Below are 57,671 nucleotides of genomic sequence, written 5' to 3'. Positions count from 1 at the left end.
CGGATTCGGTGCCGTCGGCATTGCGCACAATTTTCAGCGCAATCTCCAGCCGCGCCGCCAGTGAGGCGCTGAACGTGGTGGTGCGTTTTTGCTGGGCATGTCGCGCAATTGAAGGCAGTGAATCAACAATCGCTGACCAGCTTTCTCCGTCAATGGCACGAGAAATCGCCCATGCGATGACTACCGCGCCTGCAACCGCCAGATCGGATTTATGGGTCGGGCTGGACGCCAGCGCTACATCATCAATAAAGGAATCAACATCACGCGCCGGAAGCAAACAACCTAATGGCGAGACGCGCATCGCTGCGCCGTTGGTCACGCCGTTGTTTTCCAGTTCAGCAACGGGTTTACCGTCGCGAATGGCGTTAAGCGCAATCTTTGAGGTCGGACCTAGTACGTTTTTGTTAAAGGCGTCGAAACGCAGCGCCCAGTCGAGAATATTACGCCCAATCAGATCCGGATCGATCTTGCCTTCACGTTCCAGTAACGCATCCGCCAGACACAGCGCCATCGAGGTATCGTCGGTGAATTCGGCGCGGTTAAAATAACAGGCCGCGTTATTCTCCTTTGGTCCAGGAAGAAAACGGTCAATCCAGCCAAAGTGTGCTTTAACGCGGCTGCGTGGCCAAAGCTCGGAGGGCATCCCCATCGCATCCCCTAACGCCTGCCCATAAAGAGCACCGAGAATACGTTCTGTTTTCATTTAACTTCCCCTTGTGTCAACGCAATATCGCGATCATCGACCTTGATAGCCGTAATTTCGTTGTCGGATTCGCGGAAAAAAATCATGAACAGCACGGCGATAATGGCAATCATCACCGCGCCAAAAGTCCACATCCCGGACCAGTTGAAAGTCAGTCCGTTTACCGGTTCCTGATAAGCGAACATCTTTTCCATCATCACACCGCCAAGACGATAGCCGAGCAAACTGCCGAAGCCCTGGCAGCAGAGCGTGATCAGCCCCTGCGCGGCGGTACGCATATGCACGGGGGCTTTTTTATCGACATAGATGTAAGCGGTAACGTAGTAAAAATCGTAACTTACGCCGTGAAGCAAAATACCGAGGAACAGTAACGCGTAGGTGAAATATTCATCCGCACTACCGTAAATAAAGAAGCCATAGCGGATCGCAGCGGTGACCAGACCAAGCAATAATACCTTTTTGATACCAAAGCGTTTAGTGAAAAACGGTAATGCCAGCATAAAGAATATTTCAGAGAACTGGCCGAGCGTCATCCAGCCGGTGGCATTTTTCATGCCGACTTCGGTCAGATAACCGTTGGCAAAGATGTAATAGAACGCCAGTGGCATCGCAAACAGGAATGAACAGAAGAAAAAGACGAGGAAGTTTTTATCGCGCAGCAGGATCAGCGCATCCAGGCCGAGCATGACTTTAATATCCATTTTGCCGGTGCTTTTTGGTGGCGTGTCGGGCAGGAAAAACGCAAACACACCGAGCAGAGCAGAACTTCCGGCGGTAATCAGCAGCGGGATGTTAGTCGGTGAGATATCGGCATACCCCAGTATTTGCGGCAAGAAACCACATGCCAGACCGGAGGCAATCCAGCCGATAGTGCCCATCACACGAATGCGCGGGAAATCACGCTCCACATCCGGCACGTTGGCAAAAGCGATGCTGTTAGTCAGCGCAATGGTCGGCATATAGGTTAGAGAGTAAGCCAGCAGTAACGGAAAGAACCCGGCAAAAGTGGTCTGTTGCGCAGCGAAATACATCAGCAGCGCGCCTGCGAACATCAATACCGCCAGCACTTTTTGCGCCGAGAAAAAGCGGTCAGTGATGGAGCCAACCAGAATTGGCGACAGGATCGCCGCAATGGCGGTACAGGCATACGACCAGCCAATTTCTCCGGCACTAAAACCGCTTTTACTTAACCACAACCACAATGGCACAAACCACGCGCCCCAGATAAACCATTCAACAAACATCATGAACGACAGCTTTGCTGTTGTTTTCATCTTTTAATTCCTTCATGACAGGTAATGTAAGGTACGCGATGACAATACCACTTAATAATACCTTTTAAATACCTTTGCGGTGAAAACTTGACCGCGCTAACATTTTTTCTGATGAATCGAGCCAACAGAAAACGCTGAAAAAACATCCAAAAGATGGAAAAACTCGCCCGTAACGACCAGGATTATGATTGCCCGCAAAAGGCGGGCCAGGACAATCCATAGCCGATATCCAATCGGAATTTACGGGAGCATAGTAATGACAGATATTGCGCAGTTGCTTGGCAAAGACGCCGACAACCTTTTACAGCACCGTTGTATGACAATTCCTTCTGACCAGCTTTATCTCCCCGGACATGACTACGTAGACCGCGTAATGATTGACAATAATCGCCCGCCAGCGGTGTTACGTAATATGCAGACGTTGTACAACACCGGGCGTCTGGCTGGCACAGGATATCTTTCTATTCTGCCGGTTGACCAGGGCGTTGAGCACTCTGCCGGAGCTTCATTTGCTGCTAACCCGCTCTACTTTGACCCGAAAAACATTGTTGAACTGGCGATCGAAGCGGGCTGTAACTGTGTGGCGTCAACTTACGGCGTGCTGGCGTCGGTATCGCGGCGTTATGCGCATCGCATTCCATTCCTCGTCAAACTTAATCACAACGAGACGCTAAGTTACCCGAATACCTACGATCAAACGCTGTATGCCAGCGTGGAGCAGGCGTTCAACATGGGCGCGGTTGCGGTTGGTGCGACTATCTATTTTGGCTCGGAAGAGTCACGTCGCCAGATTGAAGAAATTTCTGCGGCTTTTGAACGTGCGCACGAGCTGGGTATGGTGACAGTGCTGTGGGCCTATTTGCGTAACTCCGCCTTTAAGAAAGATGGCGTTGATTACCATGTTTCCGCCGACCTGACCGGTCAGGCAAACCATCTGGCGGCAACCATCGGTGCAGATATCGTCAAACAAAAAATGGCGGAAAATAACGGCGGCTATAAAGCAATTAATTACGGTTATACCGACGATCGCGTGTACAGCAAGTTAACCAGCGAAAACCCGATTGATCTGGTGCGTTATCAGTTAGCTAACTGCTATATGGGGCGCGCAGGGCTGATTAACTCCGGCGGTGCTGCAGGCGGTGAAACTGACCTCAGTGATGCAGTGCGTACTGCGGTTATCAACAAACGCGCTGGCGGAATGGGGCTGATTCTTGGACGTAAGGCGTTCAAGAAATCGATGGCTGACGGCGTGAAACTGATTAATGCCGTGCAGGACGTTTATCTCGATAGCAAAATTACTATTGCCTGATACGCCTCATACGAACAGCACCACCCCGTAGGACGGATAAGGCGTTTACACTGCATCCGGCAACCTATGCCTGATGCGACGCGGAAGCGTCTTATCATGCCTACATAGCACTGCCACGTATGTTTACACCGCATCCGGCATAAAAACACGCGCACTTTGCTACGGCTTCCCTATCGGGAGGCCGTTTTTTTTTGCCTTTTACTCCTCGAACAATTTTCACATTGTCGTTTTTGTGATCGTTATCTCGACATTTAAAAACAAATCATTTCATTATATTTTGAAATCGAAAACAAACGACAGGATATGAAAATGTACGTGGTATCGACAAAGCAGATGCTGAACAACGCACAGCGCGGCGGTTATGCGGTTCCGGCATTCAATATTCACAATCTCGAAACGATGCAAGTGGTGGTGGAAACCGCTGCCAACCTGCATGCGCCGGTCATCATCGCCGGAACGCCTGGCACATTTACTCATGCTGGTACAGAAAATCTGTTGGCGCTGGTCAGCGCGATGGCGAAGCAATATCACCATCCACTGGCAATTCATCTCGACCATCACACGAAATTTGACGATATCGCTCAGAAGGTTCGTTCTGGCGTGCGCTCAGTCATGATTGACGCCTCGCATTTGCCTTTTGCGCAAAATATTTCACGGGTCAAAGAGGTGGTGGATTTTTGCCATCGCTTTGATGTCAGCGTCGAAGCGGAGCTGGGGCAACTTGGCGGCCAGGAAGATGATGTGCAAGTCAATGAAGCCGATGCTTTTTATACCAACCCCGCTCAGGCGCGTGAATTTGCCGAGGCAACCGGAATTGATTCCCTGGCGGTCGCCATCGGCACGGCTCATGGGATGTATGCCAGCGCACCGGCGCTTGATTTTTCTCGACTGGAGAACATTCGCCAGTGGGTGAACTTACCGCTGGTGCTGCATGGCGCGTCAGGGTTATCGACTAAGGATATTCAGCAAACCATCAAACTGGGGATATGCAAAATCAACGTTGCAACGGAGCTGAAAAATGCCTTCTCGCAGGCGTTAAAAAATTACCTGACCGAGCACCCTGAAGCGACCGATCCCCGGGATTATTTGCAGTCGGCTAAATCCGCAATGCGCGATGTGGTGAGCAAAGTGATTGCCGATTGTGGCTGCGAGGGCAGGGCATAACGCACCTGCCATTTAATAAGGAAAAAACATGAAAACGTTAATTGCCCGGCATAAAGCTGGTGAACATATCGGCATATGTTCAGTCTGTTCTGCCCATCCGTTGGTTATCGAAGCGGCGCTGGCATTTGATCGCAACAGCACGCGCAAAGTGCTGATTGAAGCAACGTCAAACCAGGTCAATCAATTTGGCGGTTATACCGGAATGACACCGGCAGACTTTCGCGAATTTGTTTTTACGATTGCCGATAAAGTTGGGTTTGCACGCGAACGCATTATTCTCGGCGGCGATCATCTGGGGCCAAACTGCTGGCAGCAAGAAAATGCGGATGCGGCGATGGAAAAATCCGTCGAGCTGGTAAAGGAATATGTTCGTGCCGGCTTCAGTAAAATTCATCTTGATGCGTCAATGTCCTGCGCGGGGGATCCCATACCGTTAGCACCAGAAACGGTTGCGGAACGAGCTGCTGTGCTTTGCTTTGCTGCGGAAAGTGTGGCGACAGATTGCCAGCGTGAGCAACTGAGCTATGTCATTGGCACCGAAGTTCCGGTTCCGGGCGGTGAGGCCAGCGCCATTCAGTCAGTACACATCACCCATGTTGAAGATACCGCCAATACTTTACGTACGCATCAAAAGGCCTTTATTGCCCGTGGGCTGACAGAGGCGTTAACACGCGTGATTGCCATCGTGGTGCAGCCGGGCGTGGAATTTGATCACAGCAATATTATCCATTATCAGCCGCAGGAAGCGCAGCCGCTGGCGCAATGGATAGAAAACACCCGAATGGTTTATGAAGCACATTCTACCGATTACCAGACCCGGACGGCTTATTGGGAATTAGTCCGCGATCACTTTGCAATATTGAAAGTCGGTCCCGCATTAACCTTTGCTTTACGCGAGGCGATATTTGCACTGGCACAAATTGAGCAGGAACTTATCGCCCCTGAAAATCGCAGCGGTTGCCTGGCGGTAATTGAAGAAGTGATGCTCGACGAACCGCAATACTGGAAAAAATATTATCGTACGGGTTTTAACGATTCATTACTGGATATTCGTTACAGCCTGTCGGATCGTATTCGTTATTACTGGCCGCATAGTCGGATTAAAAATAGCGTCGAAACGATGATGGTGAATCTTGAAGGCGTGGACATCCCACTGGGCATGATTAGTCAGTATCTTCCCAAACAATTTGAACGCATTCAGTCCGGGGAATTATCAGCAATACCGCATCAGCTGATTATGGATAAAATTTATGATGTTTTGCGCGCCTATCGCTACGGCTGTGCGGAATAAGGACGGTATATGACTAACCTGTTTGTTCGTAGCGGAATTTCTTTTGTCGATCGTAGCGAAGTTTTAACCCATATCGGTAATGAGATGCTCGCCAAAGGTGTGGTTCATGATACCTGGCCACAGGCATTAATTGCCAGAGAAGCAGAATTCCCTACCGGGATAATGCTTGAGCAGCACGCCATTGCAATACCGCATTGTGAGGCGATTCATGCTAAGTCGTCAGCCATTTATCTGTTAAGGCCAACAAATAAAGTTCATTTTCAGCAAGCGGATGATGATAACGACGTGGCGGTATCGTTGGTTATTGCGTTGATTGTGGAAAATCCGCAGCAGCAATTGAAACTTTTACGCTGTTTATTTGGCAAGTTACAACAGCCCGATATCGTCGAGACACTAATCACTCTTCCTGAAACCCAGTTAAAGGAATACTTCACAAAGTATGTTTTAGATTCAGACGAATAAATCCCTCTGTAACAATAAAAAGGACTATTTATGAAACGCAAGATTATTGTCGCTTGCGGAGGCGCGGTTGCGACCTCTACGATGGCGGCGGAAGAAATTAAAGAGTTGTGTCAGAATCATAATATTCCTGTTGAATTAATCCAGTGTCGGGTTAATGAAATAGAAACCTATATGGATGGTGTGCATTTGATATGCACCACTGCCAAAGTGGATCGTAGTTTTGGCGATATTCCGTTAGTTCACGGCATGCCTTTTATTTCTGGTGTCGGTATCGAAGCATTACAAAATAAAATTCTGACTATCTTACAGGGGTGACCTATGTTTTCAGAAGTCATGCGTTATATTCTCGACCTCGGCCCTACAGTGATGCTGCCGGTTGTCATCATTATTTTTTCTAAAATATTAGGCATGAAGGCAGGCGATTGCTTTAAAGCGGGTCTGCATATCGGGATTGGCTTTGTTGGCATTGGCCTTGTGAATGGCTTAATGCTGGATTCCATTGGTCCGGCGGCGAAAGCGATGGCGGAAAATTTCGACCTGAATCTGCATGTGGTCGATGTCGGCTGGCCGGGCTCTTCACCAATGACCTGGGCGTCGCAAATTGCGCTGGTGGCGATTCCGATTGCGATATTGGTTAACGTGGCGATGTTACTGACCCGTATGACGCGGGTGGTAAATGTTGATATCTGGAATATCTGGCATATGACCTTCACCGGCGCGTTGCTGCACCTGGCAACCGGTTCATGGATGATAGGGATGGCAGGTGTGGTAATTCACGCGGCGTTTGTTTATAAGCTCGGCGACTGGTTTGCCCGCGATACCCGAAATTTCTTTGAGCTGGAAGGTATTGCTATTCCGCACGGTACGTCGGCGTATATGGGGCCGATTGCGGTGCTGGTCGATGCTATCATCGAGAAAATCCCAGGCGTTAACCGAATTAAATTTAGCGCCGACGATATTCAGCGCAAATTTGGTCCATTTGGCGAGCCTGTCACCGTGGGTTTTGTGATGGGGCTGATTATCGGCATCCTCGCGGGTTACGATGTCAAAGGTGTATTGCAGCTGGCGGTAAAAACGGCGGCAGTGATGCTGCTAATGCCACGGGTGATTAAACCCATCATGGATGGTTTAACGCCCATCGCTAAGCAGGCTCGTAGTCGTTTACAGGCGAAGTTCGGCGGTCAGGAGTTCCTGATTGGCCTTGATCCGGCGTTGCTGCTGGGACATACGGCGGTGGTATCGGCAAGCCTGATTTTTATCCCACTCACCATTTTAATTGCTGTTTGTGTGCCGGGTAATCAGGTGCTGCCGTTTGGCGATCTTGCCACCATCGGCTTCTTCGTGGCGATGGCGGTCGCCGTGCATCGTGGAAATCTGTTCCGCACCTTAATCTCGGGTGTCATCATTATGAGCATCACCCTGTGGATCGCGACGCAAACTATTGGTTTGCACACCCAACTGGCGGCTAATGCTGGGGCGTTAAAAGCCGGGGGTATGGTGGCTTCAATGGATCAGGGCGGTTCTCCCATTACCTGGTTACTGATTCAGGTTTTCTCCCCGCAAAATATTCCCGGTTTCATTATTATCGGTGCAATTTATCTGACCGGTATTTTCATGACCTGGCGTAGAGCGCGTGGCTTTATTAAACAAGAGAAAGTCGTTCTCGCAGAATAATTTTTACCTGAGGGGGAGTTTATCCCCCCTTAACAATCAGGAGTTTTTATGAAATCAGTGGTGAATGATACTGATGGTATCGTGCGCGTTGCAGAAAGCGTCATTCCTGAAATTAAACATCAGGATGAGGTACGGGTAAAAATTGCCAGCTCGGGCTTATGTGGTTCCGATTTACCCAGGATATTTAAAAATGGTGCACATTATTATCCAATAACGTTAGGCCATGAATTTAGCGGCTATATTGATGCGGTGGGATCCGGTGTTGATGATTTACACCCTGGCGATGCGGTTGCCTGTGTGCCGTTATTACCCTGTTTTACTTGTCCAGAGTGTTTGAAAGGGTTTTATTCCCAGTGCGCAAAATATGATTTTATTGGCTCGCGGCGTGATGGTGGATTTGCTGAATATATTGTCGTTAAGCGAAAAAATGTCTTTGCTCTACCCACGGATATGCCTATTGAGGATGGGGCTTTTATTGAGCCGATTACCGTTGGACTGCATGCTTTTCATTTAGCGCAAGGTTGTGAGAATAAAAACGTTATTATTATTGGTGCCGGAACCATTGGCCTGCTGGCTATTCAGTGCGCTGTCGCGCTGGGAGCAAAGAGTGTGACGGCTATCGACATTAGCTCAGAAAAACTGGCACTGGCAAAATCTTTCGGTGCGATGCAAACATTTAACAGTAGCGAAATGAGCGCGCCGCAAATGCAGAGCGTTTTACGCGAACTGCGCTTTAATCAGCTTATCCTCGAGACGGCTGGCGTACCGCAAACTGTCGAACTGGCGGTAGAGATTGCCGGTCCTCATGCCCAACTGGCGCTGGTGGGCACGTTGCATCAGGATCTGCATTTAACATCGGCAACGTTTGGCAAAATATTGCGTAAAGAGCTGACGGTTATCGGCAGTTGGATGAACTACTCCAGCCCTTGGCCGGGGCAGGAGTGGGAAACGGCGAGCCGGTTGCTGACAGAACGTAAGTTAAGCCTGGAGCCATTAATCGCTCACCGTGGAAGCTTTGAAAGCTTCGCCCAGGCGGTGCGTGACATCGCTCGTAATGCCATGTCGGGCAAAGTGTTGCTCATTCCCTGAAACCGCGGGCCAGCGTGATGCTGGCCCGGTATTGTGCAAAACAGATCATTCACCAATGGTCCCCCTTCGTTTACACTAGCTACAATTGAATATGGGTAAATGACGATGAATTCATTCGAGCGAAGGAATAAGATCATCCAATTAGTGAATGAACAGGGAACCGTGCTTGTTCAGGATCTGGCGGGAGTATTTGCTGCCTCGGAAGCGACAATCCGTGCCGATTTGCGCTTTCTCGAACAAAAAGGCGTGGTTACGCGCTTTCATGGCGGTGCGGCGAAAATAATGTCCGGTAATAGTGAAACCGAGACCCAGGAAGTCGGGTTTAAAGAGCGATTTCAGCTCGCCAGCGCGCCAAAAAACAGAATAGCGCAGGCGGCAGTCAAAATGATCCATGAAGGGATGACCGTTATTCTCGACAGCGGAAGTACCACAATGCTTATCGCCGAAGGATTAATGACCGCTAAAAATATCACGGTGATTACCAACAGTCTCCCGGCAGCGTTTGCCCTTTCCGAAAATAAAGACATTACTCTGGTCGTCTGTGGTGGCACGGTCCGCCATAAAACGCGCTCGATGCATGGTTCCATTGCCGAGCGTTCATTGCAGGATATTAATGCCGATTTAATGTTTGTCGGTGCTGATGGTATTGATGCGGTTAATGGTATTACGACCTTTAATGAGGGTTATTCCGTTAGCGGTGCGATGGTCACAGCCGCTAATAAAGTGATTGCCGTTCTCGATTCATCGAAATTTAACCGTCGCGGTTTTAATCAGGTACTGCCAATCGAAAAAATTGACATTATTATTACCGATGATGCTGTATCAGAGGTGGATAAACTGGCATTGCAGAAGACACGGGTGAAATTAATTACGGTGTAGTATTGTTCTGTATGCCGGATAAGGTATTTACACCGCATCCGGCATTACGGATTCTCCCTGGTTCAAGAGAGAATAGTTTGATTAACGCAATAATGGACAATCTGGTGGTAATCGACAACGCAACGCCGCCGGAAGTATTTCAATATGAAAGTTTTGTCCGCTCAACGGTTCGCCATCAAGATTAAAAGTGATTTCGTGTGGGGCTTGTATATCAAACCACGACGAAGCGCCTTCGATAATATTCGGGTTATCTTCGTCAGATTTTAAGGTTGATACGAGAGCCGGAAGAATTTCATCGCCGGTAAAAATGCGCAGTTGCAGCAAGCCATCGTTAATTAACGCGTTCGGACACAATTGCTGACCGCCACCGGCCTGACGCCCGTTACCAATACCAATGACCAGGGCGTCACCTTGCCAGTGAAAGTTTTCACCGCGGATTTCACAACGGTCCGGTTGCAGAGTATCCATGCGCATTAAGCCATGAATGATGTAAGAGACGCCACCCAGCGCGGCTTTTAATTTTTCCGGCGTTTCTGTGGTAATACGCGTCCCAAATCCGCCTGTCGCCATATTAATAAAACAGGTTTGTTTGTTGACCTGCGCCATATCTATCGCAATGGCGTTACCGGCAATTGCCAGTTTCAGCGCCTTATCCAGTGCCTCAGGAATCCCTACACTGGTGGCAAAATCATTGGCGGTTCCTAATGGCAAAATTCCCAGCGCGGGTATGTCATCCCCCTCACACTGAATCAACGCCGTAGAAACTTCATTAATGGTGCCATCGCCACCACCGGCAATCACCGTTGCGACGCCCAACTTCCGGGCCTCCTCTACATATCGTGCGGCATCGCCTTTCTCCCAGGTGACCCGCACATGGATCGTCATTCCTTCCTCACGCAACAGCATAATTGCTTCGCGCAAGGGTAGATTGTCAGTACTTTTGCCATTAAGAATCAGTAAGCTGGCGGGAAATTCTGCCATGATCGTATGTGCCTTTATGATTGGTCTGTAGATAGTGTAGAGCAGAAAACAAAAGGTGGAGTCAGAACAGGATGAAAGTCGGAGGATAAAAAGTCAGTTCAAGTATGGAGGATTCAGTGGTTACCACCAGGAGCTTGCAATGGGGACAGCGAATACTAACGGCTGCCACCGATAAATTTCAAAAAAGAGCATATGCCTAATATTCAACCAAACAGTGGCATCTTAAATATACTATTCCAAATATATTAAAGCCCCCATGGAGTTACCCTGAAGGGCCTCAATGTCCGTAATTCCTACTTATGTAGGAAATGTTGTACAGAACATTTATTATAATCCTATTCAATTATAATAATCATGCCATTATTATATTTAAACACTAGAGAGTGTCGTTGGTATTTAATGGGGGAAGGTGAGATGAAAAAGATAGCTGCTATATCATTAATTAGTATTTTTATTATGTCTGGTTGTGCTGTGCATAATGATGAGACAAGTATCGGTAAATTTGGTCTTGCATATAAAAGTAATATTCAGCGTAAACTCGATAACCAATACTACACCGAAGCCGAAGCTTCTTTAGCCAGGGGCAGAATATCTGGTGCAGAAAATATAGTAAAAAATGATGCAGCCCATTTCTGTGTTACTCAGGGCAAAAAAATGCAGATAGTTGACCTGAAGACAGAAGGTGCAGGATTACATGGCGTCGCTCGTCTGACATTCAAATGTGGAGAGTGAGAATATTTTTTGGTAAGCGTCAAACATGCGCGTTCTGGTTGTGCTTAGCCGGAACCTGTGCGAGCACGATGCCGTTACGTGAAAGGCATCGTGCTATGAAGGGAGATTCTATCGATGTGGTCAATGGAAGACGGTGACCAGGGATAGGGCTTATGCATAAAAAATAAGCCCGTGTAAGGGAGATTACACAGGCTAAGGAGGTGGTTCCTGGTACAGCTAGCATTTTATGGGTTATGTTTTTCAGCGAAACGGATGATAACCTTAATAAATGCAGCTGTATGTGATCGGTTTCTAAGAATTTTCCATCCGGGAAAAATAATCGAAATTAATCACTTACCGTGGGGATTACGCGTGGTTTCCCCGGAGAAATTACGCATCAGCAGCGCGTAATTGAGCTCAAGATCCTGCGGGACCGGGAGCCACACAGTATAACCATCGCCTGGTGCTATCGGCATAGCTTCGCCTTTGGCGTTTTCCATGTGCTCAAGGGTAAAATTAATGTTGCCTTGCGGCGTCATCAGCTCAAGGCTGTCGCCAACGGAGAATTTATTTTTCACCGCTACCGCCGCGAGGTCCCCCTTGCGCTCACCGGTAAACTCACCAACAAACTGCTGGCGGTCAGAAACTGAATAACCGTATTCGTAGTTCTGATAATCGTCGTGAGTATGACGACGCAGGAAACCTTCGGTATAGCCACGATGCGCCAGACCTTCCAGAGTTTCCAGCAGGCTGGTATCGAACGGTTTTCCCGCAGCGGCGTCATCGATAGCTTTGCGGTAAACCTGTGCGGTGCGTGCACAATAGTAGAAAGATTTGGTACGACCTTCGATTTTCAGCGAATGCACGCCCATTTTGGTCAGGCGTTCTACATGGGCGATGGCGCGCAGATCTTTCGAGTTCATGATGTAAGTGCCGTGCTCATCTTCAAACGCGGTCATATACTCGCCCGGACGCTGGGCCTCTTCGATCATAAACACTTTGTCGGTTGGTGCGCCGATACCCAGCGTCGGCTCAACATTTTGCACCGGAATCGGCTCGTACTTGTGTACGATGTTGCCAACATCATCTTCTTTCCCTTCCTGGACGTTGTACTCCCAGCGGCAGGCGTTGGTGCAGGTGCCCTGGTTCGGGTCGCGCTTGTTGATATAGCCAGAGAGCAGGCAGCGACCGGAGTAGGCCATGCACAGCGCGCCGTGAACGAAGATCTCGATCTCCATATCCGGCACCTGATTGCGGATCTCTTCAATCTCTTCCAGCGACAGCTCGCGAGAGAGGATCACGCGGGTCAGGCCCATTTGCTGCCAGAATTTCACCGTCGCCCAGTTCACGGCGTTAGCCTGCACCGAAAGGTGGATCGGCATTTCAGGGAAGTGCTCACGCACCAGCATAATCAGCCCTGGATCGGACATAATCAGCGCATCCGGCCCCATTTCCACCACCGGTTTCAGGTCACGGATAAAGGTTTTCAGCTTGGCGTTGTGCGGTGCAATGTTGACCACGACATAAAACTTTTTCCCCAGCGCGTGGGCTTCATTGATGCCGAGCTGAAGATTTTCGTGGTTGAATTCGTTGTTGCGCACACGCAGGGAATAACGCGGCTGGCCCGCATAAACAGCATCTGCGCCATAAGCGAAAGCGTAACGCATATTTTTCAGCGTTCCCGCCGGGGAAAGGAGTTCCGGTTTAAACATAATTCTCTCGTTCTGATGACAGGTCAGATCCGCTTCACCTGATGAAGCGGTTAGGGGAGTGCCCCCACTTTAAGGGCGGGCATTGTAGCGCAATCGGCGGGTTTAGCTCCAGTGTAAATGTCTGGTGGCGTCCTGGTTTTGGTTAAGGATACGAATGACGATAATTTCCCCTGGTGATTGCAGGAAATAAATGACGTGGCGTTCAAAAGGAAGAACAAAAATACCTTCGCCTAATTCAGGTCTGGGCGTACCTATATTATTGTTACTCAGAATCTGGAGAACGTCTGAAAGATGTTCCACATATCTGTCGGCTTGTGGTTCGCCGAAATGGTGATAGCTGTAATACCAGATGCCTTCTAAATCCTCATTGGCTTTTGGCATGAGTTTAATAATACGCACATTATTTCCTTATCCCTGCTTTCACCTTCCGTAAGAACGCGTCCTTTTCCCACGGCTGAGCTTCACCACTACTCAACCCTTCTGCGAGCATGTCACGTAACGCTTGCAGGCGAGACTCTGCTTGCTTTTCTCGAAGTAATCGCAGTGACTCACGGATCACTTCGCTTTGGGTGCGATAGTCGCCGGATTCAATTAAGGACTCGATAAATTCACGCAACTCATCGCCGAGATCAACCGTCATCGTTCTGGCCATTTTACGCCCGCCTGTAAGTAAAAATCTTACATCAGTGTATGTCATAAACCGGATAGCGTCACGAAAGTATTAGAAGATATTTTGGCACATGAACATGTTCAGGAGGATAAGTATGGGATGGTAAACAAAGAAAGCACAACGAGTGCTCGTCAGTGCCCACTATTTTAATGGCGGCGGTTACTCTTAATTATTAATAACTAAGCGTTATTTGGATATAAAGCCGGACGCCAACAACCCACGCCCGGCATCGTAATTACGTATTGTCTTTCACCGTCTGGCTTGTGCCATTGGCTTTAACGGAGGCAATTCCGGTTTCACGAGATTGCGCGGTGGCGTACATCTGGCTGGAGCCGATAATTTGATGATTAGCGGCTTTCAGATTGAAATAGAATTTGCCGTTACTTGCCGTTTTTTTCTCATAGCGTTCTTCTTGCGGGCTGTTGCTACGCACCGACGCGATGCCCTTTTCCGCAGAGGCTTTTGAGGTATACAGCTCGCTGGTGAGGATAGTCTCACCATTGCCCGCTTTTAGCACAAACCGGAACTGATTATCACTGCTCTTACTGAGTTCAAACCAACCAGCCATAATGACTCCTTGATTGAAATTGTGTATCGAAAACAGCATCTAAAGGTGCTGTTTACCGATTAAAGTATGAGCGATTTTCTGATGCCTGCCAGGGCGGAGAGATAATGTCAGTTTGCTGACCATGCGTGGGATAATGTTGCCGGATCTGGTCTGAACGCCATCTCCGGCTAACAAAGTCATGTCGCTAAAACTAAACGATGCGGCAGGCGTCGGCTTCCCAGCGGTAACCAACGCCGTAAACGGCGCGGATAAATGACTGTTCGGCGTCGAGAGATTCCAGCTTGCGGCGCAGGTTTTTAATGTGGCTGTCGATGGTGCGGTCGGTTACTACGCGGTAGTCGTCATAAAGATGATTGAGCAAATGCTCGCGGGAGAACACTTTTCCTGGTTCATGAGAGAGCGTTTTCAGCAGACGAAATTCCGCAGGCGTCAGGTCAAGCATTTTACCGCGCCATGAAGCCTGAAAACGACCTTCGTCGATAATCAACGGGCTTTCAGCATCCTGTTGCTGCAACTCGCGCTGCGGTTTGCAACGGCGCAAAATGGTTTTGACGCGCGCTACCACTTCCCGTGGGCTGTACGGCTTACAGATATAATCATCTGCGCCAATCTCCAGCCCCAGCAGGCGATCGATCTCTTCGATTTTTGCCGTCACCATCACGATCGGAATGTCAGAAAAACGACGAATTTCCCGGCACAGCGTCAGGCCATCGGTGCCAGGGAGCATCAGATCTAACAGGATCAGATCCGGTGGTGTCTGGCGTACATACGGCAGTACCTGATCGCCGTGGCTGATAAGCGTCGGCGCATAGCTCGCAGCACGCAGATAATCAATGAGCAACTGCCCCAGCTTCGGTTCATCTTCCACGATCAAAATACGCGGTGTGTTTTCGTCGATTGGTAACTCGGTCATACTTCTCTCTGTAAATCCCGTTCCAGCGGTAACTCTACTGTAATGCTTACCCCGCCAAAAGGCGAATGGGCAGCAATAATGCGACCATTATGTGCTTCAACAATGTTCAGGCAAATCGCCAGCCCCAGCCCGGAACCGCCGCTGGCACGGTTGCGGGAACCTTCGGTGCGATAAAAACGTTCAAACAATTTTTGTAGCTGATCGTCACTGACACCTGGCGCACTGTCGGCAAAGGTCAGGCGCACCGTTTTGTCGCGCTGACCGGCAGAGATTTGCAGGCTGCCGCCGCTGTCAGTGTAGCGCAGGCTGTTTTCCAGTAAGTTATTGAATAACTGCATTAAACGGTCGCGATCGCCAAATACGGTAATACTGTCTGGCAGGGAAAATTGCAGTTTCAGGCCACGACTGGCGAATCGTTCGCGAAATGCGCCGCCCGCCACTTCCAGCAGTGGGATCAAATCTACCGGTGCTTTTTGATAGGCGAGAGCGCCTTCATCAGACATCGACAACTGATGGAGATCGTCAACCAGTTTGGTCAGTGTACCGACCTCCGCCTGTAAAGACGCCACCGTCTCCGGCGTGAATTTACGCACGCCATCCTGAATGGCTTCCAGTTCACCGCGCAGCACCGCTAATGGCGTACGCAGTTCGTGAGAAATATCGGCCATAAAATCGCGCCGCATTTGCTGGTTTTTCTCCAGCGTGCTGGCAAGCTGGTTGAAGTCTTGCGCCAGCTTGCCCAGTTCATCTTCACTGGTGGGCGTTACGCGGGTAGTGAAATCGCCCGCCGCCAGTTTGTGCGTGCCATCGACAAGTCGTTTTACCGGTGCCAGCAAACCGCGCGCCAGCAGAAAAGTGGCGAGTGCCGCGAGTAACGTTGCCAGAGCGACAATCAACCAGCTGGTTTGCCGCTGTTGTTTATCGAAATTGATATCAGTATTGCGCGTTAACCGCTCAACGGGGGAGGCGATCACCGCGCCAACTTCCGCACCGTTGACCAGAATGGGTCGCCGTGTACCGTCAGGTGGAATCGGCGCTCGCGGACCAACCAGCACTTTGTTGTTTTGATCAACCACCCAGAACTGGGTACGCCAGCCGTGCGGTGGCATACCCGGGCCGGGTTTATCTTCCGAATTATCGTGTTCAAATGAACGCAGGATCTGAAAGACAAAGCGATCATTGTTGCGCAGGAAGCGCCAGTTGCCATGCTGCGCATACTGCTCGCCAAGCGCATCACTTAACAGTTGTAATCGCTGTTCATTACCATGCTTGATGTAATCAATAAAGCCACGCTCAAAACTGATACGCACCGCCCAGTGCATACTGATCAGCAAGACAATGCAGGTGGCGAAAATCGCCAGAAACAGTTTGCCGGTAATACCGGGTCGCCAGAACTTCATTGCGCGCTCCTTTTTCGCCGCGAAATAGCTACATTTTGATGCGTATCGTTCGGCACTCTGGCAAAGATGAACGCCGGAAGGGCGATGATCAACGCCATGCTAAGCCAGGTGTACATAAAGACGGTTTGTGTGGTGCCGCTGTCGACGCTGACATGCTGTGAACCAAAAAGTCCCAGCAACAGCCCGGCGATAGTGACGCCGATACTCATCGACAATTGCATAATCATCGACAGCAGGCTGTTGCCGCTGCTCGCCAGATTGTCCGGGAGATCTTTCAGCGTCAGGGTGTTCATGGAGGAGAAACGCGTCGAGTTGACCATCCCTTGTAAAAACAGGACGAACGGCAAAACGTAGTACCAGCCCAGCAGGGCGGTAGTCATAAACAACAGGGTGACCAGCGACAGACCCAGCGTGGTCGCTACCAGTACCCGACGATAACCAAAGCGATTCACCACATGTACCACAATTCGCTTCATTCCCATGCTGCCAAGCACCATGGGGATCATCATCAGTCCGGCATGAAACGGCGAGAAACCGAGGCCAATTTGCAGGAAAACCGGTGTCATAAAGGGCAACATGCCACTGCCAATACGTCCGGCAAAGCTCCCCGCCAGGCCCAGCGAAAAGGTACGAGTACGGAACAGTTTCAGACTGAACAGGGCACGGTTGTTATTTCTGGCGTGCAGCAGATAAAGCACCAGTGCCACCACGCCAACTGCGACCAGGCCTGCAATCGTCAGCGGCGATAAACCTGTACCTTTACTGCCGTCCAGCGCCAGGGTTAATACCGCCATGCCAACCGCCAGCAATAAAAATCCGGAGAGATCAAAGCGCCGCGTCTGCATGGTGTAGTTTGGCATTAACAGCAATGTGGCGATCGCACCGATAATCCCCACCGGAATGTTGATCAAAAAGATCCAGTGCCACGATGCGTACTCCACCAGCAGACCGCCGAGCGCCGGACCGAGCAGCGGACCGACCTGACCGGGTAACGTGACAAAGGTCATCGCCGCCATATATTGCTCGCGCGGTACGATTTTCATCACCGTCAATCTGCCGACCGGCACCATCATCGCGCCGCCAACGCCCTGTAACGCGCGTGCCAGCAACAGTTCGTTCAGCGTGCCGGAAAGCGCGCAAAACAGTGAACCGAGAGTAAACAGCACGATGGCGGTAAAGAAAATATTGCGCACGCCGACTTTGTCCGCCAGCCAGCCGCTGGCGGGCAGCATCACCGCCACGGTCAGCACATAAGAGACAATGACCATGTGCATATGCAACGGACTTTCCCCGAGGCTTTGCGCCATTGAGGGAAGGGCGGTGTTTACGATGGTGGTGTCCAGCGACTGCATAAAGAAGCCGAAAGCCACAATCCACAATTGCCAACGGGTGCTGTCGGGAAGATCTGTCATTTACTCGGTTACCGTTTGTTTAGGTTTACGCGAAAAACGCAGCCGCAGACGGTCGAAAAAGAGATACACCACCGGCGTGGTATACAGCGTAAGGAGCTGGCTCATTACCAGTCCGCCGACAATGGTGATCCCCAGGGGTTGCCGCAGCTCCGAGCCGTCGCCGCCCGACAATACCAGCGGCAGCGCACCAAACAGCGCCGCCAGGGTAGTCATCATAATCGGGCGAAAACGCAGCAGACAGGCCTGGAAAATAGCTTCCTGCGGCGTCAGGTTACCGTGCCGTTGGGCTTCAAGCGCAAAATCGACCATCATAATGGCGTTTTTCTTCACGATGCCGATTAATAGCATGATCCCTATCAGGGCGATTAGGCTGAACGGGGCATTGAACAGCTCCAGCGCCAGCAGCGCTCCAACGCCCGCCGAGGGCAGGGTGGAGAGGATCGTCAGCGGATGTACGTAACTCTCGTAAAGGATACCCAGCACGATATACACCGTGGCGATGGCGGCGATAATCAGGATCACCTGCGAGTTCATCGTCTCCTGGAACACCTGCGCCGTGCCGGCAAAACTGCCGCGCACCGTCGAAGGCACCCCAAGCTGGGTCATTGCGCGATCGATCGCCGCACTGGCGTCCGAGAGCGATTTTCCGGTCGGCAGGTTAAACGAAATGGTCGAGGCCGCCGATAATCCCTGATGATTCACCGATAGTGGGGCATTCGCCGGTTGCCATTTAGCGAAATACGACAGCGGGATCGCTTTGCCTTCGTTATTGATAACGAACATTTTTTCCAGCGCACTGATGTCCTGGGTATAGCGCGGATCCACTTCCATCACCACTTTATACTGGTTCATCGGCTGGTAAATGGTCGAGATTTGCCGCTGACCGAAGGCGTTATTTAACAGACTGTTGGCGGCTTGTACGTCGATTCCCAGCCGTGCCATGGTGTCGCGGTCGTAAACCAGATTCATCTCCGCGCCGTTATCCTGCTGATCGGAGTTCACGTCCGCCAGTTCCGGCAACGTCGCCAGTTTTTTGCGGATTTTCGGCTCCCATTCGCGCAGTGCCGCCAGGTCGTCGGATAACAACGTGTACTGATAGCTGGCGTTCGACTGACGTCCGCCAACGCGAATATCCTGTACCGCCATCAGGAACAGATTCGCCCCCGGTTCTTTCGCCAGCTTCACGCGCAGACGGTCGATAATTTGCTGCGCCGTTTCGCTGCGTTCGTCGCGTGGCTTGAGGGTGATAAACATCATCCCGCTGTTCACTCGCGAACCGCCGGTAAATCCGGTGACATTATCCACTGCCGGATCGTCACGGATAATTTTCATGAAATCCTGCAACTTACCGCGCATCGCCTGAAACGAAATACTCTGATCCGCCTGTATCCCCCCCATCAACACGCCAGTGTCCTGCTCCGGGAAGAAGGTTTTCGGGATCGAGATATATAGCCAGATATTCAGCGCAATGGTGCCAAGCAGCACCACGCCCACCAGACGGGTATGATTGAGCACCCATTTCAGCGACTTGCCGTAGCCTTGTTGCAGGGCTACCAACATGCGACCAAAACCACGCAGTCGCTTTTGCTCACGCGGCTTGCTGGCTTTCAGCATCCAGCCACACATCATCGGCGTTAGCGTCAGGGAAACCAGCAACGAAATACCAATGGCGACAGAAAGCGTCACGGCAAACTCGCGTAACAGTCGGCCCGGCAATCCGCCCATCAACAGCAGCGGCAGGAACACCGCCACCAGTGACAGACTCATCGACAGCACCGTAAAACCGACTTCGCGAGTACCTTGCAGTGCGGCCTGTAGTGGTTTCATCCCCGCTTCCAGATGACGGGCAATGTTTTCCAGCACCACGATGGCGTCATCCACCACGAAACCAGTAGCGATGGTGAGCGCCATTAACGACAGGTTATTGAGACTGAATCCGCACAGGTACATCGCCGCAAACGTACCAATCAGCGAAACCGGCACCACAACGGCGGGAATAATAGTGGCGCGACCCGAGCGCAGGAATAAAAACACCACCAGAATCACCAGCGCCACCGAGATAATCAGCGTTTGCTCGACTTCTTCCAGCGAGGCGCGAATGGTGGGGGAGCGATCCTGGGCAATTTGCAGATCAATCGCCGCCGGAATGGTCTCCTGCAACTCCGGTAATTTTGCCCGGATGCTGTCAACCGTCTGGATAATATTGGCTTCCGGCAGCTTGCGGATCATCAGCAAAATAGCTGGTTTGGCGTTGGTCATCCCGGCGTTGCGCACATCCTGCACCGAGTCAGTCACCGTCGCCACATCACCCAGACGAACCGCGCCGCCGTTGTTGTAATGAATAATCAACGGCTGATATTCAGCGGCGGTTTTTAGCTCATCATTGGTCTGGATCTGCCAGCGGTGAGTGCCATCTTCCAGTGCCCCCTGTGGTTTACGCACGTTGGCATTGCTGATGGCGGTGCGTACGTCGTCCAGCGAGACGCCCTGATTAAACAGCGCCTGCGGATTCAGCCCGACGCGTACGGCGGGCAGTGAGCTGCCGCCGACATCGACATCACCAACACCGTCGATTTGCGAAATCGTCGGAGCCAGCTGCGTCGAGGCGAAATCGTACAGTTCACCCTGAGAATAAGTATCGGATGTCAGCGTGAGGATCATAATTGGCGCATCCGACGGGTTCGCTTTGCGATAGGTCGGACGGCTGGGCATCCCACTGGGCAGCAAACTTTGTGCAGCGTTGATCGCCGCCTGCACATCACGCGCTGCGCCGTTGATATCCCGGTCAAAATCAAACTGCAAAATAATCCGCGTGCTGCCGAGCGAACTACTGGAGGTCATTTCACTAACCCCGGCAATGCGCCCAAGTGAGCGCTCCAGCGGCGTGGCAACGGAAGACGCCATTGTCTCCGGCGACGCACCGGGCAGCGAGGCGCTGATCATAATCACCGGAAAATCGACCTGCGGCAGCGGGGCGACCGGCAGCATACGGAAGCCCAGTATGCCGCAGAGGGTAATGGCGACCGACAGTAAAATCGTCGCCACCGGGCGGTAAATGAAGAGGGCAAAAAACTTCACTTACGCCTCCTCTTCATGGCGAGCAAAGCGACTTTTGGTCCACAATGCCAGGCGGTCGAACAGCAGATAAATCACCGGCGTGGTGAACAGCGTCAGCACCTGGCTGACAATCAGACCGCCGACCATGCCGATACCTAACGGACGACGCAGTTCCGCGCCGACCCCGGTACTCAACATCAGCGGCAGCGCGCCAAGCAGAGCCGCCAGGGTGGTCATCAGGATCGGACGAAAACGCAACAGACAAGCCTGGTAGATGGCATCGCGCGGCGACATGCCTTGCTCGCGCTCAGCAGCCAGCGCGAAGTCGATCATCATGATGGCGTTCTTCTTCACGATACCGATCAGCAAAATAATGCCGATAATCGCAATCACATCCAGCTCACTTCCGGCAATCATTAATGCCAGCAGTGCGCCGACCCCTGCGGTGGGTAGCGTCGAGAGAATGGTGATCGGGTGAATAAAGCTCTCGTACAGAATGCCGAGCACGATATACATCGCCACCACCGCCGCGACAATCAGCCAGACAGTGCTGCCCAGCGCCGACTGGAAGGCGAGGGTGCTGCCCTGGAATTGCGTGGTGATATCCACCGGCAGATTCAGCGTCTTCTCGGTGTCCATAATCGCCTGCACCGCATCACCCAGCGAATAGTTATCCGGCACGTTAAAGGAGATGGTCGTTACCGGGAACTGATCCAGATGGTTGATGGAGAGCGGCGCAAAACGCTGCTCAATTTTGGCAATTGAGCTTAGCGGCACCACGCCACCGTCGCTGCTGGTCAGGCGAATGGTATCCAGCGCCGCGAGGCCTGGGGTATTTTCGGTGTTGTGTTCCAGCACCACGCGATACTGGTTAGCCTGAGTATAAATAGTGGAAATCAGCCGCTGACCAAACGCGTTGTACAGGGCGTTATCGACATCCGCCATGCTGATCCCCAGACGGCTGGCGCTGTCGCGATCAACATTGACATACGCCACCAGCCCTTTGTCCTGCCAGTCGCTGGAGACATCAGAAAGCTGTGGCAGTTGCTGGAGTTTTTCCATCAACTCTGGCACCCAGGTACTGAGCGCATCCAGTGAGGTGGCCTGCAAGGTAAACTGGTACTGGGTGCGGCTGACCTGAGTATCGATGGTCAGGTCCTGCGTTGGTTGCAGGAAGAGATCGACGCCCGGCACTTTATCCACCGCCGTTTGCAGACGGGCGATGACTTTTTGCACCCGATCATCACGTTCATCCAGCGGTTTGAGGTTGATCTGCAAACGCGCACTGTTCAGCGACGGGTTAGTGCCATCAACGCCAACAAATGAGGTCAGACTTTGCACTGCCGGATCCTGCAAAATCACGTCCGCGACCTGGCGTTGCCGCTGGGCCATATTGGCAAAGGAGCTGGATTGCGGTGCCTGCAAAGTGCCCTGAATAATGCCGTTGTCCTGTACCGGGAAGAAACCTTTCGGAATGAACACCCACAGCAGCACGCTAAGCAGCAGCGTGCTGAGTGCCACGCTTAAGGTCAGCCACGGATGATTCAGCACTTTCGCCAGTCCACGACCATAGGCGGCGATTATCCTGTCGAACATTTTTTCCGAGGCACGGGAGAAGCGGTTCTGTTTACGCAACGACTCCTGGCTGAGCATCCGCGCGCACATCATCGGTGTCAGGGTCAGCGACACCACCGCTGAGATCAAAATCGCTACCGCCAGGGTAATAGCAAATTCGCGGAACAGTCGCCCGACGATATCGCCCATAAACAGCAGTGGGATCAACACCGCAATCAGCGAGAAGGTCAGCGAGATAATGGTAAAGCCGATTTCACCTGCGCCCTTGAGCGCCGCCGCCAACGGTTTTTCGCCTTTTTCGATATAGCGGGAAATATTTTCGATCACCACGATGGCGTCATCGACCACGAACCCGGTGGCGATAGTTAACGCCATCAGCGTCAGGTTATTGATTGAAAAATCGAGAAACACCATGACCGCGAAGGTGCCGATTAACGACAGCGGCACTGCGAAGCCGGGAATGATGGTCGCCGGAATATTGCGCAAAAACAGGTAGATAATCATGACTACCAGCGCGATAGCCATCATCAATTCAAACTGGGTATCGTTGACCGATGCGCGGATATTGGTGGTGCGATCGGAAAGCACTGTTACCTTCACCGATTTCGGCAGACTCTCGGTGAGCTGTGGCAGCATCTGCCGGATGCTGTCGGCGGTGGAGATAATGTTAGCACCGGGCTGGCGCTGAACATTCATCACAATGGCCTGTTCTTTGTTCGCCCATGCGCCAAGCCAGCTGTTTTCTGCACCTTGCTCTACGGTTGCGACATCGCCAAGACGAATCGGCGCGCCGTTCTGGTAGGCGATGATTAGCTGGCGATACTCTTCGGCGGATTGCATCTGGTCGTTAGCGGAAAGCGTAACCGCACGGGAAGGGCCGTCGAGGCTACCTTTTGCCGAGTTAACGTTAGCGCCGGTAATGGCGGTGCGCACGGTTTCGCTGGTCAGGCCGAGGGCGGCAATCGCCTGAGCGTTAAGTTTGACGCGAACAGCCGGACGCTGACCGCCGGAAAGCGTCACCAGTCCGACACCGGAAATCTGCGAGATTTTCTGCGCGACGCGGGTTTCCACCATATCTTCCACTTGCGTCATCGGCATGGCGGTTGAGGTGACGGCGAGCGTCATGATCGGCGGATCTGCCGGGTTCACTTTGCTGTAAACCGGCGGGTTAGGCAGATCGCTCGGCAACAAGTTGGTCGCAGCGTTAATCGCGGCCTGCACTTCCTGCTCGGCGACATCGAGCGGTAATGTTAGCTGGAACTGCAAAGTGATAACTGACGCACCGCCGGAACTTTGCGACGACATCTGTTTCAGGCCAGACATCTGCCCGAACTGGCGTTCTAGCGGCGCGGTAACGGCAGAGGTCATGACATCCGGGCTGGCACCTGGGTAGAGCGTGACCACCTGAATGGTCGGATAGTCCACTTCCGGCAGCGCCGAAACGGGCAGGGCGCGATAACCGATAATCCCGGCGAGTAAGATCGCCACCATCAGCAGCGTGGTGGCGACAGGACGCATAATAAAAAGGCGCGACGGGCCGCCTGTGCTGCTCGGGGGTAACACCTGCATCAGGAGCGTGCTCCTTTTTTCGCGTATTCGCGGCTGGTGGCTTTCTCTTCCGGAGTGGTGGCGCTCTGGGCTTCCACCACTTCCACTTTCGCCCCTTCGGTCAGGCGATCAATGCCGTCTGTCACCACGCGATCGCCCGCAGAAATACCTGCACGGATCACCACTTTCTGACTGTCCTGAATGCCCGGCGTCACCAGATGTTTGCTGACCTTGTTTTCGCTATTCAGCACCCAGACAAAATGGCCTTCATTGCCCATTTGCAGGGCGGCTGTTGGGATCACTACGGCGTTTTGTTCGGTGTCGACTAACATGCGCGCGTTAACAAACTGATTGGGAAACAGCGCATCATCCTGATTATTAAAGCGTGCTTTCACTTTAATCGTACCGGTTGTGGCATCGATTTGGTTATCGAGGCTTAACAGCGTGCCTTCACTTAATTTCTTCGAATTGGTGCGATCCCAGGCTTCTACCACCAGCGGTTTTCCGGCTTTTTGCGCCTGCACTACAGTAGCGATATCGCTTTCCGGCAGGGTAAAGACTAAATCGATAGGATGCGTCTGGGTGATCACCACAATTCCGGTGGTATCACCACTGGAGATTTGGTTACCAACATCAACCTGCTTGAGACCAACGCGACCATCGACTGGTGCGGTGATGCGGCTCCAGTCGAGTTGCAGCTGCGCGCTGGCGACGCTTGCTTCATCAGCCTTAATGGTGCCTTCGGTTTCACTGACCAGCGCCTGTTGGGCATCCAGCTCCTGACGGGAGACGAGATTGGTTTTTGCCAGTTGCTGATAACGCGCCAGATCACGGCGGGCGTTAGCAAGCGTGGCTTTATCTTTTGCCAGTTGGCCCTGGGCTTGTGCTAATGCAACTTTGAACTGGCTGGGGTCAATTTCTGCCAGTAAATCGCCTGCTTTGACCTGCTGGCCTTCCTGGAAATGTAACGCCATCAGTTGACCGTCCACGCGGCTGCGCACCGTAACAGTATTAGCGGCGGTAATGGTGCCAAGCCCGGTGAGGTAACGCGGAACTGCCTGTTCTACGGCGGTCGCCGCCTGAACCGGGGCTAATGGGCCGGAACGCATACCACGGCGACCACCCGCTGGCGATTGCTGCGCTTGTTTCGTCGCCCCTGGGGCTGCACTCTGGGAGTCATTGCGGCCTTGCCAGAACCAGAATGCGGCGATGGCGGCGATAACCACCACGATTACGATTACCCAACGGGATTTATAACTGCCTTTCATCGTTAAGAGTTTCTCTTCCTGAAACGTTTCGCGGAATGATACTAGTGTAGCCAGCCAATAAGGGAGAAAAATGGAGGAATTATGAAACACTATCGGGAATCGTCTGAATGGCGGGCACATTTGCGAGCACGCATCCAGTAATAACACAGGAAACTATTTTATCTACGCGTTAGCGATAGACTACATACAGGGCGAAAGGAGGTAAGCCGCAGATTTCAGCCGGATGCTGAAACGGGAAAGCCCCTCCCGAGGAAGGGGCCTTAAATAAGGAAAGGGTCATGATGAAGCTACTCATCATCGTGGTGCTCTTAGTGATTAGCTACCCAGCATACTAAGACTACCAGGGCGGGGGAAACCCCGCTCTACCCTCACTCCTGAAAGTATGCCTTCACGATAAGATTGTCAATCCGCAGGCTTTGCCGTCTGCGATCCTGCCAGCAAAAATTCTTTGCGAGACGTTACGCAATAATCACACTGGAAACTATTTTATCTGCAAGTCAGCGATAGACTAAGTGCATGGCGAAAGGAGATAAGCCGACGATTTCAGCGGGACGCTGAAACGGGAAAGCCCCTCCCGAGGAAGGGGCCTTAAATAAGGAAAGGGTCATGATGAAGCTACTCATCATCGTGGTGCTCTTAGTCATAAGCTTCCCCGCTTACTAAGACTACCAGGGCGGGGGAAACCCCGCTCTACCCTCACTCCTGAAAGTATGCCTTCACGATAAGATTGTCAATCCGCAGGCTTTGTAGTCTGCGATCCTGCCAGCAAATATTCTTTGCGAGTCGTTACGCAATAATCACAGAGGAAACTATTTTATTCACGCGCTAGCGATAGACTGCATTCAGGGCGAAAGGAGGTAAGCCGATGATTTCAGCGGGACGCTGAAACGGGAAAGCCTCTCCCGGAGAAGAGGGCTTTTAATAAGGAAAGGGTTATGATGAAGCACGTCATCATACTGGTGATACTCTTAGTGATTAGCTTCCAGGCTTACTAAGAACACCAGGGGGAGGGGGAAACCTCTCCCTAACCCTCACTCCTGAAATTATGTCACTCCGCCCTTAGTGTCAATCGACGGCTCTCCGTTCTTGCGAGGCGAATAGCAAAATTTTCTGCGCCGCCGGGCCTAATTCTGAAAGTTTCTTCGTTTGCTCTTATTTCATTATTGCAGTCGGTATGATACCGGACCTCGATAATTCTCTAAGAAAGGATTTCTTATGAGCGAACAAATCACGTTTGCCACCAGCGATTTTGCCAGTAACCCGGAACCACGTTGCCCCTGCATTTTGCTGCTGGATGTTTCTGGCTCGATGAGCGGCAGACCTATTAATGAACTTAACGCCGGATTGGTGACCTTTCGTGATGAACTGCTTGCCGATCCGCTGGCTTTAAAAAGAGTGGAACTCGGCATTGTGACGTTCGGCCCGGTGCATGTGGAACAACCCTTTACCAGCGCCGCTAATTTTTTTCCGCCCATCCTGTTTGCCCAGGGCGATACACCAATGGGTGCGGCCATTACCAAAGCCCTGGATATGGTAGAGGAGCGGAAACGTGAGTATCGTGCAAATGGTATTTCGTATTATCGCCCGTGGATTTTCCTGATTACCGATGGTGCACCAACCGATGAGTGGCAGGCTGCAGCCAACAAAGTGTTTCGGGGGGAAGAAGATAAAAGGTTTGCTTTCTTTTCCATCGGTGTTCAGGGGGCGGATATGAAGACGCTGGCCCAAATCAGCGTTCGTCAGCCTTTGCCTCTGCAAGGATTACAATTCCGTGAACTGTTTAGCTGGTTATCCAGTTCGCTGCGTTCGGTTTCCCGCTCCACGCCGGGAACGGAAGTTGTGCTGGAAGCGCCAAAAGGCTGGACGTCAGTGTGAGCTGGCGTCTGGTTTATGCATCCGCTGTTGGAACATCGCACATCAGCGCGGACTTGCCTTGCCAGGATGCCTGCCAGATGCAGGTTGCCTGGCTAAATGACCAGCAGCCATTACTGGTGATGTTCCTTGCTGATGGCGCAGGTAGCGTTTCGCAGGGAGGAGAAGGCGCGACGCTCGCCGTCAATGAAGCGATGGCTTATATGTCGCAAAAAGTGCAGGGTGGGGAATTGGGGCTTAATGATATCCTCGCCACGGATATTGTGCTGACCGTTTGTCAGCGACTTTTTGCCGAGGCGGAAGCCAAAGAATTAGCAGTTCGCGATTTTGCCTGCACGTTTCTGGGATTGATTTCATCGCCTGACGGCACCTTGATTATGCAGATTGGCGATGGCGGCGTGGTGGTGGATTTTGGTCACGGTCTGCAATTGCCGCTTACGCCGATGGTGGGTGAATATGCCAATATGACGCACTTCATTACCGATGAAGATGCCGTTTCCAGACTGGAAACTTTCACCAGCACTGAGCGTGTGCATAAAGTTGCAGCATTTACGGATGGTATCCAGCGACTGGCGTTAAATATGCTGGATAATTCTCCTCATGTACCTTTCTTTACCCCGTTTTTCAATGGACTGGCGTCAGCAACGCAGGAACAACTCGATTTATTACCTGAATTGTTAAAGCAGTTTTTGTCCAGCCCGGCGGTAAACGAGCGTACGGATGATGATAAAACGTTGGCACTGGCGCTGTGGTTACCATGAAACCCACTTTATATACTGCTACTGGTGAGTGCGTTACGCCAGGCCGTGAACTGGGCAAAGGCGGTGAAGGCGCGGTTTATGATATCAATGAGTTTGTCGATAGCGTCGCCAAGATTTATCACACGCCGCCACCCGCCTTAAAACAGGACAAACTTGCCTTTATGGCTGCGACAGCTGACGCGCAATTGTTGAATTATGTCGCCTGGCCGCAGGCAACGCTTCACGGTGGACGAGGCGGAAAAGTTATCGGTTTTATGATGCCAAAAGTTTCTGGTAAAGAACCGATTCATATGATCTATAGCCCGGCACATCGTCGTCAACGTTACCCTCATTGTGCGTGGGATTTTCTACTCTATGTTGCGCGCAATATTGCTTCATCTTTTGCTACGGTTCACGAGCACGGGCACGTCGTGGGTGACGTAAACCAGAACAGTTTTATGGTAGGTCGCGACAGCAAAGTGGTATTGATTGATAGCGACTCCTTTCAGATTAACGCTAATGGCACGTTGCATTTATGCGAAGTCGGTGTGTCGCATTTTACGCCGCCAGAGCTACAAACCTTGTCGTCATTTGTCGGCTTTGAACGCACCGCGAATCACGATAATTTTGGCCTTGCCTTGCTGATATTTCACATCTTGTTTGGTGGTCGGCATCCTTATTCTGGTGTGCCGCTTATCTCTGATGCGGGTAATGCGCTGGAGACGGATATTACCCATTTCCGTTATGCCTACGCGTCAGATAATCAGCGACGTGGTTTAAAACCGCCGCCACGATCGATTCCGCTATCGATGTTACCGAGTGATGTTGAAGCCATGTTTCAGCAGGCATTCACGGAAAGTGGCGTGGCAACCGGGCGTCCGACGGCTAAAGCGTGGGTAGCGGCACTTGATTCTCTGCGCCAACAGTTAAAGAAATGTCCCGTTTCGGCAATGCATGTTTATCCCGCTCATTTGACCGACTGCCCGTGGTGTGCGCTGGATAATCAAGGCGTTATCTATTTTATTGATCTCGGCGAAGAGGTCATTACCACCGGCGGGGATTTTGTGCTGGCAAAAGTCTGGGCGATGGTGATGGCGTCAGTAGCACCGCCAGCATTGCAACTGCCATTACCCGATCATTTCCAACCGACTGGCAGGCCGCTTCCTTTAGGCCTGTTACGGCGCGAATACATCATTCTGCTTGAGATCGCACTGTCAGCATTATCGCTGCTGCTTTGCGGCCTTCAGGCAGAACCGCGTTATATTATTTTGGTTCCTGTGCTGGCGGCTATCTGGATTATTGGCAGTCTGACAAGCAAAGCGTACAAAGCAGAAGTTCAGCAACGCCGTGAGGCATTTAATCGTGCGAAAATGGACTATGACCATTTAGTCCGCCAGATCCAGCAGGTAGGCGGCCTGGAAGGTTTTATCGCCAAACGGACGATGCTCGAAAAAATGAAGGACGAAATTCTCGGGTTACCGGAAGAAGAGAAACGCGCTCTGGCAGCACTTCATGACACTGCAAGGGAACGGCAGAAGCAGAAGTTTCTGGAGGGATTTTTTATTGATGTTGCCTCTATTCCCGGCGTTGGCCCTGCGCGTAAAGCGGCGTTACGGTCTTTTGGTATTGAAACAGCCGCAGATGTTACCCGTCGTGGCGTTAAGCAAGTGAAAGGGTTTGGCGACCATCTGACTCAGGCGGTTATCGACTGGAAAGCGAGCTGTGAACGCCGTTTTGTGTTCAGGCCGAATGAAGCGATAACGCCAGCAGACAGACAAGCGGTAATGGCGAAAATGACCGCCAAACGACATCGGCTGGAATCGACGTTGACTGTCGGCGCGACAGAGTTGCAGCGATTCCGCCTTCATGCTCCAGCACGGACCATGCCGTTGATGGAACCGTTACGTCAGGCGGCAGAAAAACTGGCTCAGGCGCAGGCAGATTTAAGCCGCTGCTGAGCCATTTTCTTTTAACGAAACACCACTTCCGCCCAGCGTGCCAGCCCGGCGGTGACGGAGCCAAAGTCATCGCCGCCTGCAATCGGAATTCCCGGCAACTGTTCTGCCAGCGCTTTTTTAATCAGCGGCGAACGGGCGCTACCGCCGGTCAGGTAGATAACGTCCGGTTTTTCCTGGGCGTTATCCAGGGCCAGTTGCACCTGTTCCAGAATCCGCGCCAGTGGCTGGCTGAGGGCGCTTTCCAGCCCTTGCTGGCTAATCAGCGTAGCCAGTTCATCGCTGATAAACGGCAGTGAGGCGCGGGTTTCCGCTACGCTTGAAAGAGCAATTTTGCACTCTTCTGCGCTACGCACCAGGCGATAGCTTAAACGCTGACGCCAGACTTTCTGTAGCAGGGCCACTTTTTCCGGTTCGCGGGCATCGCGTACCAGATCGTTAAGCAGACGACCGTTGGCACTACTGTAGAAATCACTCTGCGCAGGTACGTCGTTGATGGCAACCGCATTCCACCACGGCAGAATCGGCAGGGCGATGCCTTTTTCGGTTTCGCCACCCATGCCCAGTAACGGCATCAGGTTTTTAAACGCCAGTGCGATGTCCAGATCGTTACCGCCAATACGGCAACCACTGTGACCCAGCAGGCTGGCTTCACGATCGAGACGCGAACGCCACTGCGGCCCCATCAGCAGCAATGAACAGTCAGTCGTACCACCGCCGATATCCACCACCAGCACCCGTTTTTCTTCCTGCAAGGTGGCTTCGTAATCCAGCCCAGCCGCGACCGGCTCGTACTGGAATACCACGTCCCTGAATCCGGCACGCTTCGCCGCGCGTTCCAGAATCCCTTGCGCCTGGGCGTTTGCTTCATCGCCGCCCAGCCCCTGGAAGTTGATCGGGCGACCAATCACCGCCTGAGTAATCGCTTCTGGCAGCTGCGCCTGCGCCTGCTGGCGAATGTGCAACATCATTGCGCAGACCAGATCCTCAAACAGCGCTACCTGCTGCGGTTTTAAGCCGCTGGCACCGAGGAACGATTTTGGTGATTTCACAAACCACACTTCTTCTGGATCATCAATGTACTGTGCCAGTGAGGAAAGACCGAACTGCACGCTTTTCGCCGTAACATCGATATCTTCTTCGCGGTTATAACGAATCGCCCGACGTAACAGCGCCTGCGTTTCATCGTCGTCTGCCGGAACATCATGATGGCGGTACAGCCATTCACTTACTGCTTCACGCGTTGGCGCGCAAAGCATTGAAGGCAGCAGCGTGCTGTCGTTTTCCATTTTCAGTAATTGCGGTTTACCGTCACGCATGACCGCCACTGAACAGTTTGCTGTACCGTAATCAAAACCAATAAACACGAATTAATCCCCATGCCGGTGAAGAAGGGGCGTGACTTTAGCGAAATGTTGCCGTCGCGACAACCGGAATATGAAAGCAAAGCGTAGCGTCTGAATAACGTTTATGCTGAAAGCGGATGAATAAGGAGATGCGATGTATACCCTGAACTGGCAGCCGCCGTATGACTGGTCGTGGATGTTGGGATTTCTCGCCGCCCGTGCGGTGAGTGGTGTGGAAACGGTCGCTGAGGATTATTATGCCCGTAGTCTGGCGGTGGGCGAATATCGCGGCGTGGTGACTGCTATTCCGGATATAGCCCGCCATACTCTGCACATAAATTTAAGTGCAGGTTTAGAACCCGTTGCCGCTGAGTGTCTGGCGAAAATGAGCCGCCTGTTTGATCTGCAATGTAACCCGCAGATTGTTAACGGTGCGTTGGGCAAGTTAGGCGCGGCGCGGCCCGGATTGCGTTTACCCGGCTGTATTGATGCTTTTGAGCAGGGTGTGCGGGCGATTTTAGGCCAACTGGTGAGCGTGGCGATGGCGGCAAAATTGACTGCCAAAGTTGTACAGCTTTATGGCGAACGGCTGGATGATTTTCCGGAGTATATCTGCTTCCCCACGCCTCAGCGGCTGGCAGCAGCCGACCCGCAGGCATTAAAAGCGTTAGGCATGCCGTTGAAACGGGCAGAGGCACTGATTCATCTGGCAAATGCGGCGCTGGAGGGCAGCTTACCAATGACAATTCCGGGCGATGTGGAGCAGGCGATGAAAACGCTGCAAACTTTTCCGGGTATCGGGCGCTGGACGGCGAATTATTTCGCTTTGCGTGGCTGGCAGGCGAAAGATGTTTTTCTGCCGGATGATTATCTGATTAAACAGCGATTTCCGGGGATGACACCGGCACAAATCCGCCGTTATGCCGAGCGCTGGAAGCCCTGGCGTTCTTATGCGCTGTTGCATATCTGGTATACGGAAGGCTGGCAACCAGACGGAACGGACGAATTGTAGGCCTGATACGTCGCATCAGGCAATGGGCAAACGCTCCCTCAGTTAATCGCGAAATAACTGCTATTCACCAGCAAATCCAGCGGTTGGGCATCGGCAATCACATCACCATAAATCAGATCGACGCCGATGCCAGAAAGCGTATCCATCACTAAGGGTAAAACGACTGGCCCGGCGATGGTTTTCATCCCGAGTCGCTGAGCGTGCCCCTGAATAATCGTAATCAGCATCTCATCCATCAAATTACCCTGCACGTTGGCGCATAACTCACCATCAAGTAGCAGGTAATCTGCCATATTCGCTTTCAGCGAGTTGAAGATTTGCAGATCGCGGCCCACCTGGCTGAGCACTATCCGACATCCCGCCAGCCGCAGTTTTTGCACGCTTACTGCGTGATCTAAAATCGCTTCAGCCGGAATAATCAGATGTAATAACCGTGGTGGTAGAGGGCTATTTTCCAGCTGCTCAAGCAGATCATTCACCAGCGTGGCGCTACTCAAACCGGCAACGGAAAGAGGGAGGGCGATGCTTATGCCTTTACTGGCAACCGCTTTGGCGGCCTGCTGGAAAAAATCGTGGAATACCCGTCGGTCAAGAGCATGGCTAAGTGCCGGATCGCTGAAGCTACGACGAAATGTTTGTTCATCAATAATCTCGCCTTCGCAATTCCAGAGCTTAAGTGAAATCAGCCACAAATTACGTGCTTCCGGGATCCGTGGCGAAGCGACACCGTGGGCGATCATCATCAACTGATTCTCTTTAATCATCCGCCACTGTTCATCAAGCGACATCGCTGCCCGCTCGCTATGTGCGGCAGCTTGCTGCGGTTCGTAAATCGTCACCCGGCCCCGGCCACCATTTTTGGAGGCATAACAGGCGATATCAGCCTGCGACATCACTTCAGCCGCCTGATGATTGTTGTCATCAATCAAGGTAATCCCGGCACTGGCACCTACCCGATGTACACGTCCTTCCCAGATAAAGTGATAGTCATTCACGGCACTGATAATGCGTGTAGCGATAAAACGCGCGCTTTCAACATTACAGTCTGGTAGCAGCAGACCAAATTCATCCCCACCGAGTCGCGCCAGCACGTCGCTGGAACGCAGCATACTCAGCATTAACGACGCCAGTTCGCGCAGCAAAGCGTCACCCGCCGCATGCCCGGCGCTGTCATTCACCGCTTTAAAGCGATCAAGATCGATAAACACCAGGGCATGTCGCTGATGTGTACTGTTTACCGTTTGCAGCAGGATACGCAGTTGTTTCTCAAAACTGGCGCGATTGGCGAGATGCGTCAGTGCATCATGGGAGGCGCTGTAGCTCAGCTGGCGCAGCATTTTGCGTGATTCGGTAACGTCCTGAATCACCAGAACCGAACCAATATTGCTGCCGTCCAGAGTACTTAACGGCGTAATACTGTAATGCACGTCGTAACTGCCGCCGCTCCGACAGTGCAACACCACATCTTGTTCGATCGCGGAACGTGAGGTGTCGGCACTGTAAATGTTCTCCATTAATGGTCCGTTGTCGCCAAAAGTAATATGCAACACCGTCAGGAGCGGAACACCTAACGCTTCTTCCTGCGTCCAGCCGCTCATCTTCTCCGCCACTGGATTCATAAAGGTAATTTTCATCGCCATATCAATACAGACCACGGCTTCACCGATGGAATCAAGCGTAATGTGCAGGCGCTCTTTTTCCTGAAACAATGCCTCGTTAAGCTGTTTAACCTCGGTCATATCCATATTAATGCCGAGCAGGCGTTCGACTTCGCCTTCTTTATTCAGTACCCGGTTGGCGAGGGCGCGGATATGGCGAATACCGTCTTTTACGGTAATGCGAAATTCCAGCTTAAAGGGCGAGCGTGATTGCAACGAATCACGAATCACTTTTTCGGCATGCTGGCGATCTTCCGGCAGCACGCACTCGTACCACACCTGCCAGTTCGGTTTGATATGTGGAGGAATTTCATACAGCTCGAACATCCGCTTATCCCAGCTAAAAATATTCGGCTTCAACTCCCACTCCCAGATGCCAATCCCGCCCGCTTCGTTAGCCAGCGTGATGCGCTCCATCAGTTGCTGATTCACCTGTTCGGTGCGTTTTAGCTCGTTAATGTCTTCAATCTGAGCGATAAAATAGAGCGGCGTGCCATCCGTGTGGCGCACCAGTGAGACGGCAAGCAACGCCCAGACAACATCGCCATTGCGGTTGTAGTAGCGTTTTTCCATTGAATAGGTGTTTATTTCACCGCTTATCAGCTTTTCAACCTGTTGGAGATCTTTATTGAGATCCTCCGGCCAGGTCAGTTGCTGAAAGGTGAGTCCGCGCAGCTCTTCCTGACTGTACCCGAGAAACTGGCAGAGCGCTTTGTTGGTTTGCAGCCATTGTCCCTCGGTGCCCACTAACGCCATACCGATAGCGGAATATTCCATGGCGTTCCGAAAACGGGTTTCGCTTTCGGAAATGTGTTTGCGTTCCGCACGAAAGGCATACATCACCATCGTCATGATGTTGGCGGGCAGCAGGATCAGCAAAAACGGTAGCCACGGCATATGGCTCATCAGGTATGTACGCGGCGTAGCAAGCAGGGAGGGATCCGCGGCCATCATCAGCGACACCATCATCACCGTGGTAAGGAAGATCAAAAAGGCTTCCATTCGTGGCAGGCGCACGGCGCTCCACATCAACAGCACAATAATGAAAGTAAAAGGCCACGGCAGATACAGCATCGAAAGCCAGCTTAACGTCAGTGTGATGGCTAACGTGAGCAGCGACTCAAAAAGCAACCGTGGGTTGCGATGGCGCAGCAGATAGTGTGGTTTAAATAACAATCCCAGCGGCACCAGTGCCAGAGCGCCGATGGATTCTGACAGTACCCATATCAAAAATGCCCTGAGAGGATCGTCTCCGGGCGTCAGCAGGACAACCAGAACACCCCCTAGCAGAGGCGGAACAATGGCGCTGCCGAATGCAAGACGCAGCCAGTCAGCCAGATTTTGCAAGGGGTTATACCACGGCAGCAATTTACGTAGCAGCACTGCCCCGACCACGGCTTCAACAATATTGATGGTCGTCCAGGTCATGTTCAGCGAGCTGGTGGAAAAAAGCAGGATGGATGCGGCGATATTTCCCAGCGAGCAGCTCAGCGCAATTCCCGGCCACATGCGCCCGGCATGGCGATAAAACGCCACCATCATGATGGACGTCGGGAACCACAGTGGGGCGAGTTGGGTGCCAAACTGCGAAAGCTCAAGCGAGAAAAGGGTAAAGATAAACGAGACTAAACCTAAACTGACCAGGTGAAGCAGCGGGTGGGGCAGGGCAATTAATACATGCTGTGATTGTTTGCTCATTACCGCTTTATCCGCAAGACCAGGTCGCCAGTATTCGTTTCTGTGTTTATGCTAGTACAAAAGTTTTACATTTTATATGCGAATTGCTCATAAAGTGACGTAAAGGCGGATAATTTGCGCAACTGCGTATAACATTTTTTACCTTACATAAAACTGATCAACGTAATTTGCCACCGGGAATTCTTTGTCAACAATTAACTCTGAGCGCGCGGCAACGCTATTCGACTGGTATCAGACGGATGAAATCCCTATAATTGCCGCGTTTGGCGCTTCGTCGCCCCCTTCCTAACATCCAGGTTAATCAGGTCGCTAAATATATGACTGATCAGTCTCATCAGTGCGTCATTATCGGTATCGCTGGCGCATCGGCTTCCGGCAAGAGTCTTATTGCCAGTACCCTTTATCGTGAATTACGTGAGCAAGTCGGTGATGAACACATCGGCGTAATTCCCGAAGACTGCTATTACAAAGATCAAAGCCATCTGTCGATGGAAGAACGCGTTAAGACCAACTACGACCATCCCAGCGCGATGGATCACAGCCTGTTGCTTGAGCATTTACAAGCGTTGAAACGCGGCTCGGCAATTGACCTGCCGGTTTACAGCTATGTTGAACATACGCGTATGAAAGAAACGGTGACGGTTGAGCCGAAGAAGGTCATCATTCTCGAAGGCATTTTGTTGCTGACGGATGCGCGTTTGCGTGACGAACTTAACTTCTCCATTTTCGTTGATACCCCGCTGGATATCTGCCTGATGCGCCGCATCAAGCGTGACGTTAACGAGCGTGGGCGTTCAATGGATTCCGTGATGGCGCAATATCAAAAAACCGTGCGCCCGATGTTCCTGCAATTCATTGAGCCTTCTAAACAATATGCGGACATTATCGTGCCGCGCGGCGGGAAAAACCGCATCGCGATCGATATATTGAAAGCGAAAATAAGTCAGTTCTTTGAATAAGCTTGATAAATTGTGTACCGTTCAGTGATAACCTGGTATGCCCTTGACGTAATTGGCGTTAAGGGAGTGATGCGCGAAAGGAGAAAATGCCATGCGTCTGTGTGACCGAGATATTGAAGCCTGGCTTGATGAAGGCCGTTTGTCGATCAACCCACGTCCGCCAGTGGAGCGTATTAACGGCGCGACGGTGGATGTACGCCTGGGCAATAAATTTCGTACCTTCCGTGGTCACACGGCAGCGTTTATCGATCTGAGCGGTCCCAAAGATGAAGTGAGCGCCGCGCTTGACCGCGTGATGAGCGATGAGATCGTTCTCGACGAGGGCGAGGCGTTCTATCTTCACCCAGGAGAGCTGGCGCTGGCGGTGACGCTGGAGTCGGTGACGCTGCCAGCCGATCTGGTGGGCTGGCTGGACGGGCGTTCCTCTTTGGCGCGTCTGGGGCTGATGGTGCACGTCACCGCGCACCGTATCGATCCGGGCTGGTCTGGTTGCATTGTGCTGGAGTTCTACAACTCCGGTAAGCTGCCGCTGGCGCTGCGTCCGGGCATGTTAATTGGTGCGCTGAGCTTTGAGCCGCTTTCCGGCCCGGCGGCGCGACCTTACAACCGCCGTGAAGATGCGAAATATCGCAACCAGCAGGGCGCGGTAGCCAGCCGAATCGATAAAGACTAATTCAGGCCCATTGAGGATACCATGAGACGATTTCTGACGACGCTGATGATACTCCTGGTCGTGCTGGTGGCCGGGTTATCTGCGTTAGTGTTGCTGGTGAATCCGAATGATTTCCGCGACTATATGGTCAAGCAAGTTGCTGCACGTAGCGGTTATCAATTGCAGCTCGACGGGCCACTGCGTTGGCACGTCTGGCCGCAGCTTAGTATCCTCTCCGGGCGAATGTCTCTCACCGCCCAGGGCGCAAGCCAGCCACTGGTTCGCGCCGACAACATGCGTCTGGACGTGGCGCTTTTACCACTACTGAGTCATCAACTGAGCGTTAAGCAGGTGATGCTAAAAGGGGCAGTGATCCAACTGACGCCGCAGACGGAAGCGGTGCGCAGTGAAGACGCTCCGGTTGCACCGCGCGACAATACCTTGCCGGATCTGTCAGACGATCGCGGATGGTCGTTTGATATATCCAGTCTTAAGGTGGCGGACAGCGTGCTGGTGTTCCAGCATGAAGATGACGAGCAGGTGACAATCCGCAATATCCGCCTGCAAATGGAACAAGATCCCCAACATCGTGGCTCATTTGAGTTCTCCGGGCGGGTTAATCGCGATCAGCGCGATCTCACGATATCCCTTAACGGTACGGTAGATGCTTCTGATTATCCGCATGATTTAACGGCGGCTATTGAACAAATTAACTGGCAGTTGCAGGGTGCAGATTTACCAAAACAAGGTATTCAGGGGCAGGGGAGTTTCCAGGCCCAGTGGCAGGAGTCACATAAACGCCTTTCATTTAACCAAATCAGCTTGACCGCCAATGACAGCACGCTGAGCGGGCAAGCACAGGTCACGCTGACAGAGAAACCTGAATGGCAGCTGAGACTGCAATTTCCGCAACTGAATCTTGACAACCTCATCCCGCTTAATGAAACAGCGAATGGTGAAAACGGTGCCGCGCAGCAGGGGCAGAGCCAATCAACATTGCCGCGCCCGGTCATTTCTTCGCGTATTGATGAACCGGCATATCAGGGACTGCAAGGCTTTACGGCTGATATTTTGTTGCAGGCCAGTAACGTGCGCTGGCGCGGAATGAATTTTACAGATGTTGCCACGCAAATGACCAACAAGTCGGGTTTGCTGGAAATTACTCAACTGCAGGGCAAGCTTAACGGTGGACAGGTTTCACTGCCGGGCACGCTGGACGCGACATCAATAAATCCGCGGATAAACTTCCAGCCACGGCTGGAAAACGTTGAGATTGGTACCATTCTGAAGGCGTTTAACTATCCGATTTCGTTGACCGGAAAAATGTCACTGGCTGGTGATTTCTCCGGTGCTGACATAGATGCCGACGCATTCCGCCACAACTGGCAAGGACAGGCACATGTCGAAATGACCGACACGCGCATGGAAGGGATGAACTTCCAGCAGATGATTCAGCAAGCGGTAGAGCGTAATGGCGGTGATGTGAAGGCCGCTGAAAACTTTGATAACGTGACGCGGCTTGACCGCTTTACCACCGATTTGACGTTGAAGGATGGCGTCGTGACGTTAAACGACATGCAAGGTCAATCGCCTGTGCTGGCGCTGACAGGGGAAGGCATGTTGAATCTGGCAGATCAAACCTGCGACACCCAGTTTGATATTCGGGTCGTGGGTGGCTGGAACGGGGAAAGCAAACTGATTGATTTCCTCAAAGAAACGCCAGTACCGCTGCGGGTTTATGGCAACTGGCAGCAACTCAATTACAGTCTGCAAGTGGATCAGTTACTGCGCAAACATCTACAGGACGAAGCGAAACGTCGCCTGAATGACTGGGCCGAGCGGAATAAAGATTCCCGCAATGGCAAAGATGTGAAGAAGTTGCTGGAGAAGATGTAGGTTACCAGGTGACCTGTCCTGTAGGCCTGATAAGACGCGTAAAGCGTCGCATCAGGCGTTCGCGGCGGCACCATTATATTCTGAATATGTAAGATCGAAGGCTGTTCCGTTCACTTGATGTTCCTCACTACTATGGAACGCTCAAGCCGGTGAACGTGCCAGGGTGGCTCAATCGCCACCACCCTGGCAACCCGGGCTCCCGGCGGTAAATCGCCGCTGGCGCGGTTCCCTCATCTTATTCCTTTCGGCTATCGGGTAAAATGACCGATACCATCACACCTCGTACTCCAACTCGCCATCCTTATGCAGCGGAATAATCTGCACCTTCTGCACGCGATGGCTTTCCACCTGCAACGTTTTAAGCAAATAATCCCCCACCTGAACTTCTTCGCCAGGTTTTGGAATACGCTGTAAATATTCCATCAACAGCCCGGCAATGGTGTGATATTCACGTTTTTCATCCAGCGGCAGCGGCACATATTGCACCAGATCTTCCAGCGGCATATGACCATTCGCCGTCCAGGAACCGTCCGCATTCTTCTGAATATCATGGCGGGCGTCGATCTCTTCCACTTCGTTCGGTAAGTTACCGGCAATGGTTTCAGTGACGTCACTTAATGTCACAATCCCTTCCACCGAGCCAAACTCATCCACCACAAAAGCAAAGTGCGTGCGGGCATTACGGAACTGCTCCAGGGCAGGTAACAACGGCAAGGTTTCCGGGAACACCAGCGGCTGGCGAATCAACACCCGCAGGTTGAGCGGTTCGCCGCGCAGTGACTGTTGTAGCAGGTCGATAACGTGAACAACACCGAGCAAATCTTCTGCATCATCACCGTCGGTAACCACCAGCCGCGTATGCTGATTTCGCTCCAGTAACTGGCGGATCTCGTCTTCCGGCGCGTTGAGATCGATATGCTCAATATCGTGGCGCGACGTCATAATGCTGCTGACGGTACGCTGGTTAAGATTAAGTACCCGCTCAATCATCCGCCGTTCCTGCGGATTAAAGATCTGCTGGTTACCATGATCCACCAGCATGGACGCGGTTTCGGCGTCCAGTTCCGCATCTTCTTTTTGCCCGCTAAGCAGGCGCATTACCGCTTCGGTAGTCCGCTGGCGCAGCGTCTGGTTAGCGGAAAGAAAACGTCGCCGGTTAAAGATAGCCAACTGATTGAGCGCCTCGATCATCACCGAGAAACCAATGGCAGCGTACAGGTAGCCTTTCGGAATGACGAAGCCGAAACCTTCTGCCACCAGGCTAAAGCCAATCATCAACAGGAAGCTTAAGCAGAGAATAACGATCGTCGGGTGACTGTTAACAAATTGCGTTAACGGCTTGCTGGCCATCAACATCAGGCTGATAGCGATAACCACGGCGGCCATCATGACCAGTAAATGGTCGACCATCCCGACGGCGGTAATCACTGAGTCGAGTGAGAAAATGGCGTCCAGTACCACAATTTGCGTCACCACGCCCCAGAACTTCGCACCTTTGCGTTGTGTGGGATTATTGCTGTCTTTCCCTTCCAGCCGTTCGTTCAGCTCCATCGTGGCTTTGAACAACAGGAAGAAACCACCAAACAGCATGATTAAGTCGCGGGCGCTAAAGGTAAACGAGCGGAAGCTGAACAGCGGTTGAGTCAGGGTGACCAGCCAGGAGATTGACGCCAGCAGTAACAGGCGCATTAACATTGCCAGCAGCAGCCCGGTAACACGTGCGCGGTCACGCTGCTTCGGCGGTAGTTTTTCGGCGAGGATGGCAATAAAGACCAGGTTATCAATGCCGAGGACCAGTTCGATCACAATCAGCGTGATTAACCCGGCCCAGATAGACGGATCGGCAATCCATTCCATAGTAAGTACAAAACCTATTCGTTGTATGACAAATGTCACAATTCGATCATGGATAAATCGGGGCAAAAATGCAATGTTGCAGCACTATTTATCTCATATTATTTGAGGGTAATAACCTCACATTATCCCTGAATTAAAAGTGGTAATAATAAAACATTATTTAAGAAATATCGCATGTGGAGACACTATATTAAATATTGTCAACCTAAAGAAACTCCTAAAAACCATATTGAATGACACTTAATATAATTCTTAAAAATAGCCAATTACCGAATTGTTATCTTGCCTGCTATTCCGTTAGCTGTAACACTTCCTCCTGCATTATTGGAAATCCAATATTCAATTACCATAATGTCACCTTATATTCGGAAGTTAATTTCCGTAATAACCCTTTCTCATCAACGACTGCATGCTGAGAGGGTGTGAAAAATTAAACTAAATCAGTGTATTGGTAGCTAAAAAGCCAGGGGCGGTAGCGTGTCTGGATGCCTGAAAGACCAGTCTGAATTATTCTGTCAATAGCCTACGGATGAAATCAATTTTTTTAGGACTGATGCCAGTTAAATTTTTATTCAATTAACTGCAAGGTAAATGTGCATGGCGACATTGCTATTAATAGTGCACAGGATAATTACTCTGCCAAAGTGATAAATAAACAATGATGAAATCCAAAATGAAATTGATGCCATTATTGGTGTCAGTAACCTTGATAAGCGGTTGCACAGTACTTCCGGGCAGCAATATGTCGACGATGGGCAAAGACGTCATCAAACAGCAGGACGCTGATTTCGATCTCGACAAAATGGTGAATGTTTATCCGCTGACCCCGCGCCTGATTGACCAATTACGCCCACGCCCGAATGTAGCGCGCCCCAATATGACGCTGGAAAACGAGATCGCGAATTATCAGTATCGCGTCGGGCCGGGGGACGTTCTTAATGTCACCGTCTGGGATCACCCGGAACTCACCACGCCAGCCGGTCAGTACCGCAGCTCCAGCGACACCGGCAACTGGGTACAGCCTGACGGCACTATGTTTTACCCGTATATCGGCAAGGTCCACGTAGTCGGGAAAACGCTCGCTGAAATCCGCAGTGATATTACCGGGCGCTTAGCGACGTACATCGCTGACCCGCAGGTGGACGTTAATATCGCCGCCTTCCGCTCACAAAAGGCCTATATCTCCGGTCAGGTGAATAAATCCGGTCAACAGGCGATCACCAACGTGCCACTGACTATTCTCGACGCCATCAACGCCGCAGGTGGCCTGACCGACACCGCTGACTGGCGCAACGTGGTGTTAACACACAATGGTCGTGAAGAACGCATTTCTTTGCAGGCGCTGATGCAAAACGGCGACCTCAACCAGAATCGACTGCTTTACCCCGGCGATATTCTCTACGTGCCGCGTAATGATGATCTGAAAGTGTTTGTGATGGGTGAAGTGAAGAAACAGAGCACCCTGAAAATGGACTTTAGCGGCATGACCCTGACCGAAGCCCTGGGCAATGCTGAAGGCATCGACATGACCACCTCCAACGCCAGCGGCATCTTTGTCATTCGTCCGCTGAAAGGCGAGGGCGGGCGTAACGGCAAGATTGCCAATATCTACCAGCTGGATATGTCCGATGCCACGTCGCTGGTGATGGCGACAGAATTCCGCCTGCAACCTTATGACGTGGTGTATGTCACCACCGCCCCGGTTTCCCGCTGGAACCGTCTGATCAATCAGTTGCTGCCAACTATTAGCGGTGTCCGTTACATGACGGATACAGCCAGCGACATTCATAACTGGTAATCGTCATGTTTAACAACATCTTAGTTGTCTGTGTCGGCAATATTTGCCGCTCCCCGACGGCGGAACGCTTACTGCAACGTTATCACCCGGAGCTGAAAGTGGAGTCCGCTGGACTCGGCGCGCTGGTCGGTAAGGGCGCTGACCCTACTGCTATCAGCGTCGCCGCAGAACATCAACTGTCTCTGGAAGGCCACTGTGCACGACAAATCAGCCGCCGTCTGTGTCGCAACTACGACCTGATTTTGACCATGGAAAAGCGCCATATCGAACGCTTATGCGAGATGGCACCCGAGATGCGCGGCAAAGTGATGCTGTTTGGTCACTGGGATAACGAATGTGAAATCCCCGATCCGTATCGCAAAAGCCGGGAAACGTTTGCAGCGGTGTACACATTACTTGAACGGTCTGCCCGCCAGTGGGCGCAGGCATTGAACGCAGAGCAGGTATAAGAATGACAGAAAAAGTAAAACAACATGCCGCTCCGGTAACGGGCAGTGATGAAATCGATATTGGTCGCCTGGTCGGCACCGTCATTGAAGCGCGCTGGTGGGTGATTGGCATCACCGCCGTATTTGCCGTCTGTGCCGTGGTTTACACCTTCTTCGCCACGCCGATTTATAGTGCCGACGCACTGGTACAAATCGAGCAAAACAGCGGCAATTCGTTAGTGCAGGACATTGGTTCGGCATTAGCCAACAAACCGCCTGCATCGGACGCCGAGATCCAGTTGATTCGTTCGCGTCTGGTGCTTGGTAAAACGGTGGACGATCTCGACCTCGATATTGCGGTGAGCAAAAACACGTTCCCGATTTTCGGTGCGGGCTGGGATCGTTTGATGGGACGTCAGAACGAGACGGTGAAAGTGACCACCTTTAACCGCCCGAAAGAGATGGCGGATCAGGTGTTTACGCTTAATGTGCTGGACGATAAAAACTACACCCTGAGCAGTGATGGCGGCTTTAGCGCCCGTGGACAAGCGGGCCAGATGCTGAAAAAAGAAGGCGTCACGCTGATGGTTGAAGCCATTCACGCCCGCCCGGGCAGTGAGTTTACCGTCACCAAATACTCCACGCTGGGGATGATCAATCAACTGCAAAACAGCCTGACGGTAACGGAGAACGGCAAAGACGCAGGCGTACTGAGCCTGACTTATACCGGTGAAGATCGCGAACAGATCCGCGACATTCTTAACAGCATCGCCCGTAACTATCAGGAACAAAATATTGAGCGCAAATCGGCGGAAGCGTCGAAAAGCCTCGCTTTCCTCGCGCAACAGTTACCGGAAGTACGTAGCCGCCTTGATGTTGCCGAAAACAAACTGAATGCCTTCCGTCAGGATAAAGATTCTGTTGATCTGCCGCTGGAAGCGAAAGCGGTGCTCGATTCGATGGTGAACATCGACGCCCAGTTGAACGAACTGACCTTTAAAGAGGCGGAAATCTCCAAGCTGTACACCAAAGTTCACCCGGCGTACCGCACGCTGCTGGAGAAACGTCAGGCGCTGGAAGACGAAAAAGCCAAACTTAACGGTCGCGTAACGGCGATGCCGAAAACCCAGCAGGAGATTGTCCGTCTGACCCGCGATGTCGAGTCTGGTCAGCAGGTCTATATGCAACTGCTGAATAAAGAGCAGGAGCTGAAAATCACCGAAGCCAGCACCGTCGGCGATGTGCGCATTGTTGACCCGGCAATCACTCAGCCTGGTGTGCTAAAACCGAAGAAAGGGCTGATTATCCTTGGGGCGATTATTCTTGGCCTGATGCTCTCTATCGTGGGTGTGCTGCTGCGCTCGTTGTTTAATCGCGGCATCGAAAGCCCGCAGGTGCTGGAAGAACACGGTATCAGCGTCTATGCCAGCATCCCGTTGTCGGAATGGCAGAAAGCGCGCGATAGCGTCAAAACCATCAAAGGGATTAAACGCTATAAACAGAGCCAGCTACTGGCGGTGGGGAATCCAACCGATCTGGCGATTGAAGCCATCCGCAGTCTGCGTACCAGTCTGCACTTCGCGATGATGCAGGCGCAGAACAATGTGTTGATGATGACCGGGGTTAGCCCGTCAATCGGTAAAACCTTTGTCTGCGCCAACCTGGCGGCGGTGATCAGCCAGACCAATAAACGCGTGTTGTTGATCGACTGCGATATGCGCAAAGGCTACACCCACGAGCTGTTGGGCACCAATAACGTCAATGGCCTGTCGGAAATTCTGATTGGTCAGGGCGATATTACTACCGCAGCTAAACCGACCTCTATTGCCAAATTTGACCTGATCCCGCGCGGTCAGGTGCCGCCAAATCCTTCTGAACTGTTGATGAGCGAACGCTTTGCCGAACTGGTGAACTGGGCGAGTAAAAACTATGACCTGGTGTTGATTGATACGCCGCCGATTCTGGCAGTGACCGATGCGGCAATTGTTGGTCGTCATGTCGGAACCACATTAATGGTGGCGCGTTATGCGGTCAACACATTGAAAGAAGTGGAAACCAGTCTGAGCCGCTTTGAGCAAAACGGTATTCCGGTGAAAGGGGTGATTCTGAACTCCATCTTCCGCCGCGCCAGCGCGTATCAGGATTATGGCTATTACGAATACGAATATAAGTCGGATGCGAAATAACGACATCCGCTGTCGGATGCGATGCTGACGCATCTTATCCGACCTACCTTCACGCCGCATCCGGCAAGCAAACCAGCTCCGTAGGCCGGATAAGGCGCTCACGCCGCATCCGGCAACAGAACCCGTAAACAAGCTTATAAACCGGCAGAACATCTCGATACTCCGGGAGAACAACCTATGAAAGACAATCCGCTGATTTCAATCTATATGCCGACCTGGAACCGCCAACAACTGGCGATTCGGGCGATAAAATCGGTCCTGCGCCAGGACTACAGCAACTGGGAGATGATCATCGTGGATGATTGCTCCACCTCCAGGGAACAACTGCAACAGTACGTCACTGCCCTCAACGATCCGCGTATCACCTACATTCACAACGACATTAACAGCGGGGCGTGCGCGGTACGTAACCAGGCGATTATGCTGGCGCAAGGGGAATACATTACCGGGATCGATGACGATGATGAATGGACGCCCAACCGCCTGAGCGTCTTCCTCGCCCATAAACAGCAACTGGTCACTCACGCCTTTTTGTACGCTAACGACTACGTTTGCCAGGGCGAAGTCTATTCCCAACCAGCAAGTTTGCCGCTGTATCCCAAATCGCCGTATTCACGCCGCCTGTTCTATAAACGCAATATCATTGGCAATCAGGTTTTTACCTGGGCGTGGCGTTTCAAAGAGTGCTTGTTCGATACCGAACTGAAAGCAGCACAGGATTACGACATCTTCCTGCGGATGGTGGTGGAGTATGGCGAACCGTGGAAAGTGGAAGAGGCGACGCAGATCCTGCATATCAATCACGGTGAAATGCAGATCACCTCGTCACCGAAAAAATTCTCCGGGTACTTCCACTTTTACCGAAAGCACAAAGATAAATTTGACCGCGCCAGCAAAAAATATCAGCTGTTTACCCTCTACCAGATCCGCAATAAACGCATGACCTGGCGCACTTTGCTGACGCTGCTGTCGGTGCGTAACGGCAAACGTCTGGCTGATGGTATTCGGGGGCGCTAAAGATGCTGGAAGATCTGCGCGCCAACAGCTGGAGTTTACGCCCGTGCTGCATGGTTCTTGCCTATCGCGTTGCTCATTTTTGTTCGGTGTGGCGCAAAAAGAACGTCCTCAACAATCTGTGGGCGGCCCCGCTGCTGGTGCTGTATCGCATTATCACCGAATGCTTTTTCGGTTATGAAATCCAGGCCGCCGCAACCATTGGCCGCCGCTTTACTATCCATCACGGTTACGCCGTAGTGATCAATAAAAACGTAGTAGCGGGGGATGATTTTACCATTCGCCACGGCGTCACTATCGGCAATCGTGGTGCCGAAAACATGGCATGTCCACACATTGGCAACGGCGTCGAACTCGGTGCCAACGTTATTATTCTTGGTGATATCACGATTGGTAACAACGTCACCGTGGGCGCGGGCAGCGTGGTGCTTGACTCTGTCCCGGACAACGCGCTGGTGGTGGGAGAAAAAGCGCGAGTGAAGGTAATCAAATGAATATTCTGCAATTTAATGTGCGACTGGCGGAAGGCGGGGCAGCAGGTGTGGCGTTAGATCTCCACCAGCGTGCGCTGCAACAGGGGCTGGCGTCACATTTTGTCTACGGCTACGGCAAAGGCGGCAAAGAGAGCGTCAGCCATCAGAACTATCCGCAGGTCATCAAACATACGCCGCGGATGACCGCGATGGCGAACATTGCCCTGTTTCGTCTGTTTAATCGCGATCTGTTTGGCAATTTCAATGAGTTATATCGCACCATTACTCGTACACCGGGTCCGGTGGTCCTGCATTTTCATGTGCTGCACAGCTACTGGCTAAATCTTAAGAGCGTGGTGCGCTTTTGCGAAAAGGTGAAAAACCACAAACCGGATGTCACTCTGGTCTGGACGCTGCACGACCACTGGAGCGTTACCGGGCGCTGCGCCTTTACCGACGGTTGTGAAGGCTGGAAAACGGGCTGCCAGAAATGCCCGACCTTAATTAATTATCCGCCGGTGAAGATTGATCGCGCACACCAGCTGGTGGCGGGCAAACGCCAGTTATTCCGTGAGATGCTGGCGCTGGGCTGTCAGTTTATTTCCCCCAGCCAGCATGTGGCTGACGCTTTCAATAGCCTGTACGGTCCAGGGCGTTGCCGGATTATCAATAATGGCATTGATATGGCAACCGAAGCGATTCTGGCGGACTTGCCTCCGGTGCGCGAAACCCAGGGTAAGCCGAAAATCGCGGTGGTGGCGCATGACCTGCGTTACGACGGCAAAACTAACCAGCAACTGGTGCGCGAGATGATGGCGCTGGGCGACAAAATCGAACTGCATACCTTTGGTAAGTTCTCGCCGTTCACCGCTGGCAACGTGGTTAATCACGGCTTTGAAACTGACAAGCGCAAGTTGATGAGCGCGCTCAATCAGATGGATGCGCTGGTGTTCAGTTCTCGCGTCGATAACTACCCGCTGATTTTGTGTGAGGCGCTATCGATTGGCGTGCCGGTGATTGCCACCCATAGCGATGCGGCGCGGGAAGTGTTGCAAAAATCCGGCGGTAAAACCGTCAGCGAAGAAGAGGTGCTGCAACTGGTGCAGTTAAGCAAACCGGAAATCGCGCAGGCGATATTTGGTACCACGCTGGCTGAGTTCAGCCAACGCAGCCGCGCCGCCTACAGTGGACAACAGATGCTGGAGGAGTATGTCAACTTCTATCAGAATCTGTAGCTACCTGCTGCTGCCGCTGATCTACCTGCTGGTTAACGTCAAAATCGCCCAGCTTGGCGAAAGTTTCCCCATCACCATCGTCACTTTTTTACCTGTCTTGTTACTGCTGTTTTTAGAACGCATCAGCGTTAAAAAATTGATGATTGCCTTAGGGATTGGTGCGGGACTCACGGCGTTTAACTATCTGTTTGGTCAGTCGCTGGATGCCAGTAAATACGTCACTTCAACCATGCTGTTTGTCTATATTGTGATCATTATTGGCATGGTGTGGAGTATTCGTTTTAAAACGATTTCGCCACACAACCATCGCAAGATATTACGTTTCTTTTATCTGGTGGTCGGGCTGGTGGTGGCGCTGGCGGCAGTGGAGATGGCGCAAATTATCCTCACCGGTGGCAGCAGTATTATGGAGTCGATTTCGAAATATCTGATTTACAGCAACAGCTATGTGCTGAATTTCATTAAATTCGGCGGCAAGCGCACGACAGCACTTTATTTCGAACCGGCATTTTTCGCTCTGGCATTAATCTCAATTTGGCTCAGCATCAAACAGTTTGGTATCAAAACGCCTAAAACCGATGCTATGATTCTCGCAGGGATAATATTATCCGGATCGTTTTCAGGGGTTATGACCTTTATCCTGTTTTATTTGCTGGAGTGGGCATTTCAATATCTGAATAAAGAGGCGATTAAGAAAAAGTTACCGTTGGCATTGATTTCTCTGGCTGTATTCCTAGTTGGTGTGGTAATCGCGTTTCCTTATATTTCCACCCGTCTGGGCGATTTAGGTACGGAAGGATCGTCATCGTATTATCGTATTGTCGGTCCGCTGGTGATGGTCGGTTATTCTTTGACCCATATTGACGGTGTAGTCAGATTTGGCTCACTTTATGAATATGTCGCATCATTCGGAATATTTAACGGTGCGGATGTCGGAAAAACCATAGACAATGGTTTGTATCTGCTGATTATTTATTTTTCCTGGTTCGCAGTGTTTTTATCGCTGTGGTACATGGGGAAAGTGATAAAAATGATGATCAACGCTTTTGGTGATAACCGCAATTTTCGCGTGCAATTATATCTTTTTACTCCGGTGTCGCTGTTTTTTACCGGTTCGATATTTAGCCCGGAATATGCATTTTTAATCGTCTGTCCGTTTATTTTGCGAAAAGCGTTAAATATTACGAGGTAAGAATAAGAACATGTTGCTTAGCATAATCACTGTCGCGTTTCGTAACCTCGAAGGGATAGTCAAAACACATGCCTCGCTGGCGCATCTGGCGCAGGCGGAAGATATCAGCTTCGAATGGATTGTTGTCGATGGCGGTTCCAATGACGGCACCCGTGAGTATCTGGAAAATCTCAATGGTATCTATAACCTACGCTTTGTCAGCGAGCCAGATAACGGTATCTACGACGCCATGAACAAAGGCATTACGATGGCACAAGGCAAGTTCGCGTTGTTTCTCAATTCGGGCGATATTTTTCATCAGGATGCCGCAAATTTTGTCCGTAAGTTAAAAATGCAAAAAGATAACATGATGATCACCGGCGATGCGCTGCTGGATTTTGGCGACGGGCATAAAATTAAACGTAGCGCCAAACCGGGCTGGTATATTTATCACAGCCTGCCCGCCAGTCATCAGGCGATATTTTTCCCTGTATCCGGCTTGAAAAAATGGCGTTATGACCTGGAATATAAAGTTTCTTCCGACTACGCGCTGGCAGCCAAAATGTATAAAGCCGGTTATGCATTTAAAAAACTCAATGGCCTGGTGTCTGAATTTTCCATGGGTGGGGTATCTACCACCAATAATATGGAATTGTGTGCTGACGCCAAAAAAGTCCAACGGCAAATATTACATGTGCCTGGCTTCTGGGCAGAATTATCCTGGCATTTACGCCAACGTACTACCTCAAAGACGAAAGCCTTATATAACAAAAGCTGAATATAAGGGAAAACGATGCAAGATTTAAGCGGTTTCTCGGTACCGAAAGGGTTCCGGGGCGGCAACGCTATTAAAGTGCAATTGTGGTGGGCAGTACAGGCAACATTATTTGCCTGGTCGCCACAAGTATTGTATCGCTGGCGGGCATTTTTATTACGTTCATTCGGCGCAAAAATAGGAAAAAACGTAGTTATTCGTCCGTCAGTAAAAATTACCTATCCGTGGAAATTAACCTTAGGTGATTACGCGTGGGTCGGCGATGAGGTCAATTTATATACCCTCGGTGAAATAACCATTGGCGCACATTCGGTGATATCGCAAAAAAGTTATTTATGCACCGGTAGCCACGACCATGCAAGTCAACATTTCACCATTAACGCCACGCCTATTGTGATTGGCGAGAAATGCTGGCTGGCGACAGATGTTTTTGTTGCCCCTGGCGTCACGATCGGCGACGGCACCGTCGTGGGGGCGCGAAGCAGTGTTTTTAAATCGCTTCCGGCAAATGTGGTTTGCCGGGGGAATCCCGCAGTGGTGATACGCGAACGCGTTGAAACTGAATAAATTCAAAAAATACAGAGGAATAAGACATGTCAAAAGTCGCTCTCATCACCGGTGTAACCGGACAAGACGGTTCTTACCTGGCAGAGTTTCTGCTGGAAAAAGGTTACGAGGTACATGGTATTAAGCGTCGTGCATCGTCATTCAACACCGAGCGCGTGGATCACATTTATCAGGATCCGCACACCTGCAACCCGAAATTCCATCTGCATTATGGCGACCTGAGTGATACCTCCAACCTGACGCGCATTTTGCGTGAAGTGCAGCCGGATGAAGTGTACAACCTGGGCGCAATGAGCCACGTTGCGGTTTCTTTTGAGTCACCGGAATATACCGCAGACGTCGATGCGATGGGTACGCTACGCCTGCTCGAGGCGATCCGCTTCCTCGGTCTGGAAAAGAAAACCCGTTTCTATCAGGCTTCCACCTCTGAACTGTACGGTCTGGTGCAGGAAATTCCGCAGAAAGAAACCACGCCGTTCTACCCGCGCTCTCCATATGCGGTCGCCAAACTGTACGCCTACTGGATCACGGTTAACTACCGCGAATCCTACGGCATGTACGCCTGTAACGGTATTCTCTTTAACCATGAATCCCCGCGCCGCGGCGAAACCTTCGTTACCCGCAAAATCACCCGCGCAATCGCCAACATCGCCCAGGGGCTGGAGTCGTGTCTGTACCTCGGCAATATGGACTCCCTGCGTGACTGGGGCCATGCCAAAGACTACGTAAAAATGCAGTGGATGATGCTGCAACAGGAACAGCCGGAAGATTTCGTTATCGCGACCGGCGTTCAGTACTCCGTACGTCAGTTCGTGGAAATGGCGGCAGCACAGCTGGGCATCAAACTGCGCTTTGAAGGCACGGGCGTTGAAGAGAAGGGCATTGTGGTTTCCGTCACCGGGCATGACGCGCCGGGCGTTAAACCGGGCGATGTGATTATCGCCGTTGACCCGCGTTACTTCCGTCCGGCAGAAGTTGAAACGCTGCTCGGCGACCCGACCAAAGCGCATGAAAAACTGGGCTGGAAACCAGAAATCACCCTCAGAGAGATGGTGTCTGAAATGGTGGCTAATGACCTCGAAGCGGCGAAAAAACACTCTCTGCTGAAATCTCACGGCTACGACGTGGCGATCGCGCTGGAGTCATAAGCATGAGTAAACAACGCATTTTTATCGCTGGCCATCGCGGGATGGTCGGTTCCGCCATCAGGCGACAGCTCGAACAGCGCGGTGATGTGGAGCTGGTATTACGCACCCGCGATGAACTGAACCTGTTGGACAGCCGCGCGGTGCATGATTTCTTTGCCAGCGAACGCATTGACCAGGTCTATCTGGCGGCGGCGAAAGTGGGCGGCATTGTCGCCAACAACACCTATCCGGCGGATTTCATCTACCAGAACATGATGATTGAGAGCAACATCATTCACGCCGCGCATCAGAACGACGTGAACAAACTGCTGTTTCTCGGATCGTCCTGCATCTACCCGAAACTGGCAAAACAGCCGATGGCAGAAAGCGAGTTGTTGCAGGGCACGCTGGAGCCGACCAACGAGCCTTACGCCATTGCCAAAATCGCCGGGATCAAACTGTGCGAATCTTACAACCGCCAGTATGGACGCGATTACCGCTCGGTCATGCCGACCAACCTGTATGGCCCGCATGACAACTTCCACCCGAGTAATTCGCATGTGATCCCAGCATTGCTGCGTCGCTTCCACGAGGCGACGGCACAGAATGCGCCGGACGTGGTGGTGTGGGGCAGCGGTACACCGATGCGTGAATTTCTGCACGTCGATGATATGGCGGCGGCAAGCATTCATGTGATGGAGCTGGCGCACGAAGTCTGGCTGGAAAACACCCAGCCGATGTTGTCGCACATTAACGTCGGCACGGGCGTTGACTGCACTATCCGCGAGCTGGCGCAAACCATCGCCAAAGTGGTGGGTTACAAAGGCCGGGTGGTTTTTGATGCCAGCAAACCGGATGGCACGCCGCGCAAACTGCTGGATGTGACGCGCCTGCATCAGCTTGGCTGGTATCACGAAATCTCACTGGAAGCGGGGCTTGCCAGCACTTACCAGTGGTTCCTTGAGAATCAAGACCGCTTTCGGGGGTAATGATGTTTTTACGTCAGGAAGACTTTGCCACGGTAGTGCGCTCCACCCCGCTTGTCTCTCTCGACTTTATTGTCGAGAACAGTCGCGGCGAATTTCTGCTTGGCAAAAGAACCAACCGCCCGGCGCAGGGTTACTGGTTTGTGCCGGGAGGGCGCGTGCAGAAAGACGAAACGCTGGAAGCCGCATTTGAGCGGCTGACGATGGCGGAACTGGGGCTGCGTCTGCCGATAACAGCAGGCCAGTTTTACGGTGTCTGGCAGCACTTTTATGACGATAACTTCTCTGGCACGGATTTCACCACTCACTATGTGGTGCTCGGTTTTCGCTTCAGAGTAGCGGAAGAAGAACTGTTACTGCCGGATGAGCAGCATGACGATTACCGCTGGCTGACGCCGGACGCACTGCTCGCCAGTGACAATGTTCACGCTAACAGCCGCGCCTATTTTCTCGCTGAGAAGCGTGCCGGAGTACCCGGATTATGAAAATACTGGTCTACGGCATTAACTACTCGCCGGAGTTAACCGGCATCGGCAAATACACCGGAGAGATGGTGGAATGGCTGGCGGCACAAGGTCATGAGGTGCGGGTTATTACCGCACCGCCTTACTACCCGCAGTGGCAGGTGGGTGAGAACTATTCCGCCTGGCGCTACAAACGAGAAGAGGGGGCCGCCACGGTGTGGCGCTGCCCGCTGTATGTGCCAAAACAGCCGAGCACCCTGAAACGCCTGTTGCATCTCGGCAGTTTTGCCGTCAGCAGTTTCTTTCCGCTGATGGCGCAACGTCGCTGGAAGCCGGATCGCATTATTGGCGTGGTACCAACGCTGTTTTGCACGCCGGGAATGCGCCTGCTGGCGAAACTCTCTGGCGCGCGTACCGTGCTGCATATTCAGGATTACGAAGTGGACGCCATGCTGGGGCTGGGCCTTGCCGGAAAAGGCAAAGGCGGCAAAGTGGCACAGCTGGCAACGGCGTTCGAGCGTAGCGGACTGCATAACGTCGATAACGTCTCCACGATTTCGCGTTCGATGATGAATAAAGCCATCGAAAAAGGCGTGGCGGCGGAAAACGTCATCTTCTTCCCCAACTGGTCGGAAATCGCCCGTTTTCAGCATGTTGCAGATGCCGATGTTGATGCCCTTCGTAACCAGCTTGGCCTGCCGGATAACAAAAAAATCATTCTTTACTCCGGCAATATTGGTGAAAAGCAGGGGCTGGAAAACGTTATTGAAGCTGCCGATCGTCTGCGCGATGAACCGCTGATTTTTGCCATTGTCGGGCAGGGCGGCGGCAAAGCGCGGCTGGAAAAAATGGCGCAGCAGCGTGGACTGCGCAACATGCAATTTTTCCCGCTGCAATCGTATGACGCTTTACCCGCACTGCTGAAGATGGGCGATTGCCATCTGGTGGTGCAAAAACGCGGCGCGGCAGATGCCGTATTGCCGTCGAAACTGACCAATATTCTGGCAGTAGGCGGTAACGCAGTGATTACCGCAGAAGCCCACACAGAACTGGGGCAGCTTTGCGAAACCTTTCCGGGCATTGCGGTTTGCGTTGAACCGGAATCGGTCGAGGCGCTGGTGGCGGGGATTCGTCAGGCGCTCCTGCTGCCCAAACACAACACGGTGGCACGTGAATATGCTGAACGCACGCTCGATAAAGAGAACGTGTTACGTCAATTTATAAATGATATTCGGGGATAATTATGGCGCAGTCGAAACTCTATCCAGTTGTGATGGCAGGTGGCTCCGGTAGCCGCTTATGGCCGCTTTCCCGCGTACTTTACCCCAAGCAGTTTTTATGCCTGAAAGGCGATCTCACCATGCTGCAAACCACCATCTGCCGCCTGAACGGCGTGGAGTGCGAAAGCCCGGTGGTGATTTGCAATGAGCAGCACCGCTTTATTGTCGCGGAACAGCTGCGTCAACTGAACAAACTCACCGAGAACATTATTCTCGAACCTGCAGGGCGTAACACTGCACCGGCCATTGCGCTGGCGGCGCTGGCGGCAAAACGTCATAGCCCGGAGAACGACCCGTTAATGCTGGTGCTGGCGGCGGATCATGTGATTGCCGATGAAGACGCGTTCCGTGCCGCCGTGCGTAATGCCATGCCATATGCCGAAGCGGGCAAGCTGGTGACCTTTGGCATTGTGCCGGATCTACCTGAAACCGGTTATGGCTATATTCGTCGCGGTGAAGTGTCTGCGGGTGAGCAGGATACGGTGGCCTTTGAAGTGGCGCAGTTTGTCGAAAAACCGAATCTGGAAACCGCCCAGGCCTATGTGGCAAGTGGCGAATATTACTGGAACAGCGGCATGTTCCTGTTCCGCGCCGGACGCTATCTCGAAGAACTGAAAAAATATCGCCCGGATATTCTCGATGCCTGTGAAAAAGCGATGAGCGCCGTCGATCCGGATCTTGATTTTATTCGTGTGGATGAAGAAGCGTTTCTCGCCTGCCCGGAAGAGTCGGTGGATTACGCGGTCATGGAACGTACGGCAGATGCCGTTGTGGTACCGATGGATGCGGGCTGGAGCGATGTCGGCTCCTGGTCCTCATTATGGGAAATTAGCGCCCACACCGCCGAGGGCAACGTTTGCCACGGAGATGTGATTAATCACAAAACTGAAAACAGCTATGTGTACGCCGAATCTGGCCTGGTCACCACCGTCGGGGTGAAAGATTTGGTGGTAGTGCAGACCAAAGATGCAGTGCTGATTGCCGACCGTAACGCGGTGCAGGATGTGAAAAAAGTGGTCGAGCAGATCAAAGCCGATGGTCGCCATGAGCATCGGGTGCATCGCGAAGTCTATCGCCCGTGGGGCAAATATGACTCTATCGACGCGGGCGACCGCTACCAGGTGAAACGCATCACCGTGAAACCGGGCGAGGGTTTGTCGGTACAGATGCACCATCACCGCGCGGAACACTGGGTGGTGGTTGCGGGAACGGCAAAAGTCACCATTGACGGTGATATCAAACTGCTTGGTGAAAACGAGTCCATTTATATTCCGCTGGGGGCGACGCACTGCCTGGAAAACCCGGGGAAAATTCCGCTCGATTTAATTGAAGTGCGCTCCGGCTCTTATCTCGAAGAGGATGATGTGGTGCGCTTCGCGGATCGCTACGGACGGGTGTAAACGTCGCATCAGGCGCTGTTTGTCGGATGCGGCGTGAACGCCTTATCCGACCTACGGTTCGGGTTTGTAGTCCTGATAAGACGCGGCAGCGTCGCATCAGGCAATGAATGCGAAACCGAGATGTAAATAACGACAAAAACAAAATTGGCCGTTTCGGTCAGGGCCAACTATTGCCTGAAAAAGGGTAACGACATGAAAAAATTAACCTGCTTTAAAGCCTATGATATTCGCGGGAAATTAGGCGAAGAACTGAATGAAGATATTGCCTGGCGCATTGGTCGTGCCTATGGCGAATTTCTCAAACCGAAAACCATTGTGTTAGGCGGTGATGTCCGTCTCACCAGCGAAACCTTAAAACTGGCGCTGGCAAAAGGTTTACAGGATGCGGGCGTCGATGTGCTGGATATCGGCATGTCCGGCACCGAAGAGATCTATTTCGCCACGTTCCATCTCGGCGTGGATGGCGGCATTGAAGTTACTGCCAGCCATAATCCGATGGATTACAACGGCATGAAACTGGTGCGCGAAGGGGCTCGCCCGATCAGCGGCGATACCGGACTGCGCGATGTCCAGCGTCTGGCAGAAGCCAACGACTTTCCTCCCGTTGATGCAACCAAACGCGGTCGCTATCAGCAAATCAATCTGCGTGACGCTTACGTTGATCACCTGTTCGGTTATATCAATGTCAAAAACCTCACGCCGCTCAAGCTGGTGATCAACTCCGGGAACGGCGCAGCGGGTCCGGTGGTGGACGCCATTGAAGCCCGCTTTAAAGCCCTCGGCGCGCCCGTGGAATTAATCAAAGTACACAACACACCGGACGGCAATTTCCCCAACGGTATTCCTAACCCGCTGCTACCGGAATGTCGCGACGACACCCGCAATGCGGTCATCAAACACGGCGCGGATATGGGCATTGCCTTTGATGGCGATTTTGACCGCTGTTTCCTGTTTGACGAAAAAGGGCAGTTTATCGAGGGCTATTACATTGTCGGCCTGCTGGCAGAAGCATTCCTCGAAAAAAATCCCGGCGCGAAGATCATCCACGATCCACGTCTCTCCTGGAACACCGTTGATGTGGTGACTGCCGCAGGTGGCACGCCGGTAATGTCGAAAACCGGACACGCCTTTATTAAAGAACGTATGCGCAAGGAAGACGCCATCTACGGTGGCGAAATGAGCGCCCACCATTACTTCCGTGATTTCGCTTACTGCGACAGCGGCATGATCCCTTGGCTGCTGGTCGCCGAACTGGTGTGTCTGAAAGGAAAAACGCTGGGCGAACTGGTGCGCGATCGGATGGCGGCGTTTCCGGCAAGCGGTGAGATCAACAGCAAACTGGCGCAACCCGTTGAGGCGATTAACCGCGTGGAACAGCATTTTAGCCGTGAGGCGCTGGCGGTGGATCGCACCGATGGCATCAGCATGACCTTTGCCGACTGGCGCTTTAATCTGCGCTCCT

The 57,671-nt window shown here is 52.0% G+C and carries 50 protein-coding genes (2 of these 50 cut by a window edge); 34 read left to right on the top strand and 16 right to left on the bottom strand.

All coding sequences use genetic code 11. From position 1 onward, the window contains the following. Both ACJHXA_RS04010 and ACJHXA_RS04005 read right to left on the bottom strand, forming a co-directional pair. On the bottom strand, positions 1–703 hold the 5' portion of the coding sequence (locus tag ACJHXA_RS04010; protein WP_000846219.1) for an ADP-ribosylglycohydrolase family protein. 302 nt of this gene lie to the left of the window's left edge; 703 of the gene's 1,005 nt are visible here — the first part of the coding sequence; the start codon lies at positions 701–703; the stop codon falls past the left edge of the window. After that, the gene (locus ACJHXA_RS04005) at positions 700–1,977 is read right to left on the bottom strand and encodes a nucleoside permease (protein ID WP_000858484.1); all 1,278 of its coding nucleotides are present in this window, start codon (positions 1,975–1,977) and stop codon (positions 700–702) included. Before ACJHXA_RS04005 ends, ACJHXA_RS04010 begins: the two co-directional genes overlap by 4 nt. A 256-nt stretch (positions 1,978–2,233) precedes the next feature. Here ACJHXA_RS04005 and fbaB point away from each other — a divergent pair, with 256 nt between their 5' ends. The 8 genes from fbaB (at position 2,234) to ACJHXA_RS03965 (ending at position 9,845) form a co-directional block, all read left to right on the top strand. Further along, complete coding sequence (gene fbaB / locus ACJHXA_RS04000) at positions 2,234–3,286, top strand: class I fructose-bisphosphate aldolase (protein ID WP_000129551.1); 1,053 nt, start codon at positions 2,234–2,236, stop codon at positions 3,284–3,286. A 309-nt stretch (positions 3,287–3,595) separates the two neighbouring features. Continuing rightward, positions 3,596–4,450: a tagatose-bisphosphate aldolase subunit GatY gene (gatY, locus tag ACJHXA_RS03995; protein WP_000289788.1), complete on the top strand. Its 855-nt coding sequence runs from the start codon at positions 3,596–3,598 to the stop codon at positions 4,448–4,450. Positions 4,451–4,478: 28 nt separating this feature from the next. Continuing rightward, positions 4,479–5,741: a tagatose-bisphosphate aldolase subunit GatZ gene (gene gatZ, locus ACJHXA_RS03990; protein ID WP_000853892.1), complete on the top strand. Its 1,263-nt coding sequence runs from the start codon at positions 4,479–4,481 to the stop codon at positions 5,739–5,741. A gap of 9 nt (positions 5,742–5,750) precedes the next feature. Next, the gene (gatA, locus tag ACJHXA_RS03985; protein ID WP_000182899.1) at positions 5,751–6,203 is read left to right on the top strand and encodes a PTS galactitol transporter subunit IIA; all 453 of its coding nucleotides are present in this window, start codon (positions 5,751–5,753) and stop codon (positions 6,201–6,203) included. A gap of 30 nt (positions 6,204–6,233) precedes the next feature. Beyond that, complete coding sequence (gatB, locus tag ACJHXA_RS03980; protein WP_000823272.1) at positions 6,234–6,518, top strand: PTS galactitol transporter subunit IIB; 285 nt, start codon at positions 6,234–6,236, stop codon at positions 6,516–6,518. A 3-nt stretch (positions 6,519–6,521) separates the two neighbouring features. Further along, positions 6,522–7,877 carry a PTS galactitol transporter subunit IIC gene (locus tag ACJHXA_RS03975; RefSeq protein ID WP_283512255.1) on the top strand — a complete coding sequence of 452 codons (1,356 nt, stop codon included), beginning with the start codon at positions 6,522–6,524 and terminating at the stop codon, positions 7,875–7,877. 48 nt (positions 7,878–7,925) lie between these two features. After that, positions 7,926–8,966: a galactitol-1-phosphate 5-dehydrogenase gene (gene gatD, locus ACJHXA_RS03970; RefSeq protein WP_103262039.1), complete on the top strand. Its 1,041-nt coding sequence runs from the start codon at positions 7,926–7,928 to the stop codon at positions 8,964–8,966. A gap of 105 nt (positions 8,967–9,071) precedes the next feature. Next, complete coding sequence (locus ACJHXA_RS03965) at positions 9,072–9,845, top strand: DeoR/GlpR family DNA-binding transcription regulator (RefSeq protein ID WP_001367074.1); 774 nt, start codon at positions 9,072–9,074, stop codon at positions 9,843–9,845. 81 nt (positions 9,846–9,926) lie between these two features. Here ACJHXA_RS03965 and yegS read toward each other — a convergent pair whose 3' ends face one another. Then, a complete protein-coding gene (gene yegS / locus ACJHXA_RS03960; protein WP_000807362.1) occupies positions 9,927–10,826 on the bottom strand; it encodes a lipid kinase YegS in 900 nt (299 codons plus the stop codon). Positions 10,827–11,240: 414 nt separating this feature from the next. Here yegS and yegR point away from each other — a divergent pair, with 414 nt between their 5' ends. Further along, positions 11,241–11,558: a protein YegR gene (gene yegR, locus ACJHXA_RS03955; RefSeq protein WP_000716757.1), complete on the top strand. Its 318-nt coding sequence runs from the start codon at positions 11,241–11,243 to the stop codon at positions 11,556–11,558. A gap of 329 nt (positions 11,559–11,887) precedes the next feature. Here yegR and yegQ read toward each other — a convergent pair whose 3' ends face one another. From yegQ to mdtA, 10 genes are all read right to left on the bottom strand, one after another. Next, positions 11,888–13,249 carry a tRNA 5-hydroxyuridine modification protein YegQ gene (gene yegQ / locus ACJHXA_RS03950; RefSeq protein ID WP_000476011.1) on the bottom strand — a complete coding sequence of 454 codons (1,362 nt, stop codon included), beginning with the start codon at positions 13,247–13,249 and terminating at the stop codon, positions 11,888–11,890. A gap of 102 nt (positions 13,250–13,351) precedes the next feature. After that, entirely contained in the window at positions 13,352–13,648 is a 297-nt protein-coding gene (locus ACJHXA_RS03945; protein ID WP_001220181.1) for a type II toxin-antitoxin system RelE/ParE family toxin, read from the bottom strand. A 1-nt stretch (position 13,649) separates the two neighbouring features. Then, positions 13,650–13,946 (bottom strand): type II toxin-antitoxin system ParD family antitoxin, encoded by a 297-nt coding sequence (locus ACJHXA_RS03940; RefSeq protein WP_001307279.1) that lies wholly within the window; start codon positions 13,944–13,946, stop codon positions 13,650–13,652. 208 nt (positions 13,947–14,154) lie between these two features. Then, complete coding sequence (locus ACJHXA_RS03935) at positions 14,155–14,487, bottom strand: YegP family protein (RefSeq protein ID WP_000929408.1); 333 nt, start codon at positions 14,485–14,487, stop codon at positions 14,155–14,157. Between the two features lie 190 nt (positions 14,488–14,677). After that, positions 14,678–15,400 (bottom strand): two-component system response regulator BaeR, encoded by a 723-nt coding sequence (gene baeR, locus ACJHXA_RS03930; RefSeq protein WP_000137873.1) that lies wholly within the window; start codon positions 15,398–15,400, stop codon positions 14,678–14,680. Next, positions 15,397–16,800, bottom strand: a complete 1,404-nt coding sequence (baeS, locus tag ACJHXA_RS03925) for a two-component system sensor histidine kinase BaeS (RefSeq protein WP_000675150.1) — start codon at positions 16,798–16,800, stop codon at positions 15,397–15,399. Before baeS ends, baeR begins: the two co-directional genes overlap by 4 nt. Beyond that, a complete protein-coding gene (locus tag ACJHXA_RS03920) occupies positions 16,797–18,212 on the bottom strand; it encodes an MFS transporter (RefSeq protein WP_000130847.1) in 1,416 nt (471 codons plus the stop codon). Before ACJHXA_RS03920 ends, baeS begins: the two co-directional genes overlap by 4 nt. Beyond that, positions 18,213–21,290 (bottom strand): multidrug efflux RND transporter permease subunit MdtC, encoded by a 3,078-nt coding sequence (gene mdtC / locus ACJHXA_RS03915; RefSeq protein WP_103262033.1) that lies wholly within the window; start codon positions 21,288–21,290, stop codon positions 18,213–18,215. Next, positions 21,291–24,413 carry a multidrug efflux RND transporter permease subunit MdtB gene (mdtB, locus tag ACJHXA_RS03910; RefSeq protein WP_001197905.1) on the bottom strand — a complete coding sequence of 1,041 codons (3,123 nt, stop codon included), beginning with the start codon at positions 24,411–24,413 and terminating at the stop codon, positions 21,291–21,293. It abuts the gene before it with no gap. Next, entirely contained in the window at positions 24,413–25,660 is a 1,248-nt protein-coding gene (mdtA, locus tag ACJHXA_RS03905; RefSeq protein ID WP_000678962.1) for a multidrug efflux RND transporter subunit MdtA, read from the bottom strand. Before mdtA ends, mdtB begins: the two co-directional genes overlap by 1 nt. Positions 25,661–25,938: 278 nt before the next feature. Between mdtA and ACJHXA_RS03900 the strand changes: the two genes are divergently transcribed. The 6 genes from ACJHXA_RS03900 to yegI all read left to right on the top strand — a co-directional run bounded on the left by ACJHXA_RS03900 (position 25,939) and on the right by yegI (position 30,230). Next, positions 25,939–25,995: a type I toxin-antitoxin system Ibs family toxin gene (locus ACJHXA_RS03900; RefSeq protein WP_001386901.1), complete on the top strand. Its 57-nt coding sequence runs from the start codon at positions 25,939–25,941 to the stop codon at positions 25,993–25,995. 271 nt (positions 25,996–26,266) lie between these two features. Then, entirely contained in the window at positions 26,267–26,323 is a 57-nt protein-coding gene (locus tag ACJHXA_RS03895) for a type I toxin-antitoxin system Ibs family toxin (RefSeq protein WP_001386899.1), read from the top strand. Positions 26,324–26,595: 272 nt separating this feature from the next. Further along, complete coding sequence (gene ibsA, locus ACJHXA_RS03890; RefSeq protein WP_010723109.1) at positions 26,596–26,655, top strand: type I toxin-antitoxin system toxin IbsA; 60 nt, start codon at positions 26,596–26,598, stop codon at positions 26,653–26,655. A 220-nt stretch (positions 26,656–26,875) separates the two neighbouring features. Next, complete coding sequence (locus ACJHXA_RS03885) at positions 26,876–27,535, top strand: vWA domain-containing protein (protein ID WP_000003178.1); 660 nt, start codon at positions 26,876–26,878, stop codon at positions 27,533–27,535. Next, positions 27,532–28,293 carry a PP2C family serine/threonine-protein phosphatase gene (locus tag ACJHXA_RS03880; protein ID WP_000119072.1) on the top strand — a complete coding sequence of 254 codons (762 nt, stop codon included), beginning with the start codon at positions 27,532–27,534 and terminating at the stop codon, positions 28,291–28,293. Before ACJHXA_RS03885 ends, ACJHXA_RS03880 begins: the two co-directional genes overlap by 4 nt. Next, the gene (gene yegI / locus ACJHXA_RS03875) at positions 28,290–30,230 is read left to right on the top strand and encodes a protein kinase YegI (protein WP_283512254.1); all 1,941 of its coding nucleotides are present in this window, start codon (positions 28,290–28,292) and stop codon (positions 30,228–30,230) included. Before ACJHXA_RS03880 ends, yegI begins: the two co-directional genes overlap by 4 nt. An 11-nt stretch (positions 30,231–30,241) precedes the next feature. On the opposite strand, the gene yegD is transcribed toward yegI, so the two are convergent. Next, complete coding sequence (yegD, locus tag ACJHXA_RS03870) at positions 30,242–31,594, bottom strand: molecular chaperone (RefSeq protein ID WP_000469734.1); 1,353 nt, start codon at positions 31,592–31,594, stop codon at positions 30,242–30,244. Positions 31,595–31,727: 133 nt separating this feature from the next. Between yegD and alkA the strand changes: the two genes are divergently transcribed. Next, the gene (gene alkA, locus ACJHXA_RS03865; protein ID WP_000288410.1) at positions 31,728–32,585 is read left to right on the top strand and encodes a DNA-3-methyladenine glycosylase 2; all 858 of its coding nucleotides are present in this window, start codon (positions 31,728–31,730) and stop codon (positions 32,583–32,585) included. Between the two features lie 38 nt (positions 32,586–32,623). Here alkA and ACJHXA_RS03860 read toward each other — a convergent pair whose 3' ends face one another. Next, complete coding sequence (locus ACJHXA_RS03860) at positions 32,624–35,941, bottom strand: diguanylate cyclase (protein WP_000043689.1); 3,318 nt, start codon at positions 35,939–35,941, stop codon at positions 32,624–32,626. A gap of 317 nt (positions 35,942–36,258) precedes the next feature. Between ACJHXA_RS03860 and udk the strand changes: the two genes are divergently transcribed. The 3 genes from udk (at position 36,259) to asmA (ending at position 39,448) form a co-directional block, all read left to right on the top strand. Then, positions 36,259–36,900, top strand: a complete 642-nt coding sequence (gene udk / locus ACJHXA_RS03855; protein WP_001295424.1) for a uridine kinase — start codon at positions 36,259–36,261, stop codon at positions 36,898–36,900. A 91-nt stretch (positions 36,901–36,991) separates the two neighbouring features. Next, entirely contained in the window at positions 36,992–37,573 is a 582-nt protein-coding gene (dcd, locus tag ACJHXA_RS03850) for a dCTP deaminase (RefSeq protein ID WP_001234767.1), read from the top strand. Between the two features lie 21 nt (positions 37,574–37,594). Next, positions 37,595–39,448, top strand: coding sequence for an outer membrane assembly protein AsmA (asmA, locus tag ACJHXA_RS03845; RefSeq protein WP_001252331.1), 1,854 nt, complete (start codon positions 37,595–37,597; stop codon positions 39,446–39,448). Positions 39,449–39,721: 273 nt separating this feature from the next. Here asmA and ACJHXA_RS03840 read toward each other — a convergent pair whose 3' ends face one another. Then, positions 39,722–41,305, bottom strand: coding sequence for a TerC family protein (locus ACJHXA_RS03840; RefSeq protein ID WP_001300971.1), 1,584 nt, complete (start codon positions 41,303–41,305; stop codon positions 39,722–39,724). Positions 41,306–41,963: 658 nt separating this feature from the next. On the opposite strand from ACJHXA_RS03840, the gene wza reads away from it, so the two are divergent. The 15 genes from wza to cpsG all read left to right on the top strand — a co-directional run. Continuing rightward, the gene (gene wza / locus ACJHXA_RS03835; protein WP_000978084.1) at positions 41,964–43,103 is read left to right on the top strand and encodes a polysaccharide export protein Wza; all 1,140 of its coding nucleotides are present in this window, start codon (positions 41,964–41,966) and stop codon (positions 43,101–43,103) included. 5 nt (positions 43,104–43,108) lie between these two features. After that, positions 43,109–43,552, top strand: a complete 444-nt coding sequence (gene wzb, locus ACJHXA_RS03830) for a low molecular weight protein-tyrosine-phosphatase Wzb (RefSeq protein ID WP_000482901.1) — start codon at positions 43,109–43,111, stop codon at positions 43,550–43,552. A gap of 2 nt (positions 43,553–43,554) precedes the next feature. Beyond that, a complete protein-coding gene (gene wzc / locus ACJHXA_RS03825; protein WP_000137189.1) occupies positions 43,555–45,717 on the top strand; it encodes a tyrosine-protein kinase Wzc in 2,163 nt (720 codons plus the stop codon). Positions 45,718–45,894: 177 nt separating this feature from the next. Further along, positions 45,895–46,734 (top strand): colanic acid biosynthesis glycosyltransferase WcaA, encoded by an 840-nt coding sequence (wcaA, locus tag ACJHXA_RS03820; protein ID WP_001543313.1) that lies wholly within the window; start codon positions 45,895–45,897, stop codon positions 46,732–46,734. Positions 46,735–46,736: 2 nt separating this feature from the next. Beyond that, positions 46,737–47,225, top strand: coding sequence for a colanic acid biosynthesis acetyltransferase WcaB (gene wcaB / locus ACJHXA_RS03815; RefSeq protein WP_000888744.1), 489 nt, complete (start codon positions 46,737–46,739; stop codon positions 47,223–47,225). Then, positions 47,222–48,439, top strand: a complete 1,218-nt coding sequence (gene wcaC / locus ACJHXA_RS03810) for a colanic acid biosynthesis glycosyltransferase WcaC (protein ID WP_001023900.1) — start codon at positions 47,222–47,224, stop codon at positions 48,437–48,439. The genes wcaB and wcaC overlap by 4 nt, the downstream gene beginning before the upstream one ends. Further along, positions 48,414–49,631 (top strand): colanic acid polymerase WcaD, encoded by a 1,218-nt coding sequence (gene wcaD, locus ACJHXA_RS03805; RefSeq protein WP_000107816.1) that lies wholly within the window; start codon positions 48,414–48,416, stop codon positions 49,629–49,631. Before wcaC ends, wcaD begins: the two co-directional genes overlap by 26 nt. Before the next feature lie 10 nt (positions 49,632–49,641). Beyond that, the gene (wcaE, locus tag ACJHXA_RS03800; RefSeq protein WP_000927071.1) at positions 49,642–50,388 is read left to right on the top strand and encodes a colanic acid biosynthesis glycosyltransferase WcaE; all 747 of its coding nucleotides are present in this window, start codon (positions 49,642–49,644) and stop codon (positions 50,386–50,388) included. 15 nt (positions 50,389–50,403) lie between these two features. After that, a complete protein-coding gene (gene wcaF, locus ACJHXA_RS03795; protein ID WP_001153586.1) occupies positions 50,404–50,952 on the top strand; it encodes a colanic acid biosynthesis acetyltransferase WcaF in 549 nt (182 codons plus the stop codon). 26 nt (positions 50,953–50,978) lie between these two features. Then, entirely contained in the window at positions 50,979–52,100 is a 1,122-nt protein-coding gene (gene gmd / locus ACJHXA_RS03790) for a GDP-mannose 4,6-dehydratase (protein ID WP_000048190.1), read from the top strand. Between the two features lie 2 nt (positions 52,101–52,102). Next, complete coding sequence (gene fcl, locus ACJHXA_RS03785; RefSeq protein WP_000043606.1) at positions 52,103–53,068, top strand: GDP-L-fucose synthase; 966 nt, start codon at positions 52,103–52,105, stop codon at positions 53,066–53,068. 2 nt (positions 53,069–53,070) lie between these two features. Next, positions 53,071–53,550, top strand: a complete 480-nt coding sequence (gene gmm / locus ACJHXA_RS03780; protein ID WP_000479836.1) for a GDP-mannose mannosyl hydrolase — start codon at positions 53,071–53,073, stop codon at positions 53,548–53,550. Further along, positions 53,547–54,770 carry a colanic acid biosynthesis fucosyltransferase WcaI gene (gene wcaI / locus ACJHXA_RS03775; protein ID WP_000699727.1) on the top strand — a complete coding sequence of 408 codons (1,224 nt, stop codon included), beginning with the start codon at positions 53,547–53,549 and terminating at the stop codon, positions 54,768–54,770. The genes gmm and wcaI overlap by 4 nt, the downstream gene beginning before the upstream one ends. A gap of 2 nt (positions 54,771–54,772) precedes the next feature. Further along, positions 54,773–56,209 (top strand): mannose-1-phosphate guanyltransferase, encoded by a 1,437-nt coding sequence (gene cpsB / locus ACJHXA_RS03770; protein ID WP_000079263.1) that lies wholly within the window; start codon positions 54,773–54,775, stop codon positions 56,207–56,209. 192 nt (positions 56,210–56,401) lie between these two features. Then, positions 56,402–57,671 carry the 5' portion of a colanic acid biosynthesis phosphomannomutase CpsG gene (gene cpsG, locus ACJHXA_RS03765; protein WP_029397740.1) on the top strand. The gene runs 101 nt beyond the window's last position, so the window shows 1,270 of its 1,371 coding nt (coding positions 1–1,270); it begins with the start codon at positions 56,402–56,404; its stop codon lies off the right edge, out of view.

Source organism: Escherichia sp. WS33 (assembly GCF_046486385.1).
In the GTDB taxonomy this organism is placed as follows: domain Bacteria; phylum Pseudomonadota; class Gammaproteobacteria; order Enterobacterales; family Enterobacteriaceae; genus ECMA0423.
The sequence above is the reverse complement of the archived record's forward strand: the minus strand, read 5'-3'. Positions and strand labels throughout refer to the sequence as shown.

What these genes read in the sequence shown, in the direction of transcription:
- ACJHXA_RS04005 (WP_000858484.1), bottom strand. Translation starts at nt 1,977, where the DNA reads ATGAAAACAACAGCAAAGCTGTCGTTCATGATGTTTGTTGAATGGTTT.
- fbaB (WP_000129551.1), top strand. Translation starts at nt 2,234, where the DNA reads ATGACAGATATTGCGCAGTTGCTTGGCAAAGACGCCGACAACCTTTTA.
- gatY (WP_000289788.1), top strand. Translation starts at nt 3,596, where the DNA reads ATGTACGTGGTATCGACAAAGCAGATGCTGAACAACGCACAGCGCGGC.
- gatZ (WP_000853892.1), top strand. Translation starts at nt 4,479, where the DNA reads ATGAAAACGTTAATTGCCCGGCATAAAGCTGGTGAACATATCGGCATA.
- gatA (WP_000182899.1), top strand. Translation starts at nt 5,751, where the DNA reads ATGACTAACCTGTTTGTTCGTAGCGGAATTTCTTTTGTCGATCGTAGC.
- gatB (WP_000823272.1), top strand. Translation starts at nt 6,234, where the DNA reads ATGAAACGCAAGATTATTGTCGCTTGCGGAGGCGCGGTTGCGACCTCT.
- ACJHXA_RS03975 (WP_283512255.1), top strand. Translation starts at nt 6,522, where the DNA reads ATGTTTTCAGAAGTCATGCGTTATATTCTCGACCTCGGCCCTACAGTG.
- gatD (WP_103262039.1), top strand. Translation starts at nt 7,926, where the DNA reads ATGAAATCAGTGGTGAATGATACTGATGGTATCGTGCGCGTTGCAGAA.
- ACJHXA_RS03965 (WP_001367074.1), top strand. Translation starts at nt 9,072, where the DNA reads ATGAATTCATTCGAGCGAAGGAATAAGATCATCCAATTAGTGAATGAA.
- yegS (WP_000807362.1), bottom strand. Translation starts at nt 10,826, where the DNA reads ATGGCAGAATTTCCCGCCAGCTTACTGATTCTTAATGGCAAAAGTACT.
- yegR (WP_000716757.1), top strand. Translation starts at nt 11,241, where the DNA reads ATGAAAAAGATAGCTGCTATATCATTAATTAGTATTTTTATTATGTCT.
- yegQ (WP_000476011.1), bottom strand. Translation starts at nt 13,249, where the DNA reads ATGTTTAAACCGGAACTCCTTTCCCCGGCGGGAACGCTGAAAAATATG.
- ACJHXA_RS03940 (WP_001307279.1), bottom strand. Translation starts at nt 13,946, where the DNA reads ATGACATACACTGATGTAAGATTTTTACTTACAGGCGGGCGTAAAATG.
- ACJHXA_RS03935 (WP_000929408.1), bottom strand. Translation starts at nt 14,487, where the DNA reads ATGGCTGGTTGGTTTGAACTCAGTAAGAGCAGTGATAATCAGTTCCGG.
- baeR (WP_000137873.1), bottom strand. Translation starts at nt 15,400, where the DNA reads ATGACCGAGTTACCAATCGACGAAAACACACCGCGTATTTTGATCGTG.
- baeS (WP_000675150.1), bottom strand. Translation starts at nt 16,800, where the DNA reads ATGAAGTTCTGGCGACCCGGTATTACCGGCAAACTGTTTCTGGCGATT.
- ACJHXA_RS03920 (WP_000130847.1), bottom strand. Translation starts at nt 18,212, where the DNA reads ATGACAGATCTTCCCGACAGCACCCGTTGGCAATTGTGGATTGTGGCT.
- mdtB (WP_001197905.1), bottom strand. Translation starts at nt 24,413, where the DNA reads ATGCAGGTGTTACCCCCGAGCAGCACAGGCGGCCCGTCGCGCCTTTTT.
- mdtA (WP_000678962.1), bottom strand. Translation starts at nt 25,660, where the DNA reads ATGAAAGGCAGTTATAAATCCCGTTGGGTAATCGTAATCGTGGTGGTT.
- ACJHXA_RS03885 (WP_000003178.1), top strand. Translation starts at nt 26,876, where the DNA reads ATGAGCGAACAAATCACGTTTGCCACCAGCGATTTTGCCAGTAACCCG.
- yegI (WP_283512254.1), top strand. Translation starts at nt 28,290, where the DNA reads ATGAAACCCACTTTATATACTGCTACTGGTGAGTGCGTTACGCCAGGC.
- alkA (WP_000288410.1), top strand. Translation starts at nt 31,728, where the DNA reads ATGTATACCCTGAACTGGCAGCCGCCGTATGACTGGTCGTGGATGTTG.
- ACJHXA_RS03860 (WP_000043689.1), bottom strand. Translation starts at nt 35,941, where the DNA reads ATGAGCAAACAATCACAGCATGTATTAATTGCCCTGCCCCACCCGCTG.
- udk (WP_001295424.1), top strand. Translation starts at nt 36,259, where the DNA reads ATGACTGATCAGTCTCATCAGTGCGTCATTATCGGTATCGCTGGCGCA.
- dcd (WP_001234767.1), top strand. Translation starts at nt 36,992, where the DNA reads ATGCGTCTGTGTGACCGAGATATTGAAGCCTGGCTTGATGAAGGCCGT.
- asmA (WP_001252331.1), top strand. Translation starts at nt 37,595, where the DNA reads ATGAGACGATTTCTGACGACGCTGATGATACTCCTGGTCGTGCTGGTG.
- ACJHXA_RS03840 (WP_001300971.1), bottom strand. Translation starts at nt 41,305, where the DNA reads ATGGAATGGATTGCCGATCCGTCTATCTGGGCCGGGTTAATCACGCTG.
- wza (WP_000978084.1), top strand. Translation starts at nt 41,964, where the DNA reads ATGATGAAATCCAAAATGAAATTGATGCCATTATTGGTGTCAGTAACC.
- wzb (WP_000482901.1), top strand. Translation starts at nt 43,109, where the DNA reads ATGTTTAACAACATCTTAGTTGTCTGTGTCGGCAATATTTGCCGCTCC.
- wzc (WP_000137189.1), top strand. Translation starts at nt 43,555, where the DNA reads ATGACAGAAAAAGTAAAACAACATGCCGCTCCGGTAACGGGCAGTGAT.
- wcaA (WP_001543313.1), top strand. Translation starts at nt 45,895, where the DNA reads ATGAAAGACAATCCGCTGATTTCAATCTATATGCCGACCTGGAACCGC.
- wcaB (WP_000888744.1), top strand. Translation starts at nt 46,737, where the DNA reads ATGCTGGAAGATCTGCGCGCCAACAGCTGGAGTTTACGCCCGTGCTGC.
- wcaC (WP_001023900.1), top strand. Translation starts at nt 47,222, where the DNA reads ATGAATATTCTGCAATTTAATGTGCGACTGGCGGAAGGCGGGGCAGCA.
- wcaD (WP_000107816.1), top strand. Translation starts at nt 48,414, where the DNA reads ATGTCAACTTCTATCAGAATCTGTAGCTACCTGCTGCTGCCGCTGATC.
- wcaE (WP_000927071.1), top strand. Translation starts at nt 49,642, where the DNA reads ATGTTGCTTAGCATAATCACTGTCGCGTTTCGTAACCTCGAAGGGATA.
- wcaF (WP_001153586.1), top strand. Translation starts at nt 50,404, where the DNA reads ATGCAAGATTTAAGCGGTTTCTCGGTACCGAAAGGGTTCCGGGGCGGC.
- gmd (WP_000048190.1), top strand. Translation starts at nt 50,979, where the DNA reads ATGTCAAAAGTCGCTCTCATCACCGGTGTAACCGGACAAGACGGTTCT.
- fcl (WP_000043606.1), top strand. Translation starts at nt 52,103, where the DNA reads ATGAGTAAACAACGCATTTTTATCGCTGGCCATCGCGGGATGGTCGGT.
- gmm (WP_000479836.1), top strand. Translation starts at nt 53,071, where the DNA reads ATGTTTTTACGTCAGGAAGACTTTGCCACGGTAGTGCGCTCCACCCCG.
- wcaI (WP_000699727.1), top strand. Translation starts at nt 53,547, where the DNA reads ATGAAAATACTGGTCTACGGCATTAACTACTCGCCGGAGTTAACCGGC.
- cpsB (WP_000079263.1), top strand. Translation starts at nt 54,773, where the DNA reads ATGGCGCAGTCGAAACTCTATCCAGTTGTGATGGCAGGTGGCTCCGGT.